The 53429-nt window shown below is 69.6% G+C and carries 65 protein-coding genes (2 of these 65 cut by a window edge); 24 read left to right on the top strand and 41 right to left on the bottom strand.

Features of this window, described 5'->3' with window-relative positions; genetic code table 11:
• The 11 genes from C4T78_RS26220 to C4T78_RS26175 form a co-directional block, all read right to left on the bottom strand.
• A protein-coding gene (locus tag C4T78_RS26220) for a replication initiator (RefSeq protein ID WP_235863626.1) crosses the window boundary here: on the bottom strand, positions 1–1097 show its 5' portion. 385 nt of this gene lie to the left of the window's left edge; the window shows 1097 of its 1482 coding nt (coding positions 1–1097); it begins with the start codon at positions 1095–1097; its stop codon lies off the left edge, out of view.
• Positions 1098–1222: 125 nt separating this feature from the next.
• Positions 1223–1741: a DUF6245 family protein gene (locus C4T78_RS26215; RefSeq protein WP_107916164.1), complete on the bottom strand. Its 519-nt coding sequence runs from the start codon at positions 1739–1741 to the stop codon at positions 1223–1225.
• 52 nt (positions 1742–1793) lie between these two features.
• On the bottom strand, positions 1794–2729 hold the full coding sequence (locus tag C4T78_RS26210; RefSeq protein WP_235863625.1) for a hypothetical protein: 936 nt from the start codon (positions 2727–2729) through the stop codon (positions 1794–1796).
• Between the two features lie 13 nt (positions 2730–2742).
• The gene (locus C4T78_RS26205; RefSeq protein WP_093354303.1) at positions 2743–2931 is read right to left on the bottom strand and encodes a hypothetical protein; all 189 of its coding nucleotides are present in this window, start codon (positions 2929–2931) and stop codon (positions 2743–2745) included.
• A 16-nt stretch (positions 2932–2947) separates the two neighbouring features.
• Entirely contained in the window at positions 2948–3187 is a 240-nt protein-coding gene (locus C4T78_RS26200; RefSeq protein WP_093354301.1) for a hypothetical protein, read from the bottom strand.
• 12 nt (positions 3188–3199) lie between these two features.
• Complete coding sequence (locus tag C4T78_RS26195) at positions 3200–3772, bottom strand: GGDEF domain-containing protein (protein ID WP_093354298.1); 573 nt, start codon at positions 3770–3772, stop codon at positions 3200–3202.
• Positions 3773–3859: 87 nt separating this feature from the next.
• Complete coding sequence (locus C4T78_RS26190) at positions 3860–5380, bottom strand: FtsK/SpoIIIE domain-containing protein (protein ID WP_093354296.1); 1521 nt, start codon at positions 5378–5380, stop codon at positions 3860–3862.
• A 90-nt stretch (positions 5381–5470) separates the two neighbouring features.
• Positions 5471–5650 (bottom strand): hypothetical protein, encoded by a 180-nt coding sequence (locus C4T78_RS26185; protein WP_093354293.1) that lies wholly within the window; start codon positions 5648–5650, stop codon positions 5471–5473.
• Entirely contained in the window at positions 5650–5862 is a 213-nt protein-coding gene (locus C4T78_RS26180) for a hypothetical protein (RefSeq protein ID WP_235863624.1), read from the bottom strand. The genes C4T78_RS26185 and C4T78_RS26180 overlap by 1 nt, the downstream gene beginning before the upstream one ends.
• A 78-nt stretch (positions 5863–5940) precedes the next feature.
• Complete coding sequence (locus tag C4T78_RS36535) at positions 5941–6108, bottom strand: hypothetical protein (protein ID WP_177247644.1); 168 nt, start codon at positions 6106–6108, stop codon at positions 5941–5943.
• 361 nt (positions 6109–6469) lie between these two features.
• Positions 6470–6829 carry a hypothetical protein gene (locus C4T78_RS26175; protein ID WP_093354585.1) on the bottom strand — a complete coding sequence of 120 codons (360 nt, stop codon included), beginning with the start codon at positions 6827–6829 and terminating at the stop codon, positions 6470–6472.
• Positions 6830–6970: 141 nt separating this feature from the next.
• On the opposite strand from C4T78_RS26175, the gene C4T78_RS26170 reads away from it, so the two are divergent.
• Complete coding sequence (locus tag C4T78_RS26170; protein WP_093354288.1) at positions 6971–7834, top strand: GntR family transcriptional regulator; 864 nt, start codon at positions 6971–6973, stop codon at positions 7832–7834.
• Positions 7831–8727: a glycosyltransferase gene (locus tag C4T78_RS26165; RefSeq protein WP_093354285.1), complete on the top strand. Its 897-nt coding sequence runs from the start codon at positions 7831–7833 to the stop codon at positions 8725–8727. The genes C4T78_RS26170 and C4T78_RS26165 overlap by 4 nt, the downstream gene beginning before the upstream one ends.
• A gap of 70 nt (positions 8728–8797) precedes the next feature.
• Here the strand turns inward: C4T78_RS26165 and C4T78_RS26160 are convergent, their stop codons facing one another.
• A complete protein-coding gene (locus C4T78_RS26160) occupies positions 8798–9049 on the bottom strand; it encodes a hypothetical protein (protein ID WP_093354282.1) in 252 nt (83 codons plus the stop codon).
• 98 nt (positions 9050–9147) lie between these two features.
• On the opposite strand from C4T78_RS26160, the gene C4T78_RS26155 reads away from it, so the two are divergent.
• The 3 genes from C4T78_RS26155 (at position 9148) to C4T78_RS26145 (ending at position 13284) form a co-directional block, all read left to right on the top strand.
• Positions 9148–9354 (top strand): MerR family DNA-binding transcriptional regulator, encoded by a 207-nt coding sequence (locus C4T78_RS26155; RefSeq protein WP_177247643.1) that lies wholly within the window; start codon positions 9148–9150, stop codon positions 9352–9354.
• Between the two features lie 1833 nt (positions 9355–11187).
• Complete coding sequence (locus C4T78_RS36530) at positions 11188–12591, top strand: hypothetical protein (RefSeq protein ID WP_093354280.1); 1404 nt, start codon at positions 11188–11190, stop codon at positions 12589–12591.
• 282 nt (positions 12592–12873) lie between these two features.
• Positions 12874–13284, top strand: coding sequence for a hypothetical protein (locus C4T78_RS26145; protein WP_093354277.1), 411 nt, complete (start codon positions 12874–12876; stop codon positions 13282–13284).
• A gap of 17 nt (positions 13285–13301) precedes the next feature.
• Here the strand turns inward: C4T78_RS26145 and C4T78_RS26140 are convergent, their stop codons facing one another.
• Together C4T78_RS26140 and C4T78_RS26135 are read right to left on the bottom strand one after the other, a co-directional pair.
• Positions 13302–13700 carry a DUF6578 domain-containing protein gene (locus C4T78_RS26140; RefSeq protein WP_093354275.1) on the bottom strand — a complete coding sequence of 133 codons (399 nt, stop codon included), beginning with the start codon at positions 13698–13700 and terminating at the stop codon, positions 13302–13304.
• A gap of 166 nt (positions 13701–13866) precedes the next feature.
• The gene (locus tag C4T78_RS26135) at positions 13867–14568 is read right to left on the bottom strand and encodes an SDR family oxidoreductase (RefSeq protein WP_093354272.1); all 702 of its coding nucleotides are present in this window, start codon (positions 14566–14568) and stop codon (positions 13867–13869) included.
• A gap of 56 nt (positions 14569–14624) precedes the next feature.
• On the opposite strand from C4T78_RS26135, the gene C4T78_RS26130 reads away from it, so the two are divergent.
• Complete coding sequence (locus tag C4T78_RS26130; RefSeq protein ID WP_093354269.1) at positions 14625–15059, top strand: MerR family transcriptional regulator; 435 nt, start codon at positions 14625–14627, stop codon at positions 15057–15059.
• Between the two features lie 28 nt (positions 15060–15087).
• Here the strand turns inward: C4T78_RS26130 and C4T78_RS26125 are convergent, their stop codons facing one another.
• The 4 genes from C4T78_RS26125 to folP form a co-directional block, all read right to left on the bottom strand.
• On the bottom strand, positions 15088–15396 hold the full coding sequence (locus C4T78_RS26125; protein WP_093354267.1) for a winged helix-turn-helix domain-containing protein: 309 nt from the start codon (positions 15394–15396) through the stop codon (positions 15088–15090).
• On the bottom strand, positions 15393–15875 hold the full coding sequence (locus C4T78_RS26120; protein WP_235863623.1) for a hypothetical protein: 483 nt from the start codon (positions 15873–15875) through the stop codon (positions 15393–15395). The genes C4T78_RS26125 and C4T78_RS26120 overlap by 4 nt, the downstream gene beginning before the upstream one ends.
• A 104-nt stretch (positions 15876–15979) precedes the next feature.
• Positions 15980–16723 carry a pyrimidine reductase family protein gene (locus C4T78_RS26115; protein WP_093354262.1) on the bottom strand — a complete coding sequence of 248 codons (744 nt, stop codon included), beginning with the start codon at positions 16721–16723 and terminating at the stop codon, positions 15980–15982.
• Entirely contained in the window at positions 16720–17535 is an 816-nt protein-coding gene (gene folP, locus C4T78_RS26110; RefSeq protein WP_093354583.1) for a dihydropteroate synthase, read from the bottom strand. The genes C4T78_RS26115 and folP overlap by 4 nt, the downstream gene beginning before the upstream one ends.
• Before the next feature lie 603 nt (positions 17536–18138).
• On the opposite strand from folP, the gene C4T78_RS26105 reads away from it, so the two are divergent.
• Entirely contained in the window at positions 18139–18492 is a 354-nt protein-coding gene (locus C4T78_RS26105; RefSeq protein WP_093354580.1) for a metalloregulator ArsR/SmtB family transcription factor, read from the top strand.
• 46 nt (positions 18493–18538) lie between these two features.
• On the opposite strand, the gene C4T78_RS26100 is transcribed toward C4T78_RS26105, so the two are convergent.
• From C4T78_RS26100 to C4T78_RS26075, 7 genes are all read right to left on the bottom strand, one after another.
• Positions 18539–19078: a hypothetical protein gene (locus C4T78_RS26100; RefSeq protein ID WP_143185895.1), complete on the bottom strand. Its 540-nt coding sequence runs from the start codon at positions 19076–19078 to the stop codon at positions 18539–18541.
• An 80-nt stretch (positions 19079–19158) separates the two neighbouring features.
• Positions 19159–20265 (bottom strand): hypothetical protein, encoded by a 1107-nt coding sequence (locus C4T78_RS26095; RefSeq protein WP_093354257.1) that lies wholly within the window; start codon positions 20263–20265, stop codon positions 19159–19161.
• Between the two features lie 62 nt (positions 20266–20327).
• The gene (locus C4T78_RS37135; protein WP_258958359.1) at positions 20328–20456 is read right to left on the bottom strand and encodes a hypothetical protein; all 129 of its coding nucleotides are present in this window, start codon (positions 20454–20456) and stop codon (positions 20328–20330) included.
• A gap of 62 nt (positions 20457–20518) precedes the next feature.
• Positions 20519–21745, bottom strand: coding sequence for a hypothetical protein (locus tag C4T78_RS26090; RefSeq protein ID WP_093354254.1), 1227 nt, complete (start codon positions 21743–21745; stop codon positions 20519–20521).
• Positions 21746–21866: 121 nt separating this feature from the next.
• Positions 21867–22148: a muconolactone Delta-isomerase gene (gene catC / locus C4T78_RS26085; RefSeq protein WP_093159657.1), complete on the bottom strand. Its 282-nt coding sequence runs from the start codon at positions 22146–22148 to the stop codon at positions 21867–21869.
• Between the two features lie 2 nt (positions 22149–22150).
• Positions 22151–23008 (bottom strand): catechol 1,2-dioxygenase, encoded by an 858-nt coding sequence (gene catA / locus C4T78_RS26080; protein ID WP_093354251.1) that lies wholly within the window; start codon positions 23006–23008, stop codon positions 22151–22153.
• Positions 23009–23025: 17 nt separating this feature from the next.
• Positions 23026–24126 (bottom strand): mandelate racemase/muconate lactonizing enzyme family protein, encoded by a 1101-nt coding sequence (locus C4T78_RS26075; RefSeq protein WP_093354249.1) that lies wholly within the window; start codon positions 24124–24126, stop codon positions 23026–23028.
• Between the two features lie 577 nt (positions 24127–24703).
• Here C4T78_RS26075 and C4T78_RS26070 point away from each other — a divergent pair.
• On the top strand, positions 24704–25261 hold the full coding sequence (locus C4T78_RS26070) for a nuclear transport factor 2 family protein (RefSeq protein WP_093159665.1): 558 nt from the start codon (positions 24704–24706) through the stop codon (positions 25259–25261).
• A gap of 55 nt (positions 25262–25316) precedes the next feature.
• Positions 25317–25940: a response regulator transcription factor gene (locus C4T78_RS26065; RefSeq protein ID WP_093354246.1), complete on the top strand. Its 624-nt coding sequence runs from the start codon at positions 25317–25319 to the stop codon at positions 25938–25940.
• Positions 25941–25947: 7 nt separating this feature from the next.
• Here the strand turns inward: C4T78_RS26065 and C4T78_RS26060 are convergent, their stop codons facing one another.
• The 4 genes from C4T78_RS26060 to C4T78_RS26045 form a co-directional block, all read right to left on the bottom strand.
• A complete protein-coding gene (locus tag C4T78_RS26060; RefSeq protein ID WP_093354244.1) occupies positions 25948–27183 on the bottom strand; it encodes an amidase in 1236 nt (411 codons plus the stop codon).
• Positions 27180–27461 carry a hypothetical protein gene (locus C4T78_RS26055; protein WP_235863622.1) on the bottom strand — a complete coding sequence of 94 codons (282 nt, stop codon included), beginning with the start codon at positions 27459–27461 and terminating at the stop codon, positions 27180–27182. The genes C4T78_RS26060 and C4T78_RS26055 overlap by 4 nt, the downstream gene beginning before the upstream one ends.
• Before the next feature lie 27 nt (positions 27462–27488).
• Positions 27489–28037, bottom strand: coding sequence for a flavin reductase (locus tag C4T78_RS26050; RefSeq protein WP_235863621.1), 549 nt, complete (start codon positions 28035–28037; stop codon positions 27489–27491).
• Between the two features lie 70 nt (positions 28038–28107).
• Complete coding sequence (locus C4T78_RS26045; RefSeq protein WP_093354241.1) at positions 28108–29565, bottom strand: sensor histidine kinase; 1458 nt, start codon at positions 29563–29565, stop codon at positions 28108–28110.
• Between the two features lie 135 nt (positions 29566–29700).
• Here C4T78_RS26045 and C4T78_RS26040 point away from each other — a divergent pair, with 135 nt between their 5' ends.
• From C4T78_RS26040 to C4T78_RS26010, 7 genes are all read left to right on the top strand, one after another.
• Positions 29701–30840 (top strand): acyl-CoA dehydrogenase family protein, encoded by a 1140-nt coding sequence (locus C4T78_RS26040; protein WP_093354239.1) that lies wholly within the window; start codon positions 29701–29703, stop codon positions 30838–30840.
• A 22-nt stretch (positions 30841–30862) separates the two neighbouring features.
• Positions 30863–31243, top strand: coding sequence for a hypothetical protein (locus C4T78_RS26035; protein ID WP_093159680.1), 381 nt, complete (start codon positions 30863–30865; stop codon positions 31241–31243).
• 14 nt (positions 31244–31257) lie between these two features.
• Positions 31258–32529, top strand: a complete 1272-nt coding sequence (locus C4T78_RS26030) for an aromatic ring-hydroxylating oxygenase subunit alpha (protein ID WP_093354237.1) — start codon at positions 31258–31260, stop codon at positions 32527–32529.
• On the top strand, positions 32522–33025 hold the full coding sequence (locus C4T78_RS26025) for an aromatic-ring-hydroxylating dioxygenase subunit beta (protein ID WP_093354234.1): 504 nt from the start codon (positions 32522–32524) through the stop codon (positions 33023–33025). The genes C4T78_RS26030 and C4T78_RS26025 overlap by 8 nt, the downstream gene beginning before the upstream one ends.
• Positions 33022–33762 (top strand): SDR family NAD(P)-dependent oxidoreductase, encoded by a 741-nt coding sequence (locus C4T78_RS26020; protein WP_093354232.1) that lies wholly within the window; start codon positions 33022–33024, stop codon positions 33760–33762. The genes C4T78_RS26025 and C4T78_RS26020 overlap by 4 nt, the downstream gene beginning before the upstream one ends.
• Positions 33762–34709, top strand: a complete 948-nt coding sequence (locus tag C4T78_RS26015) for a PDR/VanB family oxidoreductase (RefSeq protein WP_093354229.1) — start codon at positions 33762–33764, stop codon at positions 34707–34709. The genes C4T78_RS26020 and C4T78_RS26015 overlap by 1 nt, the downstream gene beginning before the upstream one ends.
• 1002 nt (positions 34710–35711) lie before the next feature.
• Positions 35712–36221 carry a hypothetical protein gene (locus tag C4T78_RS26010; RefSeq protein ID WP_093354577.1) on the top strand — a complete coding sequence of 170 codons (510 nt, stop codon included), beginning with the start codon at positions 35712–35714 and terminating at the stop codon, positions 36219–36221.
• Between the two features lie 53 nt (positions 36222–36274).
• Here the strand turns inward: C4T78_RS26010 and C4T78_RS26005 are convergent, their stop codons facing one another.
• On the bottom strand, positions 36275–38146 hold the full coding sequence (locus tag C4T78_RS26005; RefSeq protein ID WP_093354227.1) for an N-acetylmuramoyl-L-alanine amidase: 1872 nt from the start codon (positions 38144–38146) through the stop codon (positions 36275–36277).
• A gap of 332 nt (positions 38147–38478) precedes the next feature.
• Here C4T78_RS26005 and C4T78_RS26000 point away from each other — a divergent pair, with 332 nt between their 5' ends.
• Positions 38479–38865, top strand: a complete 387-nt coding sequence (locus C4T78_RS26000; protein ID WP_093354224.1) for an SgcJ/EcaC family oxidoreductase — start codon at positions 38479–38481, stop codon at positions 38863–38865.
• Here C4T78_RS26000 and C4T78_RS25995 read toward each other — a convergent pair.
• The 3 genes from C4T78_RS25995 to C4T78_RS25985 form a co-directional block, all read right to left on the bottom strand.
• The gene (locus C4T78_RS25995; RefSeq protein WP_374703902.1) at positions 38862–39404 is read right to left on the bottom strand and encodes a flavoprotein; all 543 of its coding nucleotides are present in this window, start codon (positions 39402–39404) and stop codon (positions 38862–38864) included. The two genes, C4T78_RS26000 and C4T78_RS25995, sit on opposite strands and share 4 nt — an antisense overlap.
• Before the next feature lie 219 nt (positions 39405–39623).
• On the bottom strand, positions 39624–41147 hold the full coding sequence (locus C4T78_RS25990) for a hypothetical protein (RefSeq protein ID WP_146075835.1): 1524 nt from the start codon (positions 41145–41147) through the stop codon (positions 39624–39626).
• 209 nt (positions 41148–41356) lie between these two features.
• Positions 41357–41950 carry a TetR family transcriptional regulator gene (locus tag C4T78_RS25985; protein WP_093354217.1) on the bottom strand — a complete coding sequence of 198 codons (594 nt, stop codon included), beginning with the start codon at positions 41948–41950 and terminating at the stop codon, positions 41357–41359.
• A gap of 81 nt (positions 41951–42031) precedes the next feature.
• Between C4T78_RS25985 and C4T78_RS25980 the strand changes: the two genes are divergently transcribed.
• Positions 42032–42796 carry an SDR family NAD(P)-dependent oxidoreductase gene (locus C4T78_RS25980; RefSeq protein ID WP_093354214.1) on the top strand — a complete coding sequence of 255 codons (765 nt, stop codon included), beginning with the start codon at positions 42032–42034 and terminating at the stop codon, positions 42794–42796.
• 94 nt (positions 42797–42890) lie between these two features.
• Positions 42891–43421, top strand: a complete 531-nt coding sequence (locus C4T78_RS25975; RefSeq protein WP_093354211.1) for a GNAT family N-acetyltransferase — start codon at positions 42891–42893, stop codon at positions 43419–43421.
• 27 nt (positions 43422–43448) lie between these two features.
• Here C4T78_RS25975 and C4T78_RS25970 read toward each other — a convergent pair whose 3' ends face one another.
• Positions 43449–44306 carry a helix-turn-helix transcriptional regulator gene (locus tag C4T78_RS25970; RefSeq protein ID WP_093354209.1) on the bottom strand — a complete coding sequence of 286 codons (858 nt, stop codon included), beginning with the start codon at positions 44304–44306 and terminating at the stop codon, positions 43449–43451.
• 113 nt (positions 44307–44419) lie between these two features.
• Between C4T78_RS25970 and C4T78_RS25965 the strand changes: the two genes are divergently transcribed.
• On the top strand, positions 44420–45412 hold the full coding sequence (locus tag C4T78_RS25965; protein WP_093354207.1) for an aldo/keto reductase: 993 nt from the start codon (positions 44420–44422) through the stop codon (positions 45410–45412).
• A gap of 93 nt (positions 45413–45505) precedes the next feature.
• Here the strand turns inward: C4T78_RS25965 and C4T78_RS25960 are convergent, their stop codons facing one another.
• The gene (locus C4T78_RS25960) at positions 45506–46417 is read right to left on the bottom strand and encodes an LLM class flavin-dependent oxidoreductase (RefSeq protein ID WP_093354205.1); all 912 of its coding nucleotides are present in this window, start codon (positions 46415–46417) and stop codon (positions 45506–45508) included.
• A 57-nt stretch (positions 46418–46474) separates the two neighbouring features.
• The gene (locus C4T78_RS25955; RefSeq protein WP_093354203.1) at positions 46475–47011 is read right to left on the bottom strand and encodes a chorismate mutase; all 537 of its coding nucleotides are present in this window, start codon (positions 47009–47011) and stop codon (positions 46475–46477) included.
• Positions 47012–47103: 92 nt separating this feature from the next.
• On the opposite strand from C4T78_RS25955, the gene C4T78_RS25950 reads away from it, so the two are divergent.
• A complete protein-coding gene (locus C4T78_RS25950) occupies positions 47104–47652 on the top strand; it encodes a phosphatase PAP2 family protein (protein ID WP_143185891.1) in 549 nt (182 codons plus the stop codon).
• Here C4T78_RS25950 and C4T78_RS25945 read toward each other — a convergent pair.
• The gene (locus tag C4T78_RS25945) at positions 47564–48394 is read right to left on the bottom strand and encodes an NmrA family NAD(P)-binding protein (protein WP_093354198.1); all 831 of its coding nucleotides are present in this window, start codon (positions 48392–48394) and stop codon (positions 47564–47566) included. The two genes, C4T78_RS25950 and C4T78_RS25945, sit on opposite strands and share 89 nt — an antisense overlap.
• Positions 48391–48825: a nuclear transport factor 2 family protein gene (locus tag C4T78_RS25940; RefSeq protein ID WP_235863620.1), complete on the bottom strand. Its 435-nt coding sequence runs from the start codon at positions 48823–48825 to the stop codon at positions 48391–48393. The genes C4T78_RS25945 and C4T78_RS25940 overlap by 4 nt, the downstream gene beginning before the upstream one ends.
• A gap of 102 nt (positions 48826–48927) precedes the next feature.
• Between C4T78_RS25940 and C4T78_RS25935 the strand changes: the two genes are divergently transcribed.
• On the top strand, positions 48928–49800 hold the full coding sequence (locus C4T78_RS25935; protein WP_093354196.1) for a helix-turn-helix transcriptional regulator: 873 nt from the start codon (positions 48928–48930) through the stop codon (positions 49798–49800).
• On the opposite strand, the gene C4T78_RS25930 is transcribed toward C4T78_RS25935, so the two are convergent.
• Positions 49700–50845: a DUF418 domain-containing protein gene (locus C4T78_RS25930; RefSeq protein WP_093354194.1), complete on the bottom strand. Its 1146-nt coding sequence runs from the start codon at positions 50843–50845 to the stop codon at positions 49700–49702. The two genes, C4T78_RS25935 and C4T78_RS25930, sit on opposite strands and share 101 nt — an antisense overlap.
• Before the next feature lie 116 nt (positions 50846–50961).
• Here C4T78_RS25930 and C4T78_RS25925 point away from each other — a divergent pair, with 116 nt between their 5' ends.
• Complete coding sequence (locus C4T78_RS25925) at positions 50962–51570, top strand: TetR/AcrR family transcriptional regulator (protein WP_093354191.1); 609 nt, start codon at positions 50962–50964, stop codon at positions 51568–51570.
• 12 nt (positions 51571–51582) lie between these two features.
• Here C4T78_RS25925 and C4T78_RS25920 read toward each other — a convergent pair whose 3' ends face one another.
• Positions 51583–52203, bottom strand: coding sequence for a YigZ family protein (locus C4T78_RS25920; protein WP_093354189.1), 621 nt, complete (start codon positions 52201–52203; stop codon positions 51583–51585).
• 151 nt (positions 52204–52354) lie between these two features.
• Here C4T78_RS25920 and C4T78_RS25915 point away from each other — a divergent pair, with 151 nt between their 5' ends.
• Entirely contained in the window at positions 52355–52552 is a 198-nt protein-coding gene (locus C4T78_RS25915) for a hypothetical protein (protein WP_093354187.1), read from the top strand.
• A 271-nt stretch (positions 52553–52823) separates the two neighbouring features.
• Here C4T78_RS25915 and C4T78_RS25910 read toward each other — a convergent pair whose 3' ends face one another.
• On the bottom strand, positions 52824–53429 hold the 3' portion of the coding sequence (locus C4T78_RS25910; RefSeq protein ID WP_093354185.1) for a 5-methyltetrahydropteroyltriglutamate--homocysteine S-methyltransferase. It continues 516 nt past the right edge of the window; the window shows 606 of its 1122 coding nt (coding positions 517–1122); its start codon lies off the right edge, out of view — the gene reads right to left on this strand; the stop codon is at positions 52824–52826.

Raw genomic sequence — 53429 nt, 5'->3', positions numbered from 1 at the left:
TGCGGGTGGCAGTCCGGGCAGGCCACCGGTGCGCCGAGGTCCCACGCGGTGCGCATGATGCGCTTGTGGTGCTCGGTGGTGCGCAGCAGCTCGATCTGGTCGCGGGAGCGGATCGGGCGGTCTGCGGCTTCGGACTTGCCGGTGCCCTTGGTGGCGTACTTCGCCACGTAGGAGGCGATCCGGTCATCGCTGATCGTGCCGGAGGCGTCTTCGAACCGGTGAGCCTGCGCGGGGCGGATCGGGCGGATGTCGACCTGTTCGCCCCAGGCGAGTTCGAGCACCTGGCCGTCCCCGAAGGCCGGAGTGGTGACGGTGGTGTCAGCGTGCGCGGCCTGGACTGCGGCAGCCAGGAGCTCGGCCGTGGCCCACGGCGGGGTGCTATCGGAAGCCCCGTCAGGGCCATCGAGGCGGATCACGGCGTGGAAGTGGATGATCCCGCGCCGCTGGAACTCCGCGACCTTGGCATACGAGAGCCGGGCGTGGTCGCCGAACTCGCGGATCGTGTACCCGGCCGCGCGGGCGAGGTGCCGCCGGAGCTTCTGTGTGAAGCGGTTCCACAGCTTCCCGGAGTGCGCCTGCCACAGCACGTGCCCGCGGTAGTCGTAGGCCTCCGGGTCGGTCGGCTGGCCGATCCCCGGATCATGTTCGTGGTGGTAGGTGCCGCAGCGGCACGGCGCGAGCTTCCCGGAGGCGGTGGTGCGGCGGTTGTGCACCGGCCCGAACGACGGGGCGGTGAGGGTGACGAACAGCCGCGGCTTGTCGGCCACCTCCAGGGAGACGCCCTTGGAACCGCCGGACAGGCCCGCGCGCATGAGCTGGAAGGCATCAGCGGCGTAGCGGTCGGAGCAGGCCGGGCAGACGCTCTCACGGCGGTTGCCGCAGGGGGACAGGATGTGCCCGCTGGTCTGCGCCGGGCGACCGTCCGGGCGGGTGAGAACCTGGCCGGTGGTCTTGTCAGTGATCTGCCACAGGCCCGACAGGCGGACCGGGTGCAGGCAGCCGTAAACGTCTTCAACCTTCGCGCGCCAGTCGCGGTAGTCAGGGGCTTGGATACGCCGCTTGAGGCGGTCGACGTCCGGCATCGTGGGCAACACCATGGGCGGTGACCTCCAGGGACAGAGCCCGGCGGGCATCACCACCAGGTCCATCCCCGACGGTGCTGCCCGCCGAGCATGGGTTGTGCTGTGTCGTATTCAGTTGTGGTCACATCGGGAACAGGTTCTTATTGCCGAAGGTCCTGAACGATCTTCTGAGCTTCGGTCAGCGAGCCCGCAACCTCGGCCCACTCCGGGGAGCTGATGCAATCCTGGATGTCGGGGTGGAGCTTCATGGTGGCGTCGGTGAGCAGCAGCCGCGCCGCGTTTATCGCGCACTCTGCGGCGTACAGCGACGGGTGGTCAAACTTGCCTTCCGGTCGGTTCGCCAGGACCCGCAGCAGACCCCACAGCCGGAGCGCCTGCCAGATCAGCAACTCCCGGATGCCCTGATCGTCGTCGAGCACGCCAGCGCCGACCAACTGCTGCTGGTAGGACCCAATGATCAGTTCCCGGGTCATCCGGCTGGGGTCAGAGTCAATCGCCTCCCGCTGCGCCGCCCCGAGCAGCACATTGGTCAGCAGGTACTGGTAGCCGTCGGGGTCAACACCGAGCCGCTCGGCCTCCAGCACGTGCTCTCCCACGCCGCCGTCTCCGGTGTAGCGACCCAGCGCGCGAAGAGCGGCCTCGATCTGCTCAATCTCCATGGTCATTTTCCTTTCTGCTTCCCACAGGCGTTCAGTTGTGGGGTAGGGGTTTTCAGGCGAAGCTGTGTCCGTTGTGGGCGCGGATCTCCGCCGCGATTCTCTCGGCCATCTGGTCTGGGACCTTGGCGGCCGCGCGGACGTCGGCGGCGGTGAGCTCCCGGCTTTCGTTGGTGGCTTGGGTGTAGGCGTCGCGCACCTTGCCTGCCAGGGACTCTGGCAGCAGCTTCAGCGCCCGAGCCGGGATCTCGACCCCGGTGGCCAGGACTGGACGCGCAGGTAGCGAAGGCTCCACCGGAGCAGGCGCCACCGGTTCGGCGACCAGTTCCGGTGCCGGGGCTGGATTGGCCGGCACGTCCACGTCGGGCACGGTCTCGGGGGTGGGGTCGTCCGGGGCCTGGTCGGCGGTGGCGTAGATCAGCAACATGACCTCGCGCTGCCGGGCCTGGATGACCGGGATGACCTCGGCGATGCCGTAGACGATGACCGGGATGATCGCGTGCACCGCCGCCGACCCGAGGTTGAACTCCTGCCAGCGGCTCCGCAGCACCGGCGTGACCTGCGGGATGACGTTCATCGCCAGCGTGGAGGCCAGCAGCACCCGCTTGAGCCGCGACCACCACTCGTGGTTCGGGGACCGGCCGTAGGAGAGGATCACGGCCTCGAAGTTCAGGATCACGATCAGCAGCCCGGCGAACATCGGTTCCACGGTCCACGCCGCCCACCACAACGGATCGGTCTTAGTGGCGTCCCCGGCCAGGAACTTCTGCACACCGGCCGTGGTGAACACCAGCCCGAGCGAGAGGAAGAACCACAGCCCGATCAGGGTCCGCCGTCCCTGCCGCTCCAGCTCCACCGCCCGCAAATCCGGATCCCGAACCAGCCCCCGCAGCTCCCGAGCCTCGGAGATCCGGTCACCGAGCTTGCGAACCCGCCTGGTCTTCCCGACCGCCTCCGGGGTGTTCTGCTTGCGCTTGCGACGCAGGCCCACCGTCGGCTCCTTCCTACTCGCTGTGGGGCTTGAACAGGGCGAACAGGCCCCGGATGGCCAGGATCAGGACGAGGCCGATCCCGATGGCCCAGCCGGGGTTGATCAGCACCCACACCAGGGCCAGGCCGCCGACGACGAGCGCCAGGAGGAGCAGGACCGTGAGGATCGTTCTTCCGGTGACCTCGAAATGAATGTGCTGCACTGCTGTTTTCCCTTCTCTAGATCGGATATCCGCGCTTGCGCATGGCCTCGTCGCGGATCAGGTCAACTCCGTCGAGCAGCTCCGGGCCCTGGAAGATCAGCTGCTGGAACTTCTCGCGGCTGATCACCGCCGTCATGGTCTGCTCGCCGCTGGAGCTGAACGTGGTCAGCTCGATCTCCACGCCCCGGGCGGTCGGGTGCAGGTCGACGAACCCGTTCGTGACCGACGCGTGGAAGTGGAACTTGTTGCCGTGCATGTGACCGTCCTTTCAGGCCGCCACGACCGCGCGGGCGGTGTGCTGGCGGCTGGTGTGCTTGTCGGCGTACATGCGGTCATCGGCCGAGGCCAGCAGCGCGGGGAGCTGGGCCTTGGCGGCCGGGGCGGTCATCACGCCCAGCGACATGGCCACTTCGACCGGCTGACCGTCGAGCTCGGTGATCGTGGACACCGCGGCTTGGAACTCCCGCACCCGGTGTTCGGCCTGCTCCGGGGTGCTGATGCTGGGCAGGAGCACCGCAAACTCGTCGCCGTGCAGCCGGACCGGAACCTCACCGCGGCGGGCGGTGTCCCGCAGCTTCGCGGCGACAGCAATGAGGACCTGGTCGCCGAAGCGGTGCCCGTGAACGTCGTTGAAGGCCTTGAAGCCGTTCATGTCGCCGACCGCCACGCCGACCAGGCCCCGGCCCCGCTTCATCGCGCGGTTGAACCCGGCCACCAGGGCCGCCCGGTTGCCGAGCCCGGTCAACTGGTCGGTTCGGGACTGCCGGAACAGCCGGTACGCGCAGGTTCCGGCCGCCACGCTCGTCATGCTGGTGACACCCAGCGCCACCTTTGCCAACATGGGTCTTGCCTCCTTATGCGAGGTAAGGCCCGCCCGGGATGCTCTTGCCCGAGGCCCGGGCGGGCCGCTACAGATCAGGGGAGATGCTCAGGCGATGTCTTCTTCGTCCTCGATCTCGTCGGCGTCGATGTACTCGATCCCGTCGTCTTCGTCGCTCTCGTCGTCTTCGTCGTCGACCTCCAGCGCCTCGAAGTCGAAGCTGTAGATGTCGGCCGGCATGTCCAGCTCCGGCTCCCCCGCCGGATCGGTCTCGGTGCGGAGCTCGGTGACGGTGCCCAGTGCGGTGCAGAACGCCACGAGCTCGGCGACGTCGGTGTCGCTGCTGTAGGGGGCGCGGACTCGGAGGGGTTCCCGCTTGCCGTCGCGCTTGGCGTAGGCGACACCGGCGAGGATTTCGGGGATCTTGTCGGCGAAGGCGCCCATGTCCCGCATGCCCTCGCCCAGGCACATGTCCACATACGACGCCGAGTCCAGCCGCAGGGCGATCTTGGTGGGGAACAGCCCGCGCATCGGGACGTGTTCCTTCGTCGGCTCCTGCGTTGCGCAGACGATTCGCCCGCCGACCGAGCGGTACTGCGTCAGCCCCTTGGAGATCAGCGGCTCGAACGGCACCGTGACCGCCTTGCCCCCGTAGGAGGTCATCGCGGCCAGCTCATCGCAGATCAGCAGCTCCAGCGGCGTCTCCCGCGACGGGGTGAACGTCCGCACCCCCGCCCGGCCCAGCTCCAGCTTCCGCTCGTCGAGGGTCTTGACGTACTTCTGCATCAGCTTCAGGCCGTCGACGTCGTTGTCGGCGAACTCGTGGAACATCTCCCGGCCCATGCCGAACTCCTGGCCGCCCTTGGGGTCGATCACCCACAGCCGCACCAGCCCGGCGCGGATCAGCGGAGCCAGCGACCGCAGCAGCGACCACAGCCACGAGCCCTTACCCGCCCCGGTCGCACCACCCAGCAGCACATGCAGGTCACGCTCCAGCAGGTTCAGGGAGAACTCCCGGCCGTACTCATCGAAGCCCACCGGCAGCCGCCGCAGATCAACCGCGCTCGTGGACTCGGCCAGCGCCGGGAGCGGGATCACCATCTCGTCGAACGGTTCGCACCGCTGGAAATCCAGCGCGAGCTTGCCCGGCTTGACCAGCCGCACGTTGGTCGAGCGCGCCCGGAACGCGTTCGCCAGCCTGTTGATCACTTTCTCGAAATCCTCCGGTTCCTGGCCCTTGGCCATCCGAACGGTCACCGTGTCCCACGACCACGTGCTTTTCACCCGCGTCACGCGCGGCATGAGCGTGTTGCCCTTGTGGTCGGTGGTGGTCAGGTTGCAGGCGGTCATGATCCGCAGCCATTGCCGCTGGTAGGTCCACCAGCGTCTCCACCACGCCCGCAGCAGGCGACCGGCGAAACGGTCGAAGGTCGGCCTGTCCAGCAGCCGCCACGACACCCCAGCCAGGACCGCGATGCCCACGGCCCACAGCATCGTGTTCAGGCCGAACCAGAACACCGCCGCCGAGCCCACCGCCGCCGACCCCGACGACCGGGGGTGACTAGCCACCTGCCGGATGCCCCACCGGATCGGCGAGGTGTTCTCCGCGCCCACCAACGTGTTCCCCATTGCCGTTCACCTTTCATGCGAGCAAAAAGAAACCGGGGCACCCAACCCCGATGGTGAGGTTCGGTGCCCCGGCCGAGCCATCGCCGGAAATCAGTTCCGGCGCTGGGTCATCGTCATCTTCGCGACCAGATTGCCGACCGCGTCGCGCGTCTTGTTCAGCTGCGCCCCCATTCCCTTGGGAACACCGAACTTCCGCAGGTCATCCACCAACGCCAGCATTCTCGCGTCAATACGCCGGACCTGGTTGTGGACGTCGTCACCGAATGCCATTACTTCTTCACGTATCCCTTCGCCACGTTCGGGCCACCCTTGGCGGCGATCCCGTCCCGAACCCCGTACAACGACTGGCAGGCCACGTCCGCCAGCTCCGTGATCTCCTCGAAGTCCTTCCGCTGCACCACGCTGTCTTCCAAGAAGTAGACCTTGTTCAACTCCAACGACAGCGCGTCGAGATGATCCCCGATCCGCTTCAACCGGTTCACAGCAGGCGTGTTCCTCCGCCCCACCGGCAAACTCAACTCAGCCATGCCAACCCCTTCCTTATCGCGTTTCTCCGGTTATCAGTTGAACGTCAGGTCGCCGATGAAGGTGTGCACGTCGATCCGGTTCTCCACCGGCCCAAGGTTGACGTTGACCGTCCCCGAGTCGCGCCGCCGGTTCTCCGTGGTCGCGGCGTTGCCCCGGGGCTTGTTGTTTGCCCGCTTGTTCGCCTGGTTGCCGTTGTTCACTTGCTCAGCCCTTCCGCCGAATCTCCGATGCATCCCGAACCGTGGAACCCGAGGCCGCCCATCACCAATCACCGTTCCTCTCGTCGCAGAACTGGTCCTGCGAGTGCCGGTACTGCCGCATTCCCTTGATGTGGCACGCCGGGCAGTACTGCAAACCCACAGACAACATCCGAAACCGTCCTTTCCCATTGGAGTCCATCAAGACCCCCGGAATACCCGCAAAATCCAGGCGGCCGGGGGTCAACAAGGCCTCCCCGACGCGTCGAATTCGCGCCGAAAAAGGCAAAGCTCGGCCCACTATGTAATTCTCAAACAACACGACCAGAGTGGTCAGAAAAGAGAATTCAGAGAAAGAATCGGGTCAGCCCGCGAGCTTGACGCCGGTGGCCTTCCAGGCCAGACCCGACATCGCGCGGCCGTTCAGTTCGTTCTCCCAGTGCGACACACGCGGGTTGATCAGCTCCACGATCGAGCCGTCCAGGATCTCCTCGTTCGGCACGGTCTCCAGCGTCACCTTGATCTCCGCACCCTTGCCTGCCGGGCTGCCGTCCGCCTTCTTGCGGGGCTTGGCGTGCACCGACACCACGTACTGCTCCGCGCCCTCGAAGTCGGTCACCGGCTCGAACTCGCCGGTCTTCTCGTTCTTCCGCATCTTGAGCTCCGGCTCCTCCAGGACCATCAGTCGGTAGCCCTCCAGCAGCACCGGGATGTTCCGCAGCATCTTCGCCTCCACAAGTTGGTTCACTTGGCTAGTTCGTCAGTTCGCTATCGAACTTGCGATGACGTCAGATTACACACACCGCCAGGGGGTGCGCAAGAGGGTTTGCTAGCTAACTGCCGAACTTTCTGCCATACTGGCCATATGCAGGAAGAACGCACCGTGGGGACCGTCCCGGTTCACCACCAAATCGCGGACGAGCTCCGCAGTCGGATCGCCTCCGGGCAGCTCCAACCAGGGGACAAGCTGCCGACCATCGCCGAACTGACGAAGGCGTGGGACTGCGCGCCTCTCACTGCGAGGAAGGCTATCGAGGTCCTGCGCGAGGAGGGGCGAATCACCGGCGGCCGCGGGAAGGCGCCTACGGTGCGTGGTGCGACGGCTCGTACCCCGATCAGGCTTGCCGACGGATGGACGCAGAAACAGAAGGACCTGGTGCTGCGTCCCGCTGAGGAACGCAAGGTCATGGGGGCTATCGAGCTCACGGCAGGTGTTCCGATCGCGGAGTGCGAATCGACGGCGAAGTATCGCGAGACCGAAGCGAACGCCGAGCAGGCCGAGATCTTCGGGCTTCCGGAGGGAACGAAGCTCATCGAGCGCGTCTACGAGATGGTCCACAAGACGACCGGCGTCCGGATGACGTGGAGCGTCTCCTACATCCCGTTGCAGTACATCGAGTCCAACCCCGAGCTCCTCGACGACAGCAACGAGCCCTGGCCGGGTGGACATCAGCACCAGCTCTACACGGTCGGCATCGAGCTCATCGAGTTCTCCCGCTCGGTGATCGCGGTGCAGCCGACCCCGGGTGAGCGTCAGAAGTGGGCCATGGAAGTCGGAACGCCGATGCTCCACACCCTCAGCAAGTCAATCGACGTCGAAGGCCGGGTTGTCGAGTACTCCGAAGCCCGGTACCCCGCCGACCGCACGGAGATCAGGATGACCGAGCACCTGAAGCGGTGGACGCCGGAGCAGCTCGCGGAAGCGGCAGATGCGGCTGGTGACGCATGAGCCGCCCTGAGATCGACCCGGCCCTTGGGCTTGACCTTGTCGAAGAACGCACGCTGAGCAAGAAGGATCTGAGCGTCAGCGTGGTGATCCCGGCCCACAACGAAGAGGCGACCATCGCGCAGGTTGTCGCCGACGCGTACGTCGGACTCGACGTGCTCGGGGTGTCCGGCGACGTCGCTGTCAGCGCAAGCGGGTGCACCGATCGAACCGCGGAACTCGCGGCCGAAGCTGGCGCGAAGGTCGTGGAAGCGCCGGCCGGGAAGGGCGCGGCGATCAGCGCGGGCCTTGCCGCGACATCGGGCGATGTGGTCTGCCTGATCGATGGCGACCTCCAGTACTTCGGGCAGCCGCCGCTGAGTGCACTGCTCGTCCGGCCGATCCTCGATGGCATCGCGGACGCGGTGGTGTCCGATCTCTACTGGCGTCCCCTGTACCCGCAGCTGTGGCTTCACGGATTCTTCGCGCCGGTCGCCGGAGCTCTGTTTCCCGAGCTGATCGCGAAAGTCGGTTCCACGCCCTGGTCTGGCCAGCGAGCCGCCCTCCGGCACCTGTGGCCGACCGAACTCCCCACGGACTTCATGGTCGACCTTCAGCTACTCCTGCACTGGAATCGCCACGCGATGCGGCTCCGCCCGGTCCTGGCCGACGACTGGACCAACCCGCAACGACCGAAGCCGGAGCTGATGGCGATGGAGCTCGAAGTTCTCCTACGGCATGCCGTCGCTGATGGTCGCCTGACCGAGTCGAAGGTGCCCGCGGTTCGCGAGTGGTACGAGATCGCGCACCGAGCGATGGCCGAGTACCGCCCGGACGTCGACGACCCGCAGGAATTCGAACGGACGTTGCTAAAGAGGTCCCTCGATGAGCTTCGCCGCTGTATGGCCGCTTCGTAGCCGCTATCCGGCCAACAAGAACCGGCGCTGTTTGGGGTCACCCGAACAGCGCCGGTTCTTGTTGGTGCTCTCAGTCTGCGGCGTCGACGATGAACGGTTCGCCGGAGTCAGCGCGAAGGGCGGACGCTAGTTTGTCCAGTTGCTCCGCCAGCTGGTTTCGCTGCTCCACGGAGTACCGCCCGCCGCCCAGTTCGAACGCAGCATCATCGAGTGCCCATTGAGCCGCGCGCGCCTGTGTGGCGAGCTCAGATGCCGTGCCGACCCCGCCGAGTGTGCGCAGGGCATCAACCGCCTGGGCTGCAAGCCGTGCATCGGATGCCATCTCCACCTCCAACAAGGCAATCGAGGCAATCAGGGTATTCCCTGCCCATCGAGGCTAGCAAGGCAGCGCCAGCCGTTCGGGGCACTGACGATGAGCGGATGACCGACCGGGAGTCGCCGCTGATCTCAAGCACCGAGCTCGCTGCAAAGCTGGGTTTGGCGCGGCGGACCATCTCGCACTACGCGAAGCAGGGGCTGATCACGCCCGCGCTGATTACTCCCGGCGGTCAGTACCGATGGCGCTACGAAGACGTCGTCGCTGAGATGCGCGCACTCGCGGAGAAGCGCCGCCAGGAGCAGGAGTAGCAACCAGCGGGCATCCGAGCTCGGACGTGCCTGCGGTGTGCGTGTCTAAACTTTCTCTACTTCATCAAGGGCGGCCCCTTCGGGGCCGCCTGCCTGCTGTATGCGAGCCCAACCACGGCCGCCGCCCCCTGTATGCGAGCCCGGCCCGGCCGGCCCGGACCGCGGGGCCCGGCCTGGCGGCCACCCACGGCCGGACCGGCGGGCCGGGCGCGAGCGGTGGGCAGCGGCCGCGGTTGGGCGCGAGCGGAAGGCAGGCGGCCCCGCAGGAGCCGCAGAGGTGGAGCCTTGAGCCCTGGACGTCCCGGTCGTACGTGGTCGCCTGGGCGAGCCGTGGAAAGCGGTGCTGGGCACGTTGAGGCCCGTACCCGGCTTGCCACTTCCTACGGCATATTGAGGTTCCAGAAGCGTAATGGGGCACCGGCTGTTGTTCCGTGCTGAATTGTGTCTGAGATCACGTTCATGTTTAGTGTTGTTGAATGATCGCGAAGCGGTGTCCGAATCGCTTTCAGAACTATTCCGCGTGCGGGCGTGCGCGCGTACGGGTGCGCGTGTGCACACGCGCGCACGCCCGTACGCGCGCGCGAGGCTGCATTGACGACGTAGGCGTGTGGTTCCGGCTACGATCACGGGCGTGCTGCGAAGCGAGGCGTCCTCCTCCTGATCGCTGCCGCATACGGCGGTAGTGCCCTGCCTCTCGGGTCGAGAGGTCGGCATCACCTGGAGGACGCGGTGCTTCGAGGCCGCTACAAGAGAAAACGCCCCTATCCGTCGGAAGTCTGGCTGACGGCGATCGGGGCGCTTTCGTCGCTGTTGCAACTAGGGGCGGCGATCACGAAACTGCTGGCAGGCTAACCCCGTGATCGCGCCCTAACAGCTGGTCGGGCCGGGTCCGCGAGGGCTCGGCCCGATTTCATACCCTGCTCTTTAGCACCTAGGTGTCAAAGAGCAACCACGCACACCATACACAGCCGGTGGGCCGGGCGCGAGCGCGATTGGCTCTTTATCCGTGTCCTGACCTGCGCAATCGTCTCTCGATGGTGGTCGCGGGATCAGGAGGTTTGAGGGTTCGAACGGTCCAGCGTCCCTGGGGTTCGGACGGTCGAGTACCTGCCTACGATGCCCCACCTTATCCCCACAAAACCACGTCGAACGACCGCAAACGACGCAGCTCATCGAACGTTTGCAATCGGGACTTGTGCAGGTGGTGGTAGGTGCTGGGCTATGATCGCAAACGACCGCAGATGTGGCCTCAGAATCCGCGGGTTCAGGGTTCGATCCCCTGGCGACCCACCAAAACCCCAGGTCACAGACCTGGGGTTTCGCGTTGGTGGGGCCGGTTGCCAAAAATTGCCCACCTCCTTCAGCAGCCCTCGACGTCCACGAACGCCAGCCCTCAGCGCTCGCGCGGGACTGCTGGCCCCTACCGAAGCGGACGTCCTGCGTCATCGACAAACGAGAGCCCCAGCGGGTCGGCTGCCTGCCGGGCGGTCGGTCCGGCATCGGCGAGCAGCGTGGCGATCGTCTTCCGCAGCGTGTGGAAGGCGCTGGGCTTGTCGCCGAGCTGGTCACCTTGCCACTCCAGCAGGATGCCGAGGCGCCGCCCGCTGAACGGGGTTGCCTGCTTGTGGTCCCGACCGAAGATCTGTCAGGCGAACAGCGTGCTCGGTCGCTCCGGGACTTCCTGCTCTGTTGGTCCACGAGTCGATGTGGTGGATGGGAAGTGGAGATTCCCGGCATGTCAGGGGCTGCTGCACCACATGATGGTGTCCGCTTTGATCGCGTCGCCTGGCGCAGCCTTCGGACGAGCACGTGGAGGATCCGGAGGTGAGAGGGATGGTCGTCACCAAGCAGCAGGTCGTCCAGAAGGCGCTGGACAACTACATCGAAGCGCAGGAGAGGGGCTTGGAGGTCGCTCAGAAGGCGCTGGCGATGCACCAGAGAATGCGTCGGGCGGAGGTGCAGGAGGGCGGACCCCCTTGGATCGATGAGGAGGAACGCACAGTCAGCGACGAAGTCCAGGACGGTCAGCGGGAGGTCGAGGCGATCAGGCAACGCCTCGAGGAGGCGCGGGACGCTCGCCTCAACGGGCCCCGCGCGAGCGAGGACTTCCTGAACGAATGGAAGGGCGACACCTGGGCGGACCAAACCGCTTTAGATGATTTCGGTGTAAGGCCCCCTGAAGATTCCGGACTGGGACCGATCGAGGATTACGAGCCGGGGCGGCCGACCGGTGATGACGTTTCGGAGCTGCCGGTCACTGAGCCTGCGGAGCCGTTGCCGATGCCGAGTGCGAGCGCGGGTACGCCTGGGACGTTGCGCACGGGTAAGAAGGAACCGGGCCCGGACGCGGGGTCGGGGACCCTCAAGGGGCGGCCGAGCCCCGCGCCACCTTCCGAGCCGTCGACGGTGGGGCCGAGTCCTGGGCCGGCGGGTGGGGCGGAGCCTGCCGAGGGCCCGGGCCTGCTGAGCAGATTCGGCGGGTGGCTGGCCGACACCGCGTTCGGCAAGGTGGTGCGGGCGGGATGGGAGTGGGTCGAGGACAAGGTGTCGAGCGTGATCGGCGTGGCCCTCGGCGCGGCTCTCGTGATCGGTTGCGGCGTGCTTCTATGGACCTTCTGGCCGACCGGTGGTTCCGAACCCACACCTCCGAACCCTCCGGTCGTGCAAGCGCCCGCACCGGCACCGCCGGAACCTGCGCCGCCGAACCCGTTCGAACCAGTTCCGCAAGATGTGCCCCCGAACCCGTTCGGCGGCCCGGAGCCGGTCCCGCCGAACCCGTTCGAACCCCAAGCCCCGCCGCCGAACCCGTTCGAACCCCCACACGCTCCGCAAGGCGTGCCCCCGAACCCGTTCGAGCCTGACGGGAGTGAGGGGCCAGCGGTGCCCCCGGCAGAACCCGCACCCGCGAATCCGTTCGAGCCTGGGCAGCACGGCAGTAACCCCGGCGGCGATACCGGCAGCAGCGACACTGGCGGCGGCAGCAGCGGTACCGACACCGGCGGCACCGGCGGCAGCGACACCGGCGGTCACAGTGGCAGTACCGACAGCGGTGGCACCGGCGACACCGGCGACACCGGCGACAGCAGCGGTACCGGCAGCAGCGACAGCGGCGGCACCGGCGGCACCGGCGGCGGCAGCGACACTGGCGGCGGCAACACCGGCGGTCACAGTGGCGGTACCGGCACCGACGACACCGGCAGTACCGGCAGCAGCGACAGCGGCAACACGGGCGGCTGAGCACACCGTGCTCTCGAGGAGCCGAGCAGGAGAGGTTGCCAACCAGTTGCCAAGAAGTCCTCCGCAAACGACAGCGACCGATGGCGTGTGCGGCGTGGACGGTAGATCGACTTCGCGCAGGTAATCGAAGGTGCTGGCAAACGGAAGAGGATGTCGATCAGGGAGACTAGATCCGCGGGTTCAGGGTTCGATCCCCTGGCGACCCACCAAAACCCCAGGTCACAGACCTGGGGTTCGTGTTGGGAGCCTCGGGGTCGTCGGGTGTGCGCCGGGAGGGCTGAGATGCCGGTGATCGTGTGGTGGCGCAAGCCGCCCAGTGCCAAGGGCCGGCCCGATGGTCGGGCTCTGGTCGCGGCGCGCGTGTGCGTCGTCGCGCCGTGGGTGTACCTCGCGGTCTTCCTGCCGGTGGCCGTGCTGGCGCCGGTCACGGCCTGGGTGGGGCTGTGGGGGCTGCGGGTGCTGGTGGTCCTGGCCGTCGCCGGGCTGATCGCCGTGTTCGTCCGGCATCCCCACGACGATCAGGACGGCGACCTCACCTTCACCATGGGTTTCGGATCGGTCCTGATGGCGCTGCCTGCCCTGATGGGCCTGTTCTGGCCGCTGGCCCTGCTCCCGCAGATCGTCCCGCTCCTCATGATCGCCGCAGCCATCCGCAGGCGCCTGCGCCGCGGAAGCGCGGATTCCGGGCCGTAGCGCCGGACGGTGGTTCTTCAGCGGTGCACGTCGAGGTCGACGATGTAGCCGCGGAAGTGCTCCGCGCCGACAGCGGATTCGTCTTCCCACCCGTCCGCCTCGTGGATCCACAGCAGGCGGCCGGAGCCGGGGACCGGATAGCGCACGTTCTTCTCACCGCCAGGGCGAGGTTCGGATCGGCCGAAGACGGCGTGGATCGCGGTCACGACGCCGCGAGTCGTCGGCGCACCCTCGGGAAGACGCCCGTGGTGCTCCTCGACGTGCGTGACCGGCGCACCGATGTCCAGCCCGACCAGCTCGGTCAGCTTGTCCGTGCGCTTCTCGGTAACCAGCGTCCACGTCACCTCGTCCCCGATGCGGAAAGCGGCCCCGCAGCACTGCATCTGCCAGTCGTCCACCCACACGCGGATCGCCATGCCGAATAGCATGGCAGAGACCGAATCCTCCCGAAGCCACAACAGCCATGTCGATCCTGTTCCCCGACGACCGTCCAGGTCTGCGCAGCAATCCGCAAATGCCGGTAGCCCCGGGCGGCCCGAAAGCGCGCCCACCGAGCCGGTTTCGGTCCAGGCCCGCGTCGGATTAGACGGGTTGGCCGATTGGGCGGACGACCACTGTGTTGACGTCGACCCCGGGTGGCTGGCAGATCGCCCACACGATGGATTCGGCGACCTGTTCGGGGGTCAGCAGGAGGCCTTCGGGTCGGCCTCCCAGGGTTTCCCAGAAGTCGGTGTCCGCACGTCCGGGTGCGATCAGCGTTACTCCCACGCCGTGTTCGGTCACCGCGCGGCGGGTGTTCTCGGCAAGGCCGGTCATCGCCCACTTCGTCGCGCCGTAGAGGTTGCCGGGGGTGTGGATGAAGCCCGCGACGCTGCCCACCAGGACGATCCGGCCGCGGGTCGCTCGTAGCGCCTCCATCGAGTGGCGGATGAGCAGCGCGGGTCCCAGGACGTTGGTCAGCACCATCTCATGCCACCTGGTGGGGTCGCCGTCGATGACGCTGTCCGGGGTGGCGGATCCCGCGTTGGCCACGACCGCGTCCAGCCGTCCGAACCGCTTCAAGGCGGTCTCCACCACCGAGTGCATCGCATCGTGATCGGCTGCGTCCGCGGTCAGGCCCAGCACCGCTTCCGGCCGTTCGCAACTTCCGGTGAACCTGTCCAGGCGGTCGCGGTTCCGCCCGGTGACGGCGACCCGGTGGCCGCGGTCCAGCAGCAGTCGGGCCGCCGCCGCTCCGATGCCGCTGGAACCACCGGTGATCAATGTGACAGGAGAATCAGTCATGGGCGCAGACGCTAGAACCTGGAGTCGACTCCAGGGCAAGTCCATAGACTCGGAACATGTCGCGCACCCCTGCCCTCCTCAGCATCGGACAGGCCGCCGAGCGCACCGGTCTCAGCGTCCACACCTTGCGCTTCTACGAGAAGGAAGGGCTGCTCATCAATCCGGTGCGCCGCGTCGGCGGCCAGCGGGTCTACAGCGAGAGCGATCTGAGCTGGCTCTACCTGTGCACCAGGCTTCGGGCCTCGGGAATGCCCCTCCCTGCGATCCGCGAGTACGTGGCGCTGGTCCAGGAGGGGGAGTCGACCATGCAGGGACGGCTCGCCCTGCTGCAGAGCCACCGGGAGCGGGTGTCGGCGCAGATCGAGGAACTGCAGGGCTGCTTGGCGCTGGTCTCCCGCAAGGTGGCGCTCTACGAAGCGCAGCTCGCCGACGACGGCAGTGATCCACTGTGGACAGGTTCGTGCGTGGTCGGACTTGAAGGGCAGGACTAGGTCGCAGGAAGCTTCGCGTTGGCGGGGCTCAGGTGTCGAGGGTTTCGCGTAGCCGGGTGAGCCAGTCGAGGTGGGACCGGATCGCCGTTTGGCCGGTTTTCGTGAGGCGGAACCAGGTTCGGGGGCGGCGGCCCACTGAGCCCTTGCGGACCTCCAGGTAGCCGGCGTCCTCCAGCGCGCGGCTGTGCCGGGAGATCGCGGAATCGGTCGCTCCCAGCATGTCCCGGGCCGTCGCGAAGTCGACCCACTCCGCGCCCTGCAGCAGTGCGCACAGCGCCAGCCTCGGGCCGGTTTCGAAGATCGGGTCCCGGCCGGGCTTCTCCTCCTGCTCGGTCACGACCTGACCCGGCCTTCTTCGATGTCCCGGCGCATCGCCGAGCGGGTCTTGAACTGGATGAGGAACACGGCCAGCGCCACGACCGGGAGCGCCAGGAGCGCGATCTCGCGCTGGCCGCTGCTGACCAGCGCCTGGAGGCCGAAGAGGCCGATCAGCGCGATCGCGATGCCGACTAGCCAGATCGGCCAGGCGCTGGGGTAGGCGGTGATCCGCTTCCGGAGGTGAACGCCGGTCCGGCGGCGCCGGACCGATGCGTAGATCGCCGAGCCCATGGCCAGCACCGTGAGCGCCGACGAGATGTAGGGGCCGCTGCCCGGCCTCAACCAGGTGTTCCATATCGGGAGACCGGCCAGGAGTACCAGGACGACTCCGTAGGCCGCCCAGTAGGCGGCCGGGTACTGGGCGTGGGTCGCGAGCTGGCGCCGTGCCGCGGCGACCTGGTCGAGCTCGGGCGTGCCGTTCATCAGGGGTTCTCCCATCTGCATCTACTTGCAATATTGAAAGCGTACGCAGATGTGGAAGTAGATGCAAAAAGTTCGGCCCGGCGTTCGCGCGGAACGCCGGGCCGAACTGGTCAGGAGGTCTACGGGCGGTTGCGCACCAGGTAGCGCACCAGCATGGCGCCGTCCTCGGTGAGCACCGAGGCGAGCTCCATCTCGACCGGGTCGAGCGACGGACCCGTGGCGATCCGCTCGTGCGTGCCGCTGACCAGCAGCGGGGCGACCGTCAGCCGGAGCTCGTCGACCACACCGGCGGCGAGCAGCCCGCCGAAGAGGTGCGGGCCGCCTTCGCAGTCGATCCGGTTCAGGCCCCGCTCGACCAGCGCTTCCACCGCCGCGGCGAGGTCGACCTCGTCCTGCCCGGCGATCAGCACCTCGGCGCCGGCCGCCTCCCACGCCTTCTGCTTCGACTCGGGAGCGGAAGCGCAGGTGATCACCAGGGTCGGCGTGGCCGCCTCGGTGATCACCGGTGCGTCGGCGGGCAGCGACCGGCCGGTCGTGACCACCGCGGTCGGCGGCACATCGCGCAGCCCGTGCCTGCGGCGGCGTTCGAGCGTGGCCTCGTCCGGGTGCACGCCGCGGAACTCCTCGACCATCGCCGTGGTCGCACCGACGATGAGCACGTCGGCGAGGTCGCTGCCGAGCTTGAGCACCTTCTGGTCGGCCGGGCTCGACAGCTGGCGCGCGCGGCCGCCGACCTCGACGGCTCCGTCCGCGCTGGAGACGTAGTTGACCGCGAGCCAGCGCCGCGCTTCCGGGTAGGTGTAGAGCTGCTCCAGCCGCTCGTCGTCGATGTCGGCGGGCTCCGGCCAGATCTGCTTGATCACGAAATCCACTCCTGCGCCCGTGCGGGCGTCCGGGTGCCGTTGATGCAGGCCACCATCTCCAGCGTGCGCCGGGTCTGCAAGGTCTGGTGCACGCGGAACATCGCCGCACCGGCGCGGGCCGCGAGCGCGGTGGCCGCCAGCGTGCCGGTGAGCAGCTCGTCGCGATCGGCCACGTCCAAGTCCAGGCTCTCCCGGACGAAGGTCTTGTTGGACAGCGCCATCAGGACGGGCCAGCCCGCGGCGACGATCTCCTCGGTGCGGGCGACGAGGGTGAGGTGATCGGTGGTGTTCTTGCCGTACCCGGTGCCGTCGATCAGGATGCCCGCCCGCGGAACGCCCCGGGACTCGGCGAGCTCGGCCAGCCGGACGGTCGACGTCACCACGTCCCGCACGACGTCCTCGTAGTCCGAGCGGACGGGCACGGAGCGGGGCGTGCGCGGGGAGTGGGTGCAGATGTAGCCGGCGGAGTAGGTCGCCGCGACGTCGAGGATCTCGGGATCGGCGGCGCCCCACGCGTCGTTGATGATGTCCGCGCCTGCCCGGCAGACCGCGTCGGCGACCTCGTGCCGCCAGGTGTCGACGCTGATCAGCACGTCCGGGTAGGTGGCCTTGACCCACTCGACGGTGGGCAGCACCCGGCGGATCTCCTCGTCGGTGTCCACCTCGGCGCCCGGGCTCGCGGTCACCCCGCCGATGTCGATCACGTCGGCGCCCTCGGCGACGGCCCGCTCGACGGCGGTCTTGGCGGCGTCCTCCTCGAAGGTGGCGCCGCGGTCGTAGAAGGAGTCCGGTGTGCGGTTGACGATGGCCATCACCAGCGCGCGGTCGCGAACGACCCTCCGGCCGCGGAACGCCAGGTCGAACGCACTGGCACCGAGATCCTGCACAGGCCCGATCCTTCCTGCGGTAGCTGCCCGGGCGTCTCGTCAGACGCCGGTACGGATCAGTCTGCCAGAGCAGACCCCATCCGTGACCAGGGCGATCCGGGTGAGAATGCGGTTCCCGCCGCCGCACCTCGGCGTCGTCGGAGTTCAGGTCGGTGCAGGTCGGTTCGATGCGCCCGATTCCTCGCAGAGCGGGCATTTCGGGTGTCGTGCGGACCGGCTGGATCGCACCGGTGGTTCGGTCCTAAGTGGATGTGCTCACTTCTTGAAGGCGTGAACGAGCCATGCTCCGATGCCGATGATGACGGCGAGCACCGCGATGATCACGATGACTTCCGAGATTCCAGGAACGCTGATCATCCATCCACCTTCTCAGATGGCACCGACAGCGGTGGCATTCGGGAGATGCTCACCGCCGTCCCCGATGAAGGGGTGGCAGTGCCTACCGGAGTCCACTGTGGAATCCGAAGCTTGGGTCGGCCCGGCGTGCGACACCTTGGCATCGGGTAACCAGTTGGTTACGCTCAGGTGGTGGACGAGGTGGCGAAGGCGATCGCGGACCCGGTGCGGCGCCAGATCCTGGAGATGCTGCGGAGCGCCCGGTTGTCCGCGGGGGAGATCGCGGAGCGGTTCGAGATCAGCCGCCCGGCGGTCAGCCGTCACCTGCGGGTTCTGCGGGAGAGCGGGCTGGTGCGCGATCAGCTCGTCGGCAGGCGGCGGCTCTACGTGCTCGACGTCGCCCGGTTCACCGAACTGCTCGAATGGCTCGCTCCGTTCGTTCCGCCCGCCGGCTGGGCGCGCCGCCTCGACGCGCTGGAAACCGAGGTCTACCGGACCCGTCGCGATCGTCGGGCGGCGGGCAGCGGAGAAGAACGATCGGCTTGAGCCTCGTGGAGCAGCACTTCACCGAGCCTGCCGACTGATCGCCGGTTCAACCCGGTGATGGGGTTCGGCGGCTCAGGACTATCTCGACGACGTTGTAGATCGCGATGCCGACCAGGAGCGCCAGGGACGTCCAGTAGCCGTACCGGTAGGTGAACATGCTCTCGGGCAGGTTGATCGGGAAGTCGTTCGCCTCCCGCATATCGGCGATGAGGCTGGGGCGCACCTGCCCCTGGCCGGCGATCAGCAGCAGGGCGGCGGCGACGCCGACCGGAATCCCGATCCACCGGCTCATCCAGGACAGCGCAACGCCCGCGACGACGACCGCGAACGCGATCAGCACCAGCGGTTGCACCGGGATCGGTTCCTCGGGGGCGTCGGGCGACCGCATCGCCTCCGGATCCAGGACGCCGGTGGCGGTCATGGTCGGCTCACCGCCGAACGCCATGTCCCAGCCGGTCATGTCGGCGCTGATCGTCCCGGTCGGCCCCTCGCAGGAGAAGGTGAGGAAAGGCAGCCCGAAGCACAGCAGCACCAGCAGGAACCCGGCGGGACTGATCGCTTTCCACCTGGTGGATCGTCTGATCACCGCGCCAGGCTAGGCGGCCGAGGGCCCGGGCGGGGCCGGTTCGGGAATTCACCCCGCACCGCGCCCCGACCGGGGCGGGTTCAGCGGGGGGCGGGGAGGTCGAGCTGCTTCCACAGCTCCGCCAAGCCTTGCGTCTTCTTCTCGTCGCGCGAGTCCTCGACGTACTGGTGGAGCACGAAGATCAGCCTGCGGGCGCGTTCGTGCCGCTCGTCGCTCCAGGTCTTCAGCCGCTCCAGAGTCGCGTGCACCGGTTCGAAGTCCGGAGAAGCGGGGAACAGGTGCAAGCCGATTTCGGCCAGTGCGGGTCGGCTCAGCGCCTCGAAGTGGCAGGCGGTTTCGAACGGGCCGCGGACCACGGTGCCTTCGGTCACGCCCGGGTTGTCCTCGACCTGGTCGGCGACGATGTCCATCCACGGGTTGCCCGCCAGGTGCTCGCCGTACCGGATGCCGACCCACCGGGTCAGTCCGTCGGCACGGCTGTTCGCCGGGAGCGACTCGCCGAACGCGTAGCTGAGCACCTCGCTCGCGGGCTCGTTCTTCCCCTGCTCGATGAGCACGTGCGCTTCCAGGTGTCCCGCGTAGGCGGCGAGCAGGCCGTCGCAATGCGACCGGGCGCTGCTCAGCGGTTCGAGGGCGGCAGCCGAGTCGCCGGCCTGGATCAGGAGGTTGCCCAGGAGGAGCTTGGTGATGTCTCGCTGCCTCAAGATGGTGCTGATGGCGTCGTCGTCGTACTCGGCCTCGTTCGCCCACGCCTCTTCGAGGTGGGCGAGGGATCGTTCGAATCCCTCCCGAGCGGCCGCCAGGTCTCCGGTGAGCTGGCTGGCGAGGTGGTCGAGCACGGGCTCGGGGCCCGCGACACCGTCATCGAAATCCGCGGAGAGCATCACCACGGCCAGGGGGCCGAGCCAGGGATCTTCGCCCGCGGCGACCTGCTCCAGCCACTTCTCGCATTCCTCGCCGAGCCCGTTCTCGGTGAGTTCGACGCCCGCCAGCGCCATGGCGGCGTGCCCGGCCACGGCGGTGCGGCCCGATTCGGCGATCGTGCTCAGCGCGGCCTTCGCCTTCCCGGTATCGCCCACCCGGTAGGCCGCCAGTTCGCGTTCGACCGCGTCCGGAATCGGGCTCAGCGGGTCGGGCGGGAGCGGTCGCGGCATCCCGCAGCTGCCCAGCAGAGATTGGTCCGTCATGTCGCTGCTTCCTGTAATCGGATCATCGCGGCGCAGCATGGCAGAACCGGCCGACATCTTGATCAACGGTCGCCGGGGCTCTCGCCGTTGTACTGGTCCTCCAGCGCGGCGCGGATCTCAGCGGCGTAGCCCACGTCGAAGGCGTTCGGTGCTTCCTCGTGGAGGAATTCGAGCTGGTAGTGGCTGCGCACTTCCGATTGTTGACCAGGCTCCGTGCTTTCCACGTGGGCTCAGTTCGGACTGCTCGCGCCGGTCAGGCAGTGCGGTGGCGGGCTGCTGCGCGGATGGCGAGGAGGAGCGGGAGGGAACCGACGTCGCGGATCATCGGTGGGAGGCCCGGGGCGTCGAGGACGGCCGTTCCCGTTCCGAGTTCGGCTCCCAGCGCGTCGAGGTCGATCTCCAGCACTGTGACGTCGGAGCTGTACAGGCGTTCCGCTCCTCTCGGTCCCGTGCCTCGGATTTCTTCGCTCGACACCGACAGTTCGGTCACGCCGAAGAACTCCGGTTTCGCGCCGCGCTCCATCCAGCGCGCGAAGCCCGTCAGCTCCGTGCTCGCGATGGTGTCCGGGTGCAGGCCCGTCTCCTCGCAGAGCTCGCGTTCCATGCCGGTTCGCACGACGTCGGTCAGGGTGCGGCGTGCCTTGCCGTCGGAGTCGACGAGGTCGCGGGGTTCCAGGGAGCCGCTGCCGGACGGGGCCAGCAGCAGCGGGCTGGCCGTGTTGCGGTCGGACTGGCTCACCAGCAGCAGCCGGCCGTCGGTGGTGATCGCCAGCGTGGAGATCCCCACGACGTCGGACAGGACGCTGGCCGCCAGGGTGCGGGCACGACCGGAAGCGTCGGTGAGCAGGCGGCGGCGCGGGTCGAAGTCCTCGCCCGTCTCGCGGTTGGTGATGCGCATCGCGCACAGCTCGTTGGAGCACTGGAAGTCGAAGAAGCGGGCCTTGTGCAGCTGGAGCTCGGTCTCGCCGTCGCCCGGCAGCGGATCGGTTCGCAGGCCCACGACCGGCCCGTTGAACAGCAGGCGTCCGCGGGCCCGGATGGGCAGCACGTGCGGGGCGGTGGCGCGCAGGACCGGTGGGAGCCGGTATGGCTCGTCGGCCACCCGCACGGCGAAGGTGCGCTCCCGCAAGGCGCGGTCGATCTCGTCGCTGAGCAGCGCGGTCCCGCGGTTGGGCAGGTAGCTGTAACCGGCTTCCGGGTACGCCGCCGGCGGCGGGATCTGCTCGTGCGGGAACGGCGCGGCGATCAGCGAGAACTCGTGGGAGGACCAGCGCTTGCGCAGGTTGCGCAGGTCGCGGACGAAGGTGGCGGTGCCCAGGAGCAGGGCGATCACCGAGATCACCACGCCCACCGCGCTGGGCAGGATGGTGATCGCGCCGAGCAGCACGCCGAGGGCCGACACCAGCACCGGCCACTCGCGGACCGCCAGGAACCACGTGTGGTCGGCCTTGGAACGCGCCCGACGCAGCAGCTTGCGCAACCGATGCCCCCGAAGATCGAATTCCCGGAACTCGATCACAGTAGGCCAGCGACGCATGCCGCGGGTAGGGTTTCACGGGAGCGGACGGGGCACGAGCACCCCGTCCGTCCTCAGTGGAGCGTCAGGCGTTGATGTCCGACGGGTGGGTGGCCAGCGGCGTCACGTGGATGCTCATGTGCGGGAACAGCGGCAGGCCCGACAGGAGGGTGTGCAGCTCGTCGTTGGAGTCCACGTCGAAGATCGAGATGTTCGCGTACTCGCCCGCGATGCGCCAGATGTGCGGCCACTTGCCCGCGCGCTGGAGGTCCTGCGAGTAGGCCTTCTCCCTGGCCAGCAGCTCGGTGCGGGCCTCGGGGTCGAGGTCGTGCGGCAGGTGGACGTCCATTCGGACCTGGAACAGCACGGTCAGTCCTCCTGCCGGTCGAGCGCGAATCCGTAGTCGATCCTAGCGCTGCCGTCGTCCTGGCCGACCGGCGCGAGGATCAGCTCCGGCTTCACCGCGTTGGCGATGTCGTCGTCGTTGTGCGGGTCGCCGGGGAAGTACAGCTGCGCGATGAGCTCCTGGTGGCCCGGCGCGGAGACCTTCACGTGCAGGTGCGCGGGGCGCCACGCGTGCCAGCCCGCCGCGGCGATCAGCTTGCCGCAGGCCCCGTCGGTGGGGATCTGGTAGGGCGCGGGCTGGATCGTGCGGATCCGGAACTTGCCGTCCGGGCCGGTGGTGAAGCTGCCGCGCAGGTTCCACTCCGGGATGCCCGGGGCGAACTGGCTGTAGTAGCCGTCGGCGTCGGCGTGCCACAGCTCGACGGTGCCCGCCAGCGGCGTGCCGTCGACCGAGGTGATCGAGCCCTCCCACAGCAGCGGGGTGCCCGCCTCGCCGTCGCGCATCGGCAGATCGGCGTCCGCGCCGCGCTCGGGGGCGTTCGGGACGTAGTACGGGCCCTCGATCGAGCCCTTGCTGCCCTGGCGGTCGGCCGTGGCCACGTCCTCGACCACGTGCTCCACCCACACGTCCAGGAACAGCGGCCACTCGCCGTCCTCGCCGACCTGGATCAGCCACGCCTTCAGCGCGTTGTACTCGTCGTAGGTGACCTGGTGCCTGCGGATCGTGTCGTGGATCGCGCTGAGGACCTCGCGGGCCAGCAGGTCGACGCGCTCCTTCGGGGTGTCGCGGACCGCGTCGTAGGGCGACTTGTCGTGGTGGAAGCGCTCGGTCGCGGCGGCTCCGGAAGCGGCTGCGGTGGCGGTCTCGTCGGTGGTGCTCATCTGGGTTCCTCCGGTTCTCACGAGGTGCGGTAGCGGGCGAGCTTGTCCGGATCGATCTCGACCCCGATCCCGGCACCGGGCCGGACCCGCAGCTCGCCGTCGGTGATCAGCAGCGGTTCGGTGAGCAGGTCGTCGGTCATGTCCAGGAAGTTGGAGAGCTCCGCCGCGCGGTGCGAGGTCCGCTGGTGGGCCGCGCCGAAGGCGATCGTGCAGGCGGTGCCCAGCTGGCCGTCGATCTGGTTGCCCATGACGACCTCGACGCCGAGCCCTTCGGCGAGGTGGTGCGCGCGCTGGGAACCGGTGAAACCGGTGCGGGCGGTCTTGATGCTGATCGCGGTCGCCGAGCCGCCGAGCACCTCGCGGGTGATGTCGGCCGGGGTCACCGCGGATTCGTCGGCGATGAACGGCACGTCCAGGTGGCCGACCAGCCAGCGCCTGCCGAGCACCTCGTCGGCCGCGCAGAGCTCCTCGGCGAAGAGCAGGTCGAGGTCGGCGAGCCCGCGCATCGCCCGCATCGACTCCGCCGGGGTCCACCCGCGGTTGCCGTCGACGTAGAGCTCCACGCCGTCGCCGAACGCCTCGCGCAGGGCGCGCACCACGGCGATGTCCAGGTCGACCGGGCGGCGGCCGACCTTCACCTTGAAGGTGCGGATGCCGTGGGTGGCGATCATCCGCTCCGCCTCGGCCACCATCGCGGCGGGCTCGTCGAAGCCGAGCATGTGGCTGACCCGGAGCCGGTCGGTGTAGCCGCCGAGCAGCTCGCTGACGCCGAGCCCGACGGTCTTGCCGAAGGCGTCCCACATCGCCATGTCGATGGCGGCCTTGGCGGTCGGGTTGCCGATGGTGCGGCCGAGCCGGGCGCGGGCGACCTCGCGTTCGGTGACGCGGAGCCCGGTGACCTGCGGCGCGAAGAGCGATTCGACGACGGCGACGATCCCGGCCTGGGTCTCGCCGTAGGTGAACGGGCGGGGCGGTGCCTCGGCCACGCCGACGATGCCGTCCTCGGTGTGCACGCGGATCAGCACGTGCTCGGCGGTGGCCACCTCGCCGGAGGCGAACTTCAGCGGTTTGGCGTACGGGATGGCGAACGGGATCGCCTCCACAGCGGTGATCTTCACGCGAATCCTCCCGCACGGTCATCGGCCGCACACGTGTTCGCCCGGTCGCGCAGCGTGGAAGGTTTGTCCACTGTAGAGAGAAGTGGGGTGCGCGGCTGCGGCGCTCCGTCCTGGCGGCTGCTCCGGATCGGGATCACATCGGCCTCCTCGTCGCGCCGCTGCCCGGGTGGTTGCCGAGAGTAGGTGCCGGTCTGCGGGCCGGGAATTGGTAGAGCCCCTGCGGGCGTAGGGGATTCCTTCAGGCGGGCCGCCGATGTGAACCGATTCCGAATTCGCTGACCTGCGGTGATGATGTGGAGTGCGGTGGTGGAGCGGCCGTTGGGCGCGGATCGGCGCCGCTCGGGGGTTTTCGCGGTGCGGGGGTTCCGCTGCGGCCGTCGGTTGGTGCAGGATGCATCTCGCGGGCCGTTTCGGCCCGATCGCCGAAGTCCGCGCGGAGAACCGGAATTCCGTCGCGCCCAGGACTCCTGGCCGTCCACTGTGCACTCCGCTGGGCGGAACGCCGAGAGCGCTGTGCCGAACCGCGCGCCGGGGACGCTCCTGCCGGACCCAACGCCCTGTGAGGTGAACACCGCCGATGTCGCTGGAGAAGACCGTCGCCGAGCTGGCCCGCCGGGTCGAGGTGCTGGAGGCCGAGGCCGAGATCCGCCGGATCCAGGCCCGCTACATGTTCCTGTGCGACACGCCGTGCCCGGAGTACGGCGTCCGCGACGACGCGCACCGCATCGACCTGATCATGGAGCTCTACACCGACGACGCCGTGTGGGAGGGCGTCGGCGAGTACTACGACGGCCAGTTCGGCCGCGCGGAGGGCGCCGCCGCGATCCGCGCGCACTTCGAGGCCTTCTGGGGCCAGAAGCAGGACCCGGCGCTGCTGCTCAACGCCCACTACCTCACCTCGGAGCAGATCCACGTCGACGGCGACGAGGCGACCGGCCAGTGGATCCACGTGCAGCCCTGGCTGTTCTCCGACGGCAAGGCGCTGCTGCGCTCCAGCCGGCTCAACAACGCCTTCCGAAAAACCGGCGATACCTGGAGGATCACACGCACGCGCACGGAGAACGTGTTCATCGCCCCGCTCGCCGCGGACTGGGTCAGCGATCACCCGTCGGCATCGGTGCTGATGAAGCCGTAGGCGGGCGGGTGGTGGCGACGCGGAGGAGGCAGAAGACGCGGAGGAGGCAGAACCGGTGACCTTCGAGGATTCGGAACCCGTGGTGCACATCGTCGACGACGACGCGGCGCTGCGGCAGTCGCTGGTGTTCCTGCTGGAGAGCATCGGCGTGCAGGCGCTGACCTACCCGGACGCCACCACCTTCCTGGCGGAGTTCGACCCCGCCGAGATCGCCGTGGTCATCGTCGACGTGCGGATGCCGGGCATCAGCGGCTTCCAGCTGCAGGAGCGGCTGCTGGAGATGGACTACCCGGCGCCGCTGGTGTTCTGCTCCGCCCACGGCGACATCCCGATGTCGGTCCGCGCGGTCACCCGCGGCGCGGTGGACTTCCTGGAGAAGCCCTACCAGCCGCAGCGCATGGTCGAGCTGGTGCAGGCCCAGCTCGACGTTGCGCGGGGGCGGTTCGCCGAGCACGCCGAGCGCCGCGCCGTCGCGGACCGGCTGGAGGCGTTGACACCGCGCGAGCGGGAGGTGTTGCGCCTGGTCATCGAGGGCCTGCCGAGCCAGGTGATCGCGGGCAAGCTGGGCACCAGCGTCAAGACCGTGGACGTCCACCGGGCCCGCATCAAGGCGAAGGCGGCGGCGGAGAGCCTCGCGGCCCTGGTCCGGGACATCCTCCTGCACCGGGTGGAGGTCTGACCGGGGATCAGGCCCGCAGGGCTGCTTCGGTCCAGCAGGCCGTCGCCAGCAGCTCCGTTTCGGAGCGCGCGGCGCCCACGAGCTGGAGGCCGAGGGGCAGGCCTGCTTCGCTCCGCATGCCCGGGACGCAGAGCGCGGGGAGCCCGAGCGCCTGCCAGGGACGGCTCAGGACCGGGTCTCCGGTGGCCGTGATTCCGGCGGGTGCCGGGCCGAGGGCCGCCGGACCCAGCACGGCGTCGTAGTCCGCCAGCAGCTCCGACAGCCGCTCGCCCGCCTCGGTCGTGGCGCGGCGGGCGGTTCCGTAGTCGTGCTCCGAGGTGGTGGCTCCGGTTCTCAGCAGGGTCGCCAGCTGCTCGCTCAACCGGGACGCCGCCGCCAGCTCCACCGCTCGTTCGCGTGCGGCTTCGTAGGCCATGATCACCGGGTGCGCGGCGGTGAGCTGCGCGATCAACTGGTCGTCCGGGAACTCGTCGATCACCGCACCGGCCGCGCGCAGCTCGGCGCAGGCGCTGGTCAGCGCGGTCGCCATCGGCGCTTCGAGGGCCTGCGGGATCCAGAGCAGCAGGCGTGGCGGTCGACCGGTGGCGAGACCGGAATCGGGTTCGCCGGTCAGCGCTGACCAGGCCAGGGCCAGGTCGGAGGCGCCGGCGGCGAAGAAGCCGTGGCTGTCCAGGCTCGGGCTCAAGCCGGTGACGCCTTCGACGGAGAACCGGCCGCGGGTGAGCACCAGCGACGCGACACCGCAGAACGCGGCCGGGCGGGTGACCGATCCGGCGGTCTGCGAACCCAGCGCCAGCGGCACCTGACCGGCGGCGACCGCCGCGGCCGAACCGCTGGAAGAGCCGCCCGGCGTGTGCTCCGGTGCGGCCGGATTGCGGGTCGGGCCCGGAGCGAAGTAGGCGAATTCGGTGGTGACCGACTTGCCGACCGGGATCGCGCCGGCCTTCCGCCACGCGGTCACGATCGCCGCGTCGGCCGCCGCGGGCGGCGCGTCCGCGCGCAGCTGCGAGCCGCACCTGGTGGGCAGCCCGGCGACGTCGACGATGTCCTTGACCGCGAGCGGAACCCCGCCGAGCGGGCCGGTGGCCGTCGCCGGGGTGCCGATCTCCACCCAGGCCCGCAGCTCGGGATCGGTCTCGTCGATCCGGGCGCGGGAGCGCTGGAGCGCTTCGGCGGGCGTGGTCGCGCCGGTGGTCAGGTCGCCGACGAGTTCGCGCAGCGACCAGGGCTGCCAGTGGTTCACGGCTGCTCCCACGCTGCGTCGGCGACCCAGTAGTCCATGCCGCTGGCGCTCACCGAGTGCCGCCACTCCGAGGTCCGCCGCAGCAGCGGCTCCACCTCCGCGGTGACCGCGTCGGCCGCGTCCGGCCCGTCCTCCGCGACCGCCCAGTGGACCCAGTTCAGCTCCTGGCCGTTGGCGTCGTGCACGAACAGGTCGACATGTCGCCAACCGTAGCCGTGGGTGTCGTTGTAGCAGGTCAACGTCATCCGCGTGGGTTCGGCGTCCGATGGGGTGGGCATCCGGCGAGCTCCTTTCCGCGAGCGGGCTCAGGCGCTGAGGGGCGGGGCGGTCAGGCTGTGGAACCGGCGTTGGAAGTAGACCAGCGCGCCGCTGTCCTCGCGGGTCATCACCTTGTCCACCTCGACGAACATCACCGAGTGCGAGCCCTGGGCCCGCTCGGCGATGATCCGGCCGATGAGCGAGGCGGGCGCGTCGCGCAGCACCGGGACGCCCTCGGATTCCAGGTCCCAGCAGTCCTCGGTGAAGCGCTGCGCGGTCGGCACCTTCGTGGCCCCGGCGAAGTGCATCGCCAGGTCCTCCTGCTCGGCGCCGAGCACGTTGACGCAGATCCGGCCGTTGGCGACCAGGACGTCGTGGGACCGGCTGGAGCGGTTGACGCACACCAGGACGGTCGGCGGCGAGTCGGTCACCGAGCAGGCCGCGCTGACGGTCATCCCGGCGAGCCCGTGCTCGCCGTCGGTGGTCACGACGTTGACGGCGGCGGAGAGGTTCGCCATCGCGGCGCGGAAGTCGCGTTGGGCCGGGGTCAGCTCGGGCACGATTCCTCCAGGGGGCAGGACGGCGGTTTCCGGCACCGTTCCGACGTTACGCACGCGCTCGCCGACCGGGAATCGAGACTTCCCCGCGCCCGGCTGAGGATTTCCCCTACGAAGCGAGCGGGAGCGAGAAGCCGAAGCGGGAGCCGCCTTCGTCCCGGGACTCGCCCCAGATCGCGCCGTGCTGGCGGGTGATGATCCGGTAGCTCAGGGCCAGACCGATGCCGCTGCCGTGCTCCTTGTCGGTGAACGTCCGCTCGAACGGGTCGTGGCGCAGCCCGCGACCCAGGTCGTCGACGGTCAGCACGCCCGCGTCACCGTCGATTCGGGTGGTGACGGTCAGTTGCCGCCGCTGCGGGTCGCAGACCGCCATCTCGTCTATCGCGTTGAAGCACAGGTTGAGCACCACCTGCCCGGTCAGCACCCGCTCGCAGCGGACGAGCACCGGCTCCGGGCTGCGGTCCACCCGCACCTCGACGCCCGCCGGACCCGCGCGCAACCCGACGAAGTACAGGCACTCCTCCAGGATGTCGTTGAGGTCGGCGACCTGCTGCACGTGCTCGAGGTGGCCGACGAACGCGCGCACCGAGCTGACGATGGTGGCCGCCCGCTCGATCTGCCGCACGGCGTTGTCGATGCCGTAGCCGACGCGCGAATCGGCCGGCGCCGCCGCGCGGGAACCGGCCAGGAAGTTGGCCGCCGCGGCCAGCGGCTGGCCGAGCTCGTGCGCGATGGCCATCGCCATGTCGCCCATCGCGGTGTAGCGGGCGAGATAGTTCTCCCGGTGCATCTCCCGCTCCCGGCGCACCTGGCCGTGGATCCGCTCGGAGACGTCGTGCAGGATCATCAGCAGCCCGTCGCTCTCCTGCAGGCGCTCCAGGCTGCCCTCCAGCCAGACCCGCTCCTGATCGGGCCGGTCGACCTCCAGCTGGACCGAGGTGACCGGATCGGCGCGCGACAGCACCTCGTCCCATGTGGACACACGGCCGCGCAGCCGCAGGCGGGCGTGATCGGTCAGCGGGCCGAGCGGCTCGCCCGGGGTCGCGCCGATGAGCGGCAGCGCGGTGTTGGTGGCGAACCGGATGGTGCCCGCGGCGTCCAGCATCAGCGCCACGGTCGAGGTGTGGTGGGCGAGCGCATCGACCCACGAGGTGGTCAGCCGCAGCTGCCGCTCGACCTCCTGCTCGCGCTCTATGTCGCGGAACTGAACCAGCACCGCGGGCCCGCGCTCCAGCTCGACCCGGACGGCCACCGCATCGGTCGGGATCACCCGGCCCGACTTCGCGCGGTAGTGCCACTCGATCCGGCTCGCGCCCTTGTCGACGGCCTCCTGCAGCCAGGCGCGGCCGATCACCCGGTCGTACTGCTGCGCGGAGCTGCTCATGTCGTTGGCCTTGAGCGGGCGCAGCTCGGCGACGCTCCACTCCAGCATCTCGCACGCCGCCGGGTTGGCCCAGAGGATGTCCTTGGTCGCGGCGTCGTGCAGGAGCACGCACATCCGGGTGGCGTGCGCCATCGTCACGAAGTCCTGCGCCGTCAGCTCGGGCGCGCGCGGGTCGGCCTGCATCGGCCCAGCGTAAGACGGGTGCGCGGGGGGTCGCACTGAAGGAATCCCCTACGAGGGCAGAGGCAATACCAATTCCCGCGGCGGTGGCAGCGTTCGTAACGTCGGGAGCCGTCCAGCAACGACGAGGGAGCTGAGATGGTGCACACCCACCAGAGCGACGGTGTCAGCTTCGAGGACGTGCTGGCGGAGCTCGCCGAACGACGTGCCGAGTTCCGCGAGCAGCGCTACGTGCCGAAGGACTTCATCACCCGGCTCAAGCAGCTGGGGCTCTACCGCGCCGCGACCCCGACGAGGTTCGGCGGCGAACCGCTCGCCCCCGCCGACTTCCTGGCGCGCATCGAGCGGATCTCGGTCGTGGACGGCTCCACCGGCTGGGTCGCCAGCTTCGGGTCCGCGCTCGTGTACCTCGCGGCGCTGCCGCTGGACACGCAGGCCGAGCTCTACCGCAACGGCCCGGACGTGGCCTTCGCCGGGGGACTGTTCCCCGTCCAGCCCGCCGAGCCGACCGAGACCGGGTTCCGGGTCGACGGCCGCTGGAAGTTCGCCAGCGGCTGCATGGGCGCCGACGTGCTCGGCGTGGGCATCCCGGGCGACGAGAGCACCGGTGGCAAACCGCGGACCGCGGTGCTGCGGCCCGAGCAGGTCGAGATCGTCCAGGAATGGGACGTCGTCGGCATGCGCGGAACCGGTTCGTTCGACCTGGTGGTGCGCGACGTCGAGGTCCCGCGCGAATGGACCTTCATCCGCGGTGGAACGCCCACTGTGGACGAACCGCTCTACCGCTACCCGACGATCGCCTACGCCTCCCAGGTGCTGGCCGTCGTCGGTGCCGGAGTGGCGCGCGCGGCGCTCGACTACGCCGAGGAGGTCGGTGCCGGCTACGCCGGGGTCACTGGCGCCCCGAAGCTGGCCGACCGCGCCTACTACCGCACCGAGATCGCCGGTGCCGAGGCCTCGCTGCACTCGGCCAGGGCGTGGTTCTACGAGCTCAGCAACGAGGTCTGGGAGACCGTCCTGGCCGGTGACGACGCCACCGCGGAGCAGAACGCGCGGCTGCGGCTCGCCTCCGCGCACCTGGCCAAGACGTCGTCGGACGTCGTCGGCCGCCTGCTGGAGATCTCCGGCACGGCGCCGATCAACACCTCGCACCCGCTGCAGCTGCTGCACGGCGACGCGCTCGTCCCGAAGCAGCACGCCTTCCTCGGCCCGTCGATGTACGACGCGGCAGGCGCGGTCCTCATGGGGATGCCGCCCACCACCCCAGGTTTCCGCTGACACCACGACGAAGGAGATCCGCATGACCGCGCAGCCGCTCCGCGTGCTGTTCTGCATCGGCATCAACCAGAACTTCTTCGACCTGCCCACCGACGGCATCGAGATCGGCGACGTCTGGCAGGCGTTCGTCTCGATGATGGACCAGCTCAAGGCGCTGCCCGGGGTGGACTTCATCGGCGACATGGACGACGACTCGCACATGGTCGGGCCGTCCGAGGGCTGGCCGTGGACCTGCTACATCCTCGCCGACGTCGACTCGCAGGAGACCGTGAAGGCCGCCTGCAACCTCTTCCGCACCACGCAGGTCGCCGACGGCCGCGCCAAGCTGTGGCGGTTCGCCAGGGTCGAGGCCCGGATGGGCCGCGCGCTGACCGTCCGCGAAGACGTCGAGCTGCCCGACTGACCAGGGAGAACCCGATGACCGACAACACCACCGCGCCCGCCGGGCTGGCCGCCGGGGACCGGGTCGCCGGCCGCCTCTACACCGACCCGGAGATCTTCGACCAGGAGCTGACCCGGATCTTCGAGCGCACCTGGGTGTGGGTCGCGCACGAGAGCGAGCTGCCCGGGCCCGGCACCTTCAAGTCGACGCACGTCGGCAAGCAGCCGGTGATCGTCACCCGCGACCGCAAGGGCGAGCTGCGCACGCTGCTCAACCGGTGCCGCCACCGCGGCGCCAGCATCTGCGAGAAGCCCAGCGGCAAGGCCAACGGCTTCACCTGCCCGTACCACGCCTGGTCCTACGGCCTCAACGGGCAGCTGCGCGGCATCCCGTACCCGGACGGCTACGAGGGCGTCATCGACAAGTCCGAGCTGTCGTTGAAGAAGCTGCGCACCGAGAGCTACGGCGGCCTGGTGTTCGCGACGTTCAACGAGGACGCCGAGCCGCTGGAGGAGTTCCTCGGCGACGCCCGGCTGTGGATCGACCGGTTCATGAAGCAGGGCGGCGGCTACCCGATCAAGGTGCTGGGCAAGCACCAGTTCAAGTTCCGCGGCAACTGGAAGATCCAGCTGGAGAACACCACCGACGGTTACCACTTCCCGATCGTGCACCGGTCGTGGATGGCGTCGGTGGACGCCGAGACCGCGGACATGATGTCGTTCATGACCGACCCGGCCGCGATCACCCACGACCTCGGCAACGGGCACAGCGTGATGCAGATGGTCCCCGAGCACTCCGACCTCGACGCCGACGACGGCACCGAACCGCTCCAGGGCCGCTTCGACGACCTCGTGGCCGAGCTGTCGAAGACCCTCGACGAGGCGCAGGTGCGCAAGCTGGTCCGGGCCATGCACGGCACCGGCTTCAACCTCAACCTGTTCCCGAACGTCTCGATGTCCTCGGCGTTCTTCCGGGTGCTGCGCCCGGTCGCGGTCGACGAGACCTGGATCGAGCACGTTGCGATCGGCCCGGACGGCCCGCCCGAGGTCGACGCCGTCAACCGCGAGCGGCTGCGCATCCACGAGCACTTCCAGGGCCCGTTCGGCTTCGGCACGCCGGACGACGCCGAGGGCTGGGACCGGGTGCAGCGCGGCGCGCAGGGCGCACCGGAGATGCCGATCCTGGTCAACCGCGGCATCGGTCGCGAGACGCGCAGTGCTGAGGGCTGGCCGACCGCGCACGTCACCGACGAGACCGGGATGCGCGCGGCCTACGGCAAGTGGAAGGAGATGATGGGCGATGACTGACGCGACCATGCTGTCGACGACCGATCCCCGCGTCGTCCGGGCGATCGAGCTGATCTGGCGAGAGGCCGAGCTGCTCGACCGCAAGGACTACACCGCCTGGAACGGCCTCTACGCGGACGACGGGCTCTACATCATCCCGATCGACCCGCACACCGAGGACTTCGCGAACACGCTGAACATGGTCTACGACGACGCCCGCATGCGGCAGATGCGCGTGACCCGCATGATCGAGGGCTACGCGATCGCGGCGGTGGACGCCGCCCGCACGGTGCGCACGGTGTCCCGCTTCGTGCCGGAGTCGGTGGCCGACGACGAAGTCGTGCTGCGGTCGGCGCAGATCCTCATCGCCTACAAGCGCGGCCGCCACGACATCTGGGCCGGCGACGTGGTGCACCGGATCCGGCTCTCGGAGGCCGGCGAGGACCGCATCGCGCAGAAGGTCGTGCGGTTGGTGGACAGCGAAGAAGCCGTGCCCGCCGCGGGATTCCTGCTGTGAGCGCGGCGCAGGTCGCGGTGGTGACCGGCGGGGCGAGCGGACTGGGCGAGTTCATCGTCCGCCGCCTGCACGCCGACGGCTACCGCGTCGCAGTGGCCGATGTGGCCGATGCCGCGTCGCTGACGGCCGAGTTGGACAGCACCGGTGCCACCGCACGCGGCTACCGCGTGGACGTCAGCGACCGCGCGGCGCTGCAGCAGCTGCTGGCCGACGTGGTCGCCGACTTCGGCGAGGTGCACGTGCTGGTCAACAACGCCGCCCGCACGCAGGCGAAGCCGCTGCTGGAGATCACGCCGGAGGAGCTCGACGCCGTGCTGGCGGTCAACTTCACCGGCACCTTCACGGCCTGCCAGGTCTTCGGCGCGCACTTCGCCGAGAAGGGCTACGGCCGGATCGTCAACATGGCCTCGCTGGCCGGGCAGAACGGCGGCACCGCGACTGGCGGCCACTACGCGTCTTCCAAGGGCGCGATCATGTCCGCGACCAAGGTCTTCGCCCGCGAGCTCGCACCGCGCGGGGTCACCGTCAACGCGGTGTCGCCAGGACCGTTGGACAGCCCGATGGTGCGGTCGATCGTCGGCGAGGAGGCGCTGGAGGGTTTCACGGCGAACATCCCGGTCGGCAGGCTCGGCGATCCGGCGTTCATCGCCCGGATGGTGGCGCTGCTGGTCTCGCCCGACGCCGCCTCGGTCACCGGTGCCTGCTGGGACGCCAACGGCGGTCTCTACCTGCGCTGATGGGAGTTGCGATGAAGGTCGAGGTCGTCGAGATCGTTGAGGCGGCCGCCGGGATCCGCGCGCTCCGGCTGGCCCGTGCGGACGGCGCGCCCTTCGAGGCCCACCGGGCGGGCGCGCACGTGGACGTCACCGGCCCGACCGGAGTGCTGCGGCAGTACTCGCTCTGCGGGCCGCCCGACGACCGGAAATCCCTGCTCATCGCGGTGAAGCGGGAGCCCGAGTCCCGGGGAGGTTCGGCCGCGCTGCACGCTGTGGCGGTCGGTGACCACCTGGAGGTCGGTCCGCCGCGGAACCTGCTGGCCCTCGCCGAGGACGCGGACCGCCACGTCCTCGTCGCCGGTGGGATCGGTGTGACGCCGCTGCTGAGCATGGCCCACGAGCTGCGCCGGACCGGGGCCGCTTTCGAGCTGCACTACTTCGCCCGTTCCCGGGCCGAGGCGGCCTTCGTCGACCTGCTCGAAAGCGAGTTCGGCGCCCACGTGCACCTCGGTGTGCCCCGTGCCGAAAAACCGGCCCTGTTCGCCGGGATCGCCGCGGAGCTGACTCCGGCCGCGCACGTCTACACCTGTGGGCCCGAGGGGTTCATGGACCAGGTGACCGAGGCGTTCGCGCCTGCGGTCGGCGCGGACCACGTGCACGTCGAGCACTTCACCGCCACCGAGGTCGATACCAGCGCGGATGCGCCGTTCACGGTGGAGCTCGACACCGGGGAGGTATTCGAGGTCCCGGCCGACCGCTCGATCCTCTCGGTGCTGGAAGAGGGCGGTATCGACGTGGCGAAGTCCTGCGAGGAGGGCATTTGCGGCTCGTGCGTGTCGGGTGTCCTCGACGGCGTTCCCGACCACCGCGACAACTGTCTGTCCGGTTCGGACAAAGCAGCCGGGGATCAGATGGCCCTTTGCGTTTCGCGGGCGCTGACCGACAAGCTCGTGATCGAGCTGTACTGATCGTTCCGCGTTGTGAGCGGCGCTGGTGGGCCGGTTACCAGCGCCGCTTACGACGCGTTCACTCCGGGTCCTTGGTCGCTGCAAGCAACGGGAGGTTGAGTCCCGGAGGCTTGCGGGGCGGTTCGGGCCGGAGTTCGGGAAGCCGGGCGGCTCTTTGGTTTCCACTCTTGAGTTTTCAAGGTGCGCGGTTCTGATGTCGTTGTGTCGTGGCGGTGGTCATCCCCGTGGTTTGGGAGTTGTGGAGCTGTGGCCGGGATGCCCAGATCGTCCTGGTAGCCGCTCCTTCGGGGCGGGAGGCTTGACGTCGGTCCCGCAGCCGCGTTTGGTTCTAGATCACGAGGAAGACCCGGTATGGAACGGACCCCGTTTGCCTCTGGCGGGTCGCGGAGGTTGGGTGGCCGGGACAGCTTCAGGTTGAGTGGTGGGTACCTCCGCCACCGCAAGGTTGGGTGCCGGGTTGCCGTGGTGTGCGGGCTGGCGGCTTGCGCGGGAGTGGCGGTGGGGCGTGGTGGTGCTGGCGGTTCCGGGCTGGGCGGCGGTGGGCTGGTTCATCATCGGTGGCCTTCCTCTTCTCCGTTGGGTTGGGATTGCGGGTTTTGGTTTCAGCGGTGTCATGCATCAAATTCTGCCAAGGATCGAACGTGGTTTCGAGCGAATAATCGTCCCACGATCAGGTGATCACAACACCCGCCGAACGCGAAAACTCTTACCTCGCAACATAAATCCACATAAGTGGTCGGGGAAAGATCGGCGTGTCGTTGGCATTGACCGAGACGGAGACGTGAAACCTGCTCAGTCCTAATAGGACTCACCGTGCTGATGCGATGGCCGAGCCTGGTCGCTCGACAGCCAGGGCTAGAGGGCGAAACCGCCAGCCCGCACGGCGCGGCAACCCCGCACCCGCCAACAACCACACCCGCCGAACGCGACGAAGCCGGACAAAGGCATCGACCACTCCAACGCCGTCAACGAGCGTCAGGGGTCTGGGCGATGATCGCGGCCATGTCGAGAAAACTGTTCGACGGCGAGGTGTGGGTCCACTACGGGCAGATATACGTCGAGAGCGGAGGTCGGCACCTGGACCTGCAGGAATCCTTCGCCGGACAGCGCAACGGCTTGCTCGGCGCGGCTGAGCGCGGCGGGCTGTTCCTGATCACCGGCCTGCACACGGGAGAAGTCGGCTTCACCGTCGAACTCCACGAACAGGCCCCACCGGTCGACGACACCTGGGAGGAGATAGTCGAGGCCTCGTACCAGCCGCTGGGCGATGTCGCGCTCGTCTGCTGGGGCGGGGAGGGCAGCTGGCCGCTCGACCTGGACGGATTCGAGTACCGGGTCCGCTACCACGCGGTTCGGATGGACGAGGCGAACGACCTGGACACCAGGGCGGTCGAGGATCCGCTGGTGGACCGCTACCTGCTCCAGTTCTGGCCGGCGCCGCCCGCGCCCGACCGGATCATCAAGCAGAGCAGCGAGGACGCCGCATACTGGCACAGCACCGTCGGGAGCTGAAAAAGCGGTGGGCGCGAACGCCGCAGCGCTCGCGCCCACTCGTCGTGCTGGGATCAGGCCTCTTCGAGGTCGGATTCCTTCACGTAGACCCAGCGGTGGTTGTAGGAGATCGGGACGTACGTCTCGCCGCCGAGGACCACCTTGTGGTTGTTCGGGTCGTTCACGCCGTCGTAGCCGACGTTGTAGTAGATCGCCCGGCTCGCGCGGCCCGCGACGTACACCTGGCCCTGGGGGAGCTTGTACGGCAGCGGTTTGATCACCAGCGGGTCGAGCCCCTTCGGGAACTCGTCGGCGTCGGGCAGGGCCATGCCGTAGGTCGGGACGTCGGCGCGCACCGGGGTCACCAGCTCGGCGTCGTCGGCCGGGGCGGTGTTCACGCCGCCCGGGTCGCGCAGCCAGGCCTTCTTGCCGTCGAACCACAGCGCCAGCCAGTCGCCGCGGCGCTCCGCGACCGCGTACTGGCGGCCGACGGCGGCCTTGGCCGACCAGTCCTCGATCCTGGTGGTGCCGGGCGAACCGTCCGGGTGCACCGAGGCCGAGCTGAGCAGCGGGGCGTCGTCGCGCGGGGCGCTGCGCAGGTAGAGGAAGTTCGCCGGCTGCGAGGGCAGTTCGCGGCACTCCTCCTTCGGCGGGCACTCGGTCACCACCGGCCGGTTCGTGTCGAACCGGGGGAAGATGGTCACCACGTCGTCGCCGCCGGTGTCGCCGTCCAGCGGGGCGTCGAGCAGCTTCATGTAGTGCGCCCAGTCCCAGTACGGGCCCGGGTCGTAGTGCTCGCCGCCCGCCTGCTCCGGCTTGTCGGCGCTGACCTCGTCGTGGCCGAGGATGTGCTCGCGGTCCAGCGGGATGTCGTACTTGTCCGCCAGGTACTTCACCAGCTGCGCCGACGAGCGGTACATCTGCTCGGTGTACCAGGTGCCGCCCTCGGCCGCCCAGCCCTCGTGCTCGATGCCGATGGAGCGCATGTTGCGGTCCCAGCTGCCGGCGTGCCACGCCATGTCCTTGGTGGGCACCATCTGCGTGACCTCACCGTCGGAGGAGCGGATCACGTAGTGCGAGGCCGAGCCGTGCGCCGGGTTCTGGAACAGCGAGATCGTCGACTGGTACGAGGTCTCGGTGTCGTGGATGACGATGGAGTTGATCCGGACGTCCTTCGGCCGGTTCGCCGTGTCGTAGTTGCCGTAACCGCCGGTGGGGTCCTCCGGGTCGGTCGGCGCGTAGGCCGCCGGGATGTACTTGCAGTCCAGCTCGGCCGGGCACTCCGCCTTCGGCTCGACCCGGGCGGTCTGCACGTCGGCCAGGTTGGTGCCGGTGAGGTCGCGGTCCGGCGTCACCTCGGGGATCTTGGCGAAGCCGACCTGCTGGCCGGTCGAGGTGGTGCGGCTGCGGCCGCTGTCGAGCACTTCGTAGACGGAGTCGGCGAAGGACCGCGCGCCGCTGGCCTGCGGGCTGCCGCTGAGCTCCGCGACCGCCGGGTACCAGCCGCCCAGCGTGTTGGGCAGCTGCCCGTCGCCGAGCTGCTTGGCGCGTTCGGCCAGCAGCGCCGCACCGGCCCGGATGTTCTGCTCCGGATCGCGCTTGACCTGCTCCGGCGGGAGGTCGACGAGTTCGGCGGCCTCGGCCAGGGTGTGCAGGGTCGGGTTGTCGGCGAGCTTCTTCAGCTTGGGGTTCTCGCGGCGCAGCTGCTCGAAGTCGACCTCGGTGAGGTGCATCGGGCCGTAGCCGCCGGCCTTGCTCTGCTCGCCGCGGTGGTCCTCCCACCTGGTGAGCTGGTAGGAGGTGGCCAGCAGCAGCGGCGCCGGGACGCCGAACTCGGCGGCGGCCGATTCGAAGGCCTGCTGCTCGGTGCTGCGGGGTTCGTCTGGTGAGGTGCCTGCGGCGGGCTGGGCTGCACCGGCCAGCAGACCGGTGGCAGCGGCCGTCACCGCGGCAGCTCGCCACCAGCGGGGTTTTCTGGTGGACAAGATCTTTGCTACCTCGCTAATTCCATCGCGGATGTCCTCAGTGGAGGATTGAGGTTCCCGCGCCGCCACCGCGGAACCTGCCAGTCCGGGGAGGCGGCGTGTCCGGAAGTGATCAAGAGCTTACGCCGCGACGGTCCCCGGCCGGGCCCGTTCTCCCAGATTCCCGGGACATCGCTGAGAGCCTTTCTGCTTGGTCGGAGCGGCGCAGTCCCTCACGACGTCCACGGCTCCCGCACCCCCGATGGTTCACCGGCGCTTGACCTCCAGCGCGGTCGAGGTAGCAGCATCGGCGCATGTCTGTTCAGCAGGTGATCAGCGGATTGCAGCGAGCCTGGAACGCCGGTGACGGGTCGGCGTTCGCCGAGCACTTCTCGGAGGAAGCGGACCTTGTCGACGTGGTGGGGCGGCTCCAGCGGGGCCGCGCCGAGATCGCCCGGCAGCACCGGCACCTCTTCGACACCGTCTACCGGGGCAGCAGGAACGAGTTCCGCCTGCTGGACCAGCGGGAGGTGGCTCCGGGCGTCCTGCTCGCGCACACCAGCTCGACGCTGCACGTCCCGGTCGGACCGAGGGCGGGCGAGACGCGGAGCATCCAGACGCTGATCGTCCAAGACGGCCTGATCACCGCGTTCCACAACACGATCCGGGCCGATTTCGCGGAGTTCGAGCGGGGCGCCTAGTCGGTGATGCGCTCGACGGTGTCGAGAACCCCCGACCACGGGATGCCGGGTGCGTTACCGCTGCGCGGGCCGTGCGCGGCGAACTGATCGTCCAGCAGGAGGTGCACCCCGGCGGTCCGAAGCGCGTCCACGTGGGACTGCCAGGCCGGGTGCCGGACCTGCGTGGCGTTGATCTTCGGGAACACCACCACCGGCACTCCCGGAGTCCCGATGGCCTCGCCGAGCGTGGTCAGCGCCTGGTTGTCGGCGATCCCCAGCGCCAGCTTGGCGACGGTGTTGGCGGTGGCGGGGCAGGCGACGTAGCAGTCGATGTCCGGATGCGGCCGCCCTGCTCCGGGCAACCGCGCCTCCACCCGGCAAGCCAGCCCGGTGACCTGCGAAATCCGCTCCACCTCGCCGATGGCCCGAAGCCACTCACCCGCGGTCGGCGTCAAGGTGACGGCGACCTGCCAGCCCCGCTCGATGGCGGGCTCGACGAGCTCACCCCGAAGCCGCTCGACGCCGCCAGCTCCACAACCGATCACCCCGAGAGTCCGCACCACCCGAGTATGCAGCGACCCACCGACCGGCTTGCCAGCTGAGCCCGGTGAGGGTTGCGGGCTCTGAGAGCACCGATGGAGACCAGCGCTCCAGCCGCGGTCTGGAGCCGCGGCTGGAGCGCTGGTCGTCTCCCGCAGCGACGCTGGCAGAAGCGCGTTCCGGACGCCGAGGACCGCCGAACCTCTTGCGCTGCTTCCGCACCGCCCGGGGTGCCGAGGTCAGCTGTTCTTCCGGACCAGCCCCGTGTATCCGGCGACGAAGAGCGTGGCGAATGCCCAGCCGAGCATCTGCAGCAGGTAGTTGGCCAGGTAGAAGGCCTGGCCCCACCCGGTCGCGGCGATCTCGCACTTCTTCTCGCCGCCGAGTTTGAGCACGGGTATCGAGGTGTCCAGCGCGAGCCCGATCGCTTCGGCGGAAGAGCACGCAGTCGGCGCTTCACCGGGCGATTTGACGGGATGAACGGCGAACCCGAGCAGGCTCGCGGAAGTGGCCACGGCTACGGCGACGAGGCCGACGAGGGCCAGGAACGCGAGTGCGCGCCAGGGCCGGTGGCCATACCCGATGAATGCGCCGTTGGCGCGGTGCAGCAGCTTCTGGATGCGGTTGCCGAGGTGGCCCCGGCGGCGGTGGTCGACCTGCTGGGCGATGAGGATCCGCCGGACTTCGCGATCGTGCCCTGCGGCGCGGTAGACGGCAGCGAGTTGTTGGTAGGGCTGAGCAGCGTATTCGGGCGTGTGCTCGGCCAGCAGCCGGAGCCATTCCTGGCACCCCGCTTCCCGCGGGATGAAGGGGTATGCGAACCCGTTGACCTGCATCTGGAAGGGATGGTTGTCCTCTCCGGAGATCGTCTGCAGCGACAGGACGAGATCGCCTTGCACCTGCGCCGAGGCCAGATCGAGGACGAGGTGCGCGGCAGCCGCGTTGGTCACCTCGGCTTCGCGCAGCCTGAACTGGCCGGTGATGGTCGCTCCGGGTAGGCGCAGAGTCGCCTCCTCGCTGGTCGAGCTGGCTCGAAACCCCGTGCTCAGGTGCACGCTGCCGTGGACGGTGAGCCGGTCCGCGAAGAGCGCCGGGCCTTCGGACGCCGTGATGGTCGCCCCGGTGAGGAGGAGTTGCCCGGTGATGGTCGCGCCGGGCAGGCGAATTGCGCCGAGGGCGCTGTTGGAGGTGGCCCGGAAGCCGTCTCCGATCAGCAAGCCGCTGTTGACCTTGATCCAGTCCGCGGCGAGTGCTGGGCCTCTGGTCGCATCGATGGCCGCTGCGTGCAGGTCGAGTTGTCCGGGAATGGTGGCGTCGAGCAGCCGAAGTGTGCCGAGTTCGCTGTCCGACGAGGCTCGCAGGCCGATGGCCGCCAGGTGGTTGACGGCCATCCTGTCCGCGTGCAGCGCGGGCTCGTCGGTCGCGGTCAACACCGCACCGGACACGTTCAGCATTCCGGTGATCTTGCTGTTGATGAGCCTGATCCGCCGGCAGCGGACCTCCGCCATGACGACGTCGTTGTCGCAGATGAAGCAATCACCGAGGAACTCGGGGAACGTGCTGTCGGAGATGTCCAAGTAGGGCAGGTGGGCACGTTCGAGGACGATGGGCGCCTCGTGCTCGCAGGAGGTCAGCACCAGCGGAACCGACGTGCGGACGTCGGTGAGATCGAGGCCTCCGATGATGCGGGCGCCTCGGAGTCGGACCCCGCGCGGATCGGGCTTCTCGGCTCCTTCATCCCTGAGCAAGCTGCGGATCACCACTGCGCGCACGTCGCGATCCGGCTCGTTCGAGATGTCCACCAGTTCGCCGGACCGCGCCGCTTTGATCAGCAGGTCCTCAACCTCGTTGTGTTCGAGCACGCGGCGGAATCGTAGAGAACTCCCGGCAATTCCGAGTGCCCATCTGCGAACATCCGCCGTGAAGTGCGCGGGTGCCGTGGTCTCGCATCCCGAACCGGGGCCGGCTGAACTCAGGTGAGCCCGGCGGTGAGGTTCCGCATGCAGTGGGCGGCGAGATCCGCGACCGGCGGCGATTCGGCTTCCGCCGCCGCCCAGGTCTCGACGGCCACGCGGATCGCCGTGGTGGCCGCCGCCGCTGTCAGGCGGACCCGGAGGTCGGTCGGTTCCGCGCCGATGCGCCGGGCGAGGAGCGGCAGGAGCTGTTGCTCCGAGTCCTGGTTCACCGTTGCCCACACCGTGCGCAGGGCCGGGTCGTCGACCGCCGCGCGGAGGAGGCCGCGGGTCCATTCGAGGGAGCCGGCCTCGTCCGCTTCGCGGACGGTCATCGCGCGTTGCGCCGCTCGTTCCAGGGCTTCCGGCAGCGGGACGTCGTCGGGCGTCTCGGCCAGGAGGTCCTGCCAGCGGCGGGCGCCGAAGTTCAGCAGCGGTGCGACGGCGTCCTGCTTGGTGCGGAAGTAGCGGTAGAAGGTGCGGAGGCTCACGCCCGCCCGCTCCGCGATCGACTCGGCCGTCGTGCCGTCGGAGCCGTGCTCGGCGAACAGCGCGGCGGCCGCGCGAGCGATCTCCAGCTGGGTGGCCGCCTTGCGGCGTTCGGTGAGGCTCACACCCCCAGTTTAGGAACAAACTGCCGACGTGGCACGTTGTGCCATAGCGACACGACGTGTCAATGAGGGAAGGGGACAGTCATGGAACGCTTCGCGGATCGCCGGGTGCTGATCACGGGTGCCGGCTCCGGGATCGGGCAGGCCACGGTGCAGCGGATCCTCGCCGAAGGCGGACGGGTCGTCGCGCTGGACCGCGACGAGGATGGTTTGGCGGCGACCAAGGCCGCGGCGGCGGACAACGCCGAGCGCCTGAGCACGATGGCCGTCGACATCGCCGACGAAGCCGCTGTGCGCGCGGGCGTGGCGGGCGCGGTGGCCGAGCTCGGCGGGCTCGACGTGCTGGTGAACGCGGCGGGCGTCCTGCGCTCGGCGCACACCCACGAGACCACGCTGGAGTTCTGGAACTCGATCCTGCAGATCAACCTGACCGGCACGTTCCTGGTGACCAGGGAAGCGCTGCCCGCGCTGCTGGAGTCCGGCCGCGGCGTGGTGGTCAACTTCAGCTCGACCTCGGCGAGCTTCGCGCACCCGTACATGGCCGCCTACGCCGCCTCCAAGGGCGGGATCCAGTCGTTCACCCACGTGCTGGCCAGCGAATACGCCTCGCAGGGCCTCCGCGCGGTCGCGCTGGCGCCCGGCTCGATCAGCAGCGGCATGACCACCGGCCGCGGCCCCGGCCTGCCCGAGGACGCGGACATGAGCCTGTTCACCAAGCTCTACCCGGTGGTCATGAAGGGCATGGCCCCGCCGGAGACGGTCGCGGGCCTGGTGGCGGCGCTGGCCTCCGACGACGGGGCCTTCGTCACCGGCACCGAGCTCCGCGTCGACGGCGGCACCCACATGTGACCCGGACATCGGCCCGCGAGCCTGCTGCGACGCGCAAAGCTCGCGGGCCGAAGGCCAGGGCACCCCCGGGGGGTCTCCGGTGCACCATCGGTGCATGGCCGTTCTCGCCCGACCCGAGACCCTGTCCGGCGACCTCCTCATCCGCCCTGCCCGCCCGGGTGAGCAGGACGTCGTGCTCGACCTGCTGGCCGAAGCAGCGGCTTGGCTCCGCGATCGCGGCATCGCGCAGTGGCCGAAGCGCTTCCCGGCGGCGTCCGTCCGCGCGCAGATCGCCGCTGGAGAAGCGCTCCTGGTGGAAGACGCCGCGAGGAGGCCGGTCGCCACTGCTGTCGTCTCCGAAGACGAAGTCGAGCTCTGGGGCTCGGAGGTGGCACCGGCTTACTACATCTCCAGGCTCGCGGTCGCCCGGTGTGCGAGCGGTGCGGGACTCGGTTACCGGATCATCGAGTGGGTTTCCGGCAAAGCGGCCGAACGGGGCTGGCCGTACGTGCGGTTGTCCACCGCGAGCAACAACCCGGTGCTGCGCCGCTACTACGAAGGAGCGGGCTTCGAGCACGTTGCCGACCCGCCGCACGCGCGCTGGCCCACCAGCCTCTACCAGCGAGAAGTCGTCGGAAGCCGCTGAACGCACACCCGTCTGTCCACAGCGGAGTCAGGTGCGGTGCTCGGGGACCGCGCGGTGCTCGCGGCGGGCGACCAGGTTCAGCAGCTCCAGGGCGTCATGGTCGGAGGTGCCCGGTTCGGCTTGGTAGACGACGATCCGCTGGTCGGTGCCGGAGATGCCCAGGAGTTCGTAGGTCAGGGACATCGGGCCGACCGCGGGGTGGTCGAAGTTCTTGATCCCGGCCGACTTCGGCTGCACCTCGTGGCGCGCCCACATCGCCGGGAACTCCTCGCTCTTGAGCGTCAGCTCGTCGATCAGCGCCTTCAGCCGGGCATCGGCCGGGTTGTCGCCGAAGGTGGCGCGCAGGTCGGCCACCGAGTTCTCGGCGATCTCGGCCCACGGCGCCATCAGCTTGCGCGCGGTGGGGTGCAGGAACAGGTAGCGCGTGGTGTTGCGGCGGTGCGCGGGCCACTGGTCGATGTCGGCGAGCAGCGCCAGTCCGGCCGGATTCGCGGCCAGCATGTCGTTGCGGCGGTTCAGCACGTAGGCGGGCCCGGCCAGCGTGTCGAGCAGGCGCAGCACGCTCAGCCGCACCGCCTCGGCCTCCGGCTGTTCCGGGTTCCGGGCGCCCGATGCGTGTCGCGCGAGGTTGTGCAGGTGCTGGCGCTCAGTGGCGTCGAGCAGCAGCCCGCGCGCCAGCGCGTCCAGCACGGCATCGCTCGGGTGGCGCTCGCGGCCCTGCTCCAGCCGCGTGTAGTAGTCCGAGCTGATCCCGGTGATGGCGGCGACCTCTTCGCGCCGCAGCCCCGGTGTGCGCCGCACACCGGTACCGGGCGGGAGACCCACGTCGCCCGGTTTGCGGCGGTCGCGGCACGCCCGCAGGAAGCTGCCCAGCTCGTTGCTCACCCTTCGATGCTGCCACGCGCACAGCCTGGGTGTGCCACTCCCAGGAGAAGCGCGACCTGCCGCGCGGCGGTGAACCCGGCGACCATCGGAGGACCGACGAAGGAGATGACGAGATGACGTTGCGGCAGGTTCGGCTGGGATCCGGTCCGGTGGTCGGGGCGCAGGGCCTCGGCTGCATGGGGATGAGCGAGTTCTACGGGCCCACCGACCAGGACGAGGCCCGGCGCACGCTGGAGCACGCGCTGGCGCGCGGCGTGACCCTGTTCGACACGGCCGACGCCTACGGGATGGGCGCCAACGAGGAGTTCCTGTCGCCGTTCGTGCGGGCCAACCGCGAGCAGGTGGTGATCGCGACCAAGTTCGGCATCGTCCGCAAGGCCGACGACCCGCACTACCGCGGGTTCCGGGGCGATGCGGCTTACGTCCGCTCGGCGGCGGAAGCGAGTCTGCGGCGGCTCGGCGTCGACGAGATCGACCTCTACTACATGCACCGCCTCGATCCGTCGGTGCCGATCGAGGAAACGGTGGGCGCGATGGCGGAGCTGGTCGCCGAGGGCAAGGTGCGCCACCTCGGGCTGTCCGAGGTGACCGGCGACGAGCTCCGCGCGGCGCACGCGGTGCACCCGATCTCCGCGGTGCAGAGCGAGTGGTCGGTGTTCAACCGAGATGTGGAGAACACGGCGGTGCCGGCGGCCGCGGAGCTGGGTGTGGCTCTGGTGCCGTACTCGCCGCTCGGCCGCGGTTTCCTCACCGGTGCGTTCACGGCGGCGGAGAAGCTCTCGGAGGGCGACTTCCGCCGCAACTTCCCGCAGTACTCCGGCGAGAACGCGGCCCACAACGCCGAACTGCTGCAGCCGCTGCGCGAAGTCGCGCAACGCCACGACGCGACGCCGGCGCAGGTGGCGCTGGCCTGGCTGCACGCGCGGGAAGGCCTGACGGTGGTGCCGATCCCCGGCACCCGTCGCCGCGCCCGCCTGGACGAGAACCTCGCCGCGACGGACCTGGCTCTCACCCCGGCCGACCTGGCCGTCCTGGAACCGATCGCCGCCCAGGTCGCGGGCACCCGCTACGCGGACATGTCCTTCACCGCCGCAGGCCGCGAGTGACGCGATCGGCTCCGATTCAGCTGATCCCGTGAGCGTTCTGGGGGAAGTGACCCGAAGCGCTCACGGGCCCACCCATCGGGACGTGCGAGCCCGTCAGGTGCGGCACCTGGGGCGGGGTTCCGGGCTGAGGAGGCGGCGGGTTTCGCCGAGGAACTCGCAGCCGCGGTGCCAGTCGCCGGTCACCGCGACGGCCAGCTTCTCCACACCCGCCTCCGCGTAGGCCGCCAGCTGTTCCGCCACCTGCGCCGGGGTTCCCGCGCAGGTGGCGGCGCGCGCCGCCTCGACCGGGATGCCGTAGGTGGCCGCGACCTCGCCGGCCAGGTTCTCGCCCAGCTTCGGGTCCGGCCGCTTGGCGAACGCGCACTGCACCACGGTGGCCAGGCGGGGCGCCGGGCGGTCGTGCTGCTCGGCGAGGTCGCGGAGCCGGGTGGACTTGGCGCGGATCTCCTCCGGGCTCTGCAGGGCGGCGAACCACCCGTCGCCGTACCGGGCCGTCCGGCGCATCGCCGCGGGGGAGGTTCCGCCGATCCACAGCGGCGGCGCGGGGACCGGCGGGGCGAGGTGGACCGTGGGCCCGCCGGGCAGGGAGGTCGGCTCGCCGGCCAGCAGCGACGGCAGGAGCTGCAGGAACTCGTCGGTGCGCGCGCCGCGCGTGGTCGGGTCGACGCCGACGGCGTCCCAGCCGCTGTCGTGGTCGCCGACGCCGATGCCCAGGTGCAGCCGGTCGCCGCCGGTCAGCTGCTGCAGGGTCGCGATCTGCTTGGCCGCGCAGACGTGCGTGCGCAGCGCGGGCAGGTACACGGCGAAGCCGATGTCGATGCACTCCGTGACCGCCGCCGCGGTCGCCAGCGCCAGCATCCCGTCGAGCACCGGAACTCCGTCGGCGAGGTGGTCACCGCACCACACCGAGTCGAGTTCGGCGTCCACCGCGTGGTAGGCGGCTTCCCGGATCTCCACCGCCGGAATTTCCATCTGCGGCAGGAAGATCCCGATCTCCATAGCCATCTGCTGCTCCTGGGGTCGGTGCTCGGCCCCAGGATCGGACTTAGAGCGCGCTGGAGGTCAAGAGCACAGCGACGGGATCGCCCGCGCGAGCCCGGTGGTGTGCAGGTGGTCCAGCTCTGCGCGGGTCCGGTTGAACGAGCCCGCCAGTCGGCCCTTGCACGACGGGTGCTCGCGCAGCTGCCGGGTGTCGCGCAGCTCCAGCAGGATCTCGTCGTTCAGCCGGTCGATGACCGGCCGCACCTCGCCCAGGTCGGGGCGCTCGGTCGGCTGCTCGTCGGGGTTCGCGGCCCAGCGGTCGTGCAGGGCGTGCTGCACGACCTTGCTCGCCTCGATCTGGTCCCGGAAGATCCGCTGCGCCGCCGCGGGGTCCAGGCCGAGTTCGGCGGACTTGCGCGCCACCGCGTCGAGCACCTGCTGCTCGCGGGCGGGATCGTCGATCGGCTGCCCGGTGCCCCACTTGGCGGCGGCCACCTGGTCCGCGGTGGCGACGCGCTCTGCCGCCGCGTGCAGCAGCGGGTCGAGCGAGCCGGGGTCGGCGTGCGCCGGGGCGGCGAGCGCGACGATGACGGCACCGGTGACGAGCAGCGACCGCACGGCGAACCTCCGGGTCAACGATCAGGCCGCGGAGCAGTATTGCCCACCGCGCGACCCGTGGCCACCGCTGCCGCGCCGGTATTCTCGGCTTGGTGCTGATCGACCTCAGCGCGGACTGGTACCGCGCGATCGTGAGCTGGGCGGCCGGGACCCCGCTGTGGGTGCACCACGTCGTGCTGTTCGCGACGCAGGCCCTGCTCGGTGTGCTGGCCGCGCTGACCGTCCTGTCGTGGTGGCGCGCGGGGCGCCGCCCGCAGCACTTGATCCCGCTGCTGGCCGGTGCCCTCGGCTGGGTGCTCGCCGGGCTGATCAAGGACGTCTTCCAGCAACCGCGCCCGTGCAACGCGATGCCGATCGAGACGATCAGGGCGTGCGCGGAGGTGAGCGTCTGGTCGCTGCCCAGCGGTCACTCGACGGCCGCCGCGGCGCTCGCGGTCGCCCTGGCCCTCCAGTGGCGGCGGATCGCGTTGCCGGCCTTCGCGATCGCCGCCCTGGAGGGCTTCACCAGGATCTTCATCGGGGTGCACTACCCGCACGACGTGCTCGCGGGATTCATCCTGGGTGCGGTGGTGGCGGTGGTGTGCACTCGGCTCGGTTGGCGCGCGCGAAGTCGCGGAACGAACGCGCCGGGCGCCCCGTGAGGTCCGGCACCACCGAGGTGACCAGGTCCTCCGACCCGGCGCGGATGTTGAGGTCCATGGCGGTCAGCGCAGCGGCGAAGTCCGCGGGCACCGACGTGGAGTGCTGCCGGATCCGCTCCTCCGGCGTGATGTCCTCGTGCCGCACCGGCCGCCCGGTGACCTCGGAGATGATCGCCGCGGCCTCGGCGTGGCTCAGCGCTTCCGGGCCGGTGAGCACGTACTCGCGGTCGATCTCGTCCGCCGCGAGCAGCGCGTCGGCGACCGCGGCGATGTCGGCGGCGTCGATCCAGCCCAGCCGGCCGTTGCCGGTCGCGGTGCGGATCACGCCGCGTTCTCGCAGTTCCACCGCGACCGGGTGCGGGCCGGTGAAGTTCTGCATGAACCCGGACGGGCGCAGCACCGCGGAGTCCGGCATCGCCGCGACGCGATCGCGCAGCCGGGTGAGCCCGGGGATCACCGCCAACGACCCGAGCAGCACCACCCGGCGCCCTTCGGCGGCCCGCAGGAACGGCTCGACCAGCGGCATCGGTTCCAGCACACCGATCGGCGGCACCAGGAAAACCTGCTCGACGCCCTCCAGCGCAGGGCCGTGAGTGCGCGGATCGGACCAGTCGAAGCGCACGTGATCGGGATCAGGCCCGGGGTGCCTGCTGGCGATCCGCACCGGAACTCCGCGCCCGCGCAGCAGCGCCGCGAGCGGCCGACCGGTGTTCCCGGTGCCGCCGGTGACCAGCACGGTCATGCGCGCACCTCACCGACGAGCTCGTCGGCCAGCTCGCGGAGCGCGCCCGTCGCCCGTGCCGCCCGCACCGGGCTCCAGTAGTCGCGCAGCTCCGCGAAGGCGCCGTCGCGCACCACGAACACCGAGACGTAGCGCATCTCGTAGGGCCGGCCGGTGGCCACGGTGCGCCCGTGCGCGCTGAACTCGACGACGATCGTCGCCGGGTCGGTGGTCCGGTGCACCACGACCGAGGGAAATCCGGTGATGTCCATCCGGGCCGGGTAGTCCGCCAGGTACGCGCGCAGCTCCTCCCGCCCGGACAGCCGCGCCGGGGTGCCCTCGGCGAACGGGAACTCGACGGTGCAGTCCGGGGTGAACAGGTCGACGAATCCGGCCATGTCCTTGGTCAGCAGCAGGTCCAAAGCCCGCTGGAACAGTTCTTCAGCTTCCACGCCACCCACGTTCCCGGTCCGGCGCGGCGGCAGGCAGGGCCGCGGTTGCCCCGGACCAGCGGTCCGTGGCTGCGCAGACCGGGACCGTGGCAGGCTGGACCGGTGAACAAGCTCGAACTGGCCCAGTTCCTGCGCCGCCGCCGCGAGGCCCGGCGGCCCGCGGAGGTCGGGCTGAGCGTGAGCGGTCGCCGCCGCACGCCGGGCTTGCGCCGCGAGGAAGTCGCCTGGCTGGCCGGCGTGTCGACGAACTACTACGAGCGCCTGGAACAAGCCCGCGCTCCGCGCCCGTCCACGCAGGTGCTCGCGGCCCTGGGCACTGCGCTGCGGCTGACCGAGGCAGAAGGCGAGCACTTGGCCCGCTTGGCCGGGCAGGCGCCTCCGGCGCGCGACGAGCCGGTGCCGGAGGGCGTGCTGCGGCTGCTGGACCGGCTGGGGCCGGTTCCCGCGTACGTCGTCGACGAGCGCTACGACGTGGTCGCGTGGAACGCCCTGGCAGTGCGCTTGATCGCGGACTTCTCCGAGCTGCCGCCGGAGGAGCGCAACGTGCTGCGCATGGCGATGCGCGGCGGCCGGTGCTCCTCATCGGGCGACGAGTTCGTGCGGCAGGCGGCGGCCGACCTGCGGGTGGCAGCCGCCCGCCACCCGGACGACCGGCGCATCACCGAGCTGGCCGACGAGTACGCCGAGTTCAACGCGCAGTTCGCGGCGTCGTGGACCGATCACGACGTGCAGGTCCGCCCCACCGTGCGCAAGCGGATCGAGCACCCGGACCTGGGCGAGCTCGACCTGGAGGCCCAGGTCCTGCACGCCCCGAACAGCGCCCACCGCCTGATCTTCCTGACGGCGGAACCGGGTACTCGATCCCACGAAGCCCTTACCGCGCTGAGCGCTGCGGGAGGTGATAGGCCCAGTTCCACACCGCTTCGAGCGGACCGCGTTCGAAGCGCCGGAGCCACAGCGAGGCCAGCGTCATGAACGTCGCGCAGATCGCCGCCCAGGCCAGCAGGACCCACCACGGACGCGCCCAGTCGAACTGCGCCGCCAGCCCCAAACCCCAGCCGTAGCAGAGCACTGCGCCGACCAGGTTCTGGAAGACGTAGCAGGACAGCGCAGTTCGGCCGACGGAGGTCAGACCTCGGCGCAGCACACCGGGTTCACCGCGCAGCGAAGCCAGCACCGTCGGGATCAGGCCGAGCAGGCCCAGCGCGATCGCCGGCGGCAGGATGTAGCGGTCCACCATGAGCCACTCCGGTCCGGCGAAGGTCGTGACCAGGTTCAGCGGCACGCCGATGCCGAAGCCGAACAGCATCAACCGGTTCCGCAGCCGCTGCTGGTCGGCGTTGAACACCCCGGCCCGGTACAGCCGCGCACCGGCCAGGAACAGCAGCGTCGACAGCGGGATGATGAAGATGGCCTCCGCGCGGTAGCTGCCCCACTCGGTCAGGCGCCCGGTGAGCTGTTCGAGGTAGCTGCCGTGCGTGTAGAGGTCGGTCGGCGGGGTGGAGAGCGACACGTGGCCGCTCAGCATCCCGAGGGTGGTCAGGCCGATGAACGCCACGTGCACGGTGCCCATCGCGATCATCCAGCCGCGCTGCGCCCGGTCGCTGCGGCCGATGAGGTAGGCGACCAGGATCGAGGTCACCGCGTAGCTCATCAGCACGTCGTACTCGAAGATCAGCACGTAGTGCAGCAGGCCCTCGGTGAACAGCAGCCCGGCCCGCCACAGGTACCAGCCGGGCCACTTGCCGCCGCGCCGCTTCGCGGAGCGGTACTGCAGCTCCAGCCCGATGCCGAACAGCAGGGTGAGCAGCGCGAGGAACTTCCCGTTGGCCAGCCAGCGCAGCGCCGCTTCGACGTACGAAGCGCCGCCGTCGAGCGTGATGTTCAGGGCGGCTGTCGGGCCCTGCGGGTTGGTGAAGATCCAGATGTTGGTGCCGAGGGTGCCTAGGATCGCCACACCGCGGATGACGTCGAGCGCGCCTATCCGCGTCGAGGTGGGCACCTGTTGCAGAGTTGTCATGGGTTCCCCAGTTGTCGGAAGCACTCCGGCGCTGTGACGGAGGGTTACGATGCAACTGCATGGTAAACAGCCGGGCGCCGGTTTTGCAATGCAGTTGCATTGGAAAGGTTGGTGACGTGCCGAAACAGGTCGACCACGAAGCGCGGCGCACCCAGATCGCCGAGGCGCTGCTGCGCCTGGCCAGCCGCGGCGGGCTGGAGGCGGTGAGCCTGCGCGACGTCGCGGCGGAAGCCGGCATCTCGATGGGCGCGGTGCAGCACTACTTCAAGAGCAAGGAGCAGATGCTCCTGCACGCGATGGACCACGTCACCAAACGCGCTGGTGAGCGGATCGTGGCCGCGCTGAGCCAGCAGGGCGAGCGGCCATCGGCGCGGAAGATCGTGCGCACCGTGATGCTCGAAATGCTGGCGCTCACCGACGACAGCCGCATGGAGTTCCTGACGCACCTGGCGTTCTTCATGCGAGCGCTCGGCTCGCCCGAACTGGCCGCGATGTACCGGGAGTGGTGGCCGGAGCTGGAGCGCTGGCTCACCGGCGAGCTGCGAACGGCCCAGGAGTCCGGAGAGCTGCCGCCCGGCCTCGACCCGGCCCGGGAGGCGGAAATCCTCCTGTCGATCCCCGACGGCCTGTCGGTGGGCCTCCTCCTCGGCCACCGGACGGGAGAAGAGGCGATCGCCACGATCGACTACCACCTCGACCGGCTCTTCGGTGGTCACCGGTCGTGAGCGGGCCTCCTGTCAGGAGCGGACCTCGGCGTAGGTGAGGGCGCCGGGAGTGGCTTCGGCGGTGCCGCCGGTGGTCTCCGCCAGCCAGGTGCCGAAGGCGTCCACTTCGGACACCGGGACGTTGACGTGGAAGCGGACCACGTCCTGGTACTCGGTGTCGACCACCTGGTAACCGGCCGAGCGCAGATCGTTGTCCAGCTTGCCCGCCAGCAGGTAGTCCACTTCGGTCGTCACGGTCCGGACCGGGCGGCGCTCGACCAGCCCGACGTGCTCCAGAGCCGCCGACACCGCGCCGCCGTAGGCGCGCACCAGCCCGCCCGCGCCGAGCAGCACCCCGCCGAAGTACCTGGTCACCACGGCCACCGCGTTGGTGACCTCGTTGTGCCGCAGCACCTCCAGCATCGGCACGCCCGCGGTGCCCGCCGGTTCGCCGTCATCGCTGGACTTCTGGATCTCACCGAGATCGCCGAGCACGAAAGCCGAGCAGTGGTGGCGCGCGTCGTGGTGCAGCTTGCGGCGCTGCTGGATGAACTCCCGGGCCTGCGCCTCATCGGTCACCCGGGCCAGCGCGCAGAGGAACCGGGACTTCTTGACCTCCAGCTCGTGCTCACCGGACTGCGTGATGGTGCGCATCTGTCCCCTTCGGAAGGTGGCGTTGCTCACGGCCCCGCTGGGCTGTTCCCCCATCCTCCCACCGCGGCAACGCCGCAGGTCAACGCGGTGCGGCGGCGATCGGGGGACGGCGATTTCCGTTGTGGCCCGCGGGCACGTAACGTCCCCCCTCATGGAGCAGTCCTCGAACCCGTTTGAACCAGGCGTGCGGGTCCGCGCCACGTTCGGCCGGTTCCGCGACAAGGTCGGCACGGTCGTGGAGACCGCCACCGGCCTCCCCGAAGTCTTCGACGGCCCCGTCCTGTGGGTCCGCTTCGACGGAGCCGAAGACCCCGGCCTGGTAGCAGGCCGCTTCCTCGAAGCGGCCTGATTCCTGGCTCGTTCTGCGTGGCGGTGCGGGTGGCGGAACCTCAGCGTCCGCCTGGCTCCGGGATGTCCGATACACGACGAACGGGCTGTCCTCGCCAGGCGAACGCTGAGATCCCGCGGCGGTGCGAGCTGCGAGGGTGGGTCATGCGCCTGCGGCGCATGCGGCAGCTCCCGAGACGCGAGCGGTTGCACGTCGCGGCTGCGGTCGCCGGGCGTGCGAAACGTTCAGTCGCGCTCTCGTCACTCCGCGCCAGTTCTGCGGGAGACCGCGGTCAGCCCCAGACCTCGGCGGCGGTTTCCACGACGAGGCGGAGCTTGGCCACTTCCTCTTCGCAGGTCAGGGAGTTGCCGTCCTTCGTCGAGGCGAACCCGCACTGCGGTGACAGGCACAGCTGGTCGATGTCGACGTAGCGGGCGGCCTGCTCGATGCGGCGCTTGAGCGCGTCCTTCGACTCCAGCTCGCCGCGCTTGGTGGTGACCAGGCCGAGCACCACGGCCTTGCCCTTCGGCACGAACCGCAGCGGCTCGAAGCCGCCGGAGCGCTCGTCGTCGAACTCCAGGAAGAACCCGTCCACGTCGAGCTCGTTGAACAGCGCCTCCGCGACGAAGTCGTAGCCGCCCTCGGCGACCCACGACGAGCGGAAGTTCCCGCGGCACATGTGCGTGGTCACCGCCAGGGTGTCCGGCCGCCCGCGCAGGGACTCGTTGATCAGCTGGATGGTCTGCAGGTGCGCCCGCTCGGCGTCGTCGCCGCGCGCGGTCAGCTGGGCCCGCTGCGCCGGGTCGTTGAGGTAGGCCAGGCTGGTGTCGTCGAGCTGCAGGTAGTGGCAGCCGAGATCGGCCAGCGCGCGCACCTCGGTGCGGTAGGCCGCGGCCAG

Source organism: Saccharopolyspora kobensis (genome assembly GCF_900108315.1).
Classification (GTDB): Bacteria; Actinomycetota; Actinomycetes; order Mycobacteriales; family Pseudonocardiaceae; genus Saccharopolyspora; species Saccharopolyspora kobensis.
This window is presented reverse-complemented; position numbering and strand designations above follow the sequence as displayed.

Excerpts from the sequence above, each read along its gene's own strand:
- C4T78_RS26155 (WP_177247643.1), top strand. The coding sequence starts at position 9,148 with ATGACCGACCGGGAGTCGCCGCTGATCTCAAGCACCGAGCTCGCTGCA.
- C4T78_RS26160 (WP_093354282.1), bottom strand. The coding sequence starts at position 9,049 with ATGGCATCCGATGCACGGCTTGCAGCCCAGGCGGTTGATGCCCTGCGC.
- C4T78_RS25960 (WP_093354205.1), bottom strand. The coding sequence starts at position 46,417 with ATGGCTATGGAGATCGGGATCTTCCTGCCGCAGATGGAAATTCCGGCG.
- C4T78_RS26175 (WP_093354585.1), bottom strand. The coding sequence starts at position 6,829 with ATGCTGCGGAACATCCCGGTGCTGCTGGAGGGCTACCGACTGATGGTC.
- C4T78_RS25915 (WP_093354187.1), top strand. The coding sequence starts at position 52,355 with ATGGAGCAGTCCTCGAACCCGTTTGAACCAGGCGTGCGGGTCCGCGCC.
- C4T78_RS26025 (WP_093354234.1), top strand. The coding sequence starts at position 32,522 with ATGACTGACGCGACCATGCTGTCGACGACCGATCCCCGCGTCGTCCGG.
- C4T78_RS26195 (WP_093354298.1), bottom strand. The coding sequence starts at position 3,772 with ATGTTGGCAAAGGTGGCGCTGGGTGTCACCAGCATGACGAGCGTGGCG.
- C4T78_RS26015 (WP_093354229.1), top strand. The coding sequence starts at position 33,762 with ATGGGAGTTGCGATGAAGGTCGAGGTCGTCGAGATCGTTGAGGCGGCC.
- C4T78_RS26120 (WP_235863623.1), bottom strand. The coding sequence starts at position 15,875 with ATGGGAGAACCCCTGATGAACGGCACGCCCGAGCTCGACCAGGTCGCC.
- C4T78_RS26215 (WP_107916164.1), bottom strand. The coding sequence starts at position 1,741 with ATGGAGATTGAGCAGATCGAGGCCGCTCTTCGCGCGCTGGGTCGCTAC.
- C4T78_RS26200 (WP_093354301.1), bottom strand. The coding sequence starts at position 3,187 with ATGCACGGCAACAAGTTCCACTTCCACGCGTCGGTCACGAACGGGTTC.
- C4T78_RS25965 (WP_093354207.1), top strand. The coding sequence starts at position 44,420 with ATGACGTTGCGGCAGGTTCGGCTGGGATCCGGTCCGGTGGTCGGGGCG.
- C4T78_RS26185 (WP_093354293.1), bottom strand. The coding sequence starts at position 5,650 with ATGGCATTCGGTGACGACGTCCACAACCAGGTCCGGCGTATTGACGCG.
- folP (WP_093354583.1), bottom strand. The coding sequence starts at position 17,535 with ATGGCCATCGTCAACCGCACACCGGACTCCTTCTACGACCGCGGCGCC.
- C4T78_RS26190 (WP_093354296.1), bottom strand. The coding sequence starts at position 5,380 with ATGGGGAACACGTTGGTGGGCGCGGAGAACACCTCGCCGATCCGGTGG.
- C4T78_RS25930 (WP_093354194.1), bottom strand. The coding sequence starts at position 50,845 with ATGACAACTCTGCAACAGGTGCCCACCTCGACGCGGATAGGCGCGCTC.
- C4T78_RS26000 (WP_093354224.1), top strand. The coding sequence starts at position 38,479 with ATGTCTGTTCAGCAGGTGATCAGCGGATTGCAGCGAGCCTGGAACGCC.
- C4T78_RS26010 (WP_093354577.1), top strand. The coding sequence starts at position 35,712 with ATGTCGAGAAAACTGTTCGACGGCGAGGTGTGGGTCCACTACGGGCAG.
- C4T78_RS26030 (WP_093354237.1), top strand. The coding sequence starts at position 31,258 with ATGACCGACAACACCACCGCGCCCGCCGGGCTGGCCGCCGGGGACCGG.
- C4T78_RS26055 (WP_235863622.1), bottom strand. The coding sequence starts at position 27,461 with ATGCCCACCCCATCGGACGCCGAACCCACGCGGATGACGTTGACCTGC.
- C4T78_RS26170 (WP_093354288.1), top strand. The coding sequence starts at position 6,971 with ATGCAGGAAGAACGCACCGTGGGGACCGTCCCGGTTCACCACCAAATC.
- C4T78_RS26095 (WP_093354257.1), bottom strand. The coding sequence starts at position 20,265 with ATGACGGACCAATCTCTGCTGGGCAGCTGCGGGATGCCGCGACCGCTC.
- C4T78_RS26145 (WP_093354277.1), top strand. The coding sequence starts at position 12,874 with ATGCCGGTGATCGTGTGGTGGCGCAAGCCGCCCAGTGCCAAGGGCCGG.
- C4T78_RS26135 (WP_093354272.1), bottom strand. The coding sequence starts at position 14,568 with ATGACTGATTCTCCTGTCACATTGATCACCGGTGGTTCCAGCGGCATC.
- C4T78_RS25945 (WP_093354198.1), bottom strand. The coding sequence starts at position 48,394 with ATGACCGTGCTGGTCACCGGCGGCACCGGGAACACCGGTCGGCCGCTC.
- C4T78_RS26165 (WP_093354285.1), top strand. The coding sequence starts at position 7,831 with ATGAGCCGCCCTGAGATCGACCCGGCCCTTGGGCTTGACCTTGTCGAA.
- C4T78_RS26140 (WP_093354275.1), bottom strand. The coding sequence starts at position 13,700 with ATGGCGATCCGCGTGTGGGTGGACGACTGGCAGATGCAGTGCTGCGGG.
- C4T78_RS36530 (WP_093354280.1), top strand. The coding sequence starts at position 11,188 with ATGGTCGTCACCAAGCAGCAGGTCGTCCAGAAGGCGCTGGACAACTAC.
- catA (WP_093354251.1), bottom strand. The coding sequence starts at position 23,008 with ATGAGCACCACCGACGAGACCGCCACCGCAGCCGCTTCCGGAGCCGCC.
- C4T78_RS26035 (WP_093159680.1), top strand. The coding sequence starts at position 30,863 with ATGACCGCGCAGCCGCTCCGCGTGCTGTTCTGCATCGGCATCAACCAG.
- C4T78_RS26070 (WP_093159665.1), top strand. The coding sequence starts at position 24,704 with ATGTCGCTGGAGAAGACCGTCGCCGAGCTGGCCCGCCGGGTCGAGGTG.
- C4T78_RS26130 (WP_093354269.1), top strand. The coding sequence starts at position 14,625 with ATGTCGCGCACCCCTGCCCTCCTCAGCATCGGACAGGCCGCCGAGCGC.
- C4T78_RS26045 (WP_093354241.1), bottom strand. The coding sequence starts at position 29,565 with ATGCAGGCCGACCCGCGCGCGCCCGAGCTGACGGCGCAGGACTTCGTG.
- C4T78_RS25975 (WP_093354211.1), top strand. The coding sequence starts at position 42,891 with ATGGCCGTTCTCGCCCGACCCGAGACCCTGTCCGGCGACCTCCTCATC.
- C4T78_RS25980 (WP_093354214.1), top strand. The coding sequence starts at position 42,032 with ATGGAACGCTTCGCGGATCGCCGGGTGCTGATCACGGGTGCCGGCTCC.
- C4T78_RS26040 (WP_093354239.1), top strand. The coding sequence starts at position 29,701 with ATGGTGCACACCCACCAGAGCGACGGTGTCAGCTTCGAGGACGTGCTG.
- C4T78_RS25920 (WP_093354189.1), bottom strand. The coding sequence starts at position 52,203 with ATGCGCACCATCACGCAGTCCGGTGAGCACGAGCTGGAGGTCAAGAAG.